The organism is Yersinia thracica (assembly GCF_902170565.1).
Taxonomy (GTDB): Bacteria; Pseudomonadota; Gammaproteobacteria; order Enterobacterales; family Enterobacteriaceae; genus Yersinia; species Yersinia thracica.
This window is the reverse complement of record NZ_CABHXX010000089.1, coordinates 1-44,586: the sequence shown is the minus strand read 5'-3', so window position 1 is coordinate 44,586 and position 44,586 is coordinate 1. Positions and strand designations below refer to the sequence as shown.

The following is a 44,586-nucleotide window of genomic DNA, read 5'->3' as shown; positions in this document are numbered from 1 at the left end:
ATTTAAGGATAAAAGGAAAATGAAATTCATTTGTATCTATATAGGAGCTATATATGAAAATATTATCAGTATTAGAGACTGAACAAGTTAGTGGTGGTACTTCCGGAAGAGAGTTAGCTCAAAGCTCAGGTGCACTAGTTGGAACAGCCATTGGTGGTCGTCTCGGTGGGCCAGCTGGTGCCGCAGGAGGGGCTGCATTCGGGAGTATGGCTGGAGGGCAAGCTTATGATGGCGTTTCTCATGTCATTAATTCAGCACCGCGAATTACGATTCCAGCAGTAAGCTATGATCCCGCAACACTAGGTCGGCCCTCTTATATGAGTGGCCCTGATAGTTATTATATTTGCAGAATGACTGGCAAGCTAAACTGCGGTTAATATGATAACTCTCAGATATAAAATTAAAAGCACACCATATTAATTATGCTCTATTGATACTTAGTAGGGTGTGTTTCTATTTATTTTTCAAATGACTATTAATAAGATGTAGCGGGATTATATATGTTCAGGCAGGAAGCCTTTGATTACCAGAAAGCCAAATGGACAGGGAAAGCTCTACTTATTTCAGGTGTTCCAGTTTGGGTTGTTGCCATAATGTCGGCAATGATTATTGTTACTTTGGTTATTTTTATCGCATTCGGCAATTACACTCGGCGAATAAATGTTTATGGTGAAGTCACCACACTGCCGCGCCCAATCAATATTTTTGCTGCCCAACAAGGCTTTATTACCCAAAGTTTGGTTAAGGTGGGCGATGAGGTGGTAAAAGGAAAAGCGCTGTATCAACTTGATGTCAGCAAAGTCACTCATTCCGGCACCGTCAGTAAAAATAACAAGCAGGCGATTAAGCGGCAGTTGGCGCAGGTTGAGAGTATTATCCAAAAACTACAGAGCAACAAACATGCGACTCTGGATAATCTGCTGGTGCAGAAAAAGCAATATGAAACTGTATATAAGCAATCCTGCCAATTAGTGAAGAACAGCCGACAGAATATTGAATCCATGCGTAAAACGGTAGAGAGCTATGGTGAATATCAGCGCAATGGGTTAATCACCAAAGAACAAGTACATAACCAAACCTATTCTTATTATCAGCAACAAAGTGCTTTCCACAATTTGTACAGCCAGAATATGCAGGAAGCACTGCAAATCACTAATCTGAGCAGCGAAATTATTACCCGAGCGGCTGATTTTGATAACCAAATTTCACAATATGAGTTGCAGTACGGTGATTTACAAAAACAGTTAGCTGAAACAGATGCTACAGGAATATTGGTTGTTAATGCACCAGTTGATGGGCGGATAGAATCACTCAGTGTGACAACTGGGCAAATGGTGAATGCGGGGGACAGTCTGGCGCAATTGGTTCCCGGCACTGATACCATTTATTATCTGGTGCTTTGGTTGCCTAATGGCGCACTGCCCTATATCACTGCGGGCGACCACGTTAATGTGCGTTACGATGCTTTTCCCTTCGAAAAATTCGGCCAGTTTGCCGGGCGAATTGAATCACTCTCCTCCGTGCCCGCTTCTATTCAGGAAATGACCAGCTATAACAGTGCACCATTCCGGCGCGCCGATTTGGGGAGTGAGCCTTATTATAAAGTATTGGTTAATTTAGATAAAACCCAATTCCAGTCTCAAGAAAAAATACTGCACCTAACCGGTGGTATGAAAGCACAATCGACTCTTTTTCTCGAAAATCGCTCTCTCTATCAATGGATGTTCTCGCCTTTCTATGACCTGAAAAAAAGCCTGGCGGGGCCTGTCTATGAATAACACTTTCTTGTTCTCCCTGACGAGCAAACTGAATTTAGCCTGGCGGAAAAGAGTGCCACAGATTTTGCAAACTGAATCCTCGGAGTGCGGGTTAGCCAGTCTGGCAATGGTATTTCATTATTTTGGTCTGAGTATTGATTTGTTTAATTTGCGGCAGCAATTCGGGGCTTCAGCGCGTGGGGCAACACTGAATACGTTAATAGATATCGCCAGTTCACTTAAATTCAAAACTCGGGCTTTATCACTTGATATTAATGAATTATCGGCACTTAGAACCCCCTGTATTCTGCATTGGGATCTTAATCATTTTGTGGTGCTGATTGCTGTCCGCCGTAATAGCATTGTTATTAACGATCCTGCTTTGGGCCGTAGGGTTATCGGCATAAATGAATTTTCTCAGCATTTCACTGGCATTGCATTGGAGATATGGCCTGATAGCAATTTTACCGCTGTTACCCACAAAAGTCGGTTACAGCTACGCCGTTTATTATCCAATATCAGTGGATTAAAGGGGGCATTAACGAAAATATTTTGCCTCTCACTGGTTATTGAAGCTGTGAGTATACTGATGCCGGTCGGGACTCAACTCGTTTTAGATCATGTGATTCAAGCCAGCGATCACCACTTGCTCGCGCTAATTTGTACGGGTCTATTGTTCTTTATTATATTCCGTACCGCCGTGGCGATGTTGTGTTCGTGGACAACTATCGTGATGGATTCATTAATAGATGTGTAGTGGAAAGCGGGTATGTTTGACCATTTGATGAGGCTCCCACTGGCCTATTTTGAAAAGCGTAAGTTAGGTGATATCCAGTCACGTTTTGGCTCATTGGAGACTATTCGCTCCACTTTTACGACCAGTATTGTTAACAGTATTATCGACTGCATCATGTCTGTCGGTGTTCTCATCATGATGTTTTTATATGGCGGTGGGTTGGTTTGGGTGGTGCTGGGGTTCACCGCTATTTATATCATCATGCGCCTGATGACTTATAGCCACTACCGGCAGGCATCAGAAGCACTATTGGTTAAGGGGGCTAAAGCCAGCTCACACTTTATGGAAACGCTGTACGGCATTGGCACTTTGAAAGCATTAGGCTTGCTAAAAACTCGCTCTCAATTCTGGTTAAATCTAAATATAGACACGACCAATGCGGGTATTCGAATGACTCGATTAGATATGCTATTTGGTGGCGTGCATGCTTTTATCGCGGCCTGCGATCAGGTTATTATTTTATGGTTAGGAGCATCATTAGTTATTGATAACCAGATGACACTGGGGATGTTTGTCGCATTCAATGCTTATCGTGGTCAATTCTCAGAGCGCGCTAGCAGTCTGATTGATATGGTGCTGCAATTGCGTATGCTCAGTCTGCATAATGAACGAGTGGCAGATATTGTTTTGTCTGAACCAGAAAAAGAAATGCCAGCTCGCCAATTATTTCCTCCCAATACACCGCTCTCTTTTTCCGTATGTAATCTGGTTTATCAATATGACAATTTATCTAAGCCTATTATTAATGGCCTTAATCTTGACATTAAATCAGGAGAGAGTGTCGCTATTGTCGGCCCTTCCGGTGTAGGCAAAACCACCTTAATGAAATTGATGAGTGGTTTATTGGAACCAAGTGCGGGGAATTTATTCGCTAATGGGCTGGATATTCATACTATTGGTATCAATAATTATCGCCAATATATTGCCTGTATTTTACAGGATGATAAATTGTTTGCTGGCTCGATTGCTGAGAATATTGCCAGTTTTGATATTTCTCTCGATCGAGAATTCATGATTAGCTGCGCTCATCATTGCAATATCCATGACGATATTATGCAAATGCCGATGGGTTATGAAACCTTACTTGGGGAGTTGGGCGGCAGTTTATCTGGCGGCCAAAAACAGCGTTTATTGATTGCTCGCGCGCTGTACCGCCGCCCCGGAATTCTATTTATGGATGAAGCGACCAGCCATTTGGATCTGGATAATGAAGACTATATCAATGCCAGTATTGCCGCATTGAAGATAACCCGCGTGATTATTGCTCACCGGCCTTCAACTATTGCCTCGGCTGATCGGGTTATTACATTAGTCTGAGTGGATAATTAGCTTGAGTGGATCATTCACTCGCTGTAATAAATGGTAGCTTAATAATAATGCGGGTGAATTCCTCGGCTTTATTTATCACTGTCACACCATATTCGCTGCCATAACGCACTTTAATCCGCCGATCTACTAGATTCATACCCAGCCCATCACCATTGGGGCGCGGTTGATACAATCCGGCGTTATCCTCAACTTCCAGCACCAAAACATGGTCATCCAGCTTGCCGCGCAGGGTGATGCGCCCATTACTGAACATCTGCGAGATACCGTGCTTGATGGCATTTTCAACCACCGGTTGCAGGGAAAATGCGGGCAACCGCGCATCCATCAACTCATCCGGTAATGAAATCTCGACACTCAGTCGATCAGCAAAACGCGCTTTTTCTATTTCCAGATAGGCATTTACATGCTCAATTTCATCACTCAGTGTGACCACATCGTGGCTGCGTTTAAGGTTTTTGCGGAAAAATGTCGACAGCGAAAGCACCAGTTTACGGGCATGGTCGGGATTACGGCGGATCACCACCGACAAAGTATTCAGCGCATTAAACAGGAAATGAGGGTTGACCTGGGCGTGCAGCAGTTTGATTTCTGATTGCGCCAGCAATTGCTTTTGCTGTTCAAATTCACCGGCCAGAATTTGAGCCGACAGCAAGTGAGCTATACCTTCACCCAATGTGCGGTTAATACTGGAGAATAACTTACTTTTCGGCTCATACAGCTTGATGCTGCCAATCACCCGATGTTCTTCGCCTCGCAGTGGGATAACCAAGGTGGAACCCAGTTTACAGGTCGGGGAAATTGAGCAGGTATAGGGCACGGCGTTGCCGTCGGCGTAGACCACCTGATTTAGCTCAATGGCCCGGTGGGTATGGTCGGAAGTAATGGCACCACCCACCTGGTGGTGGTCAGAACCGGTGCCAATAAATGCCAACAGCTTCTCGCGGTCAGTAATGGCCACTGCGCCCACGCCCAGTTCTTCATACAAGATTCGCGCCACCCGCATGCTGTTTTGCTGGTCAAAACCATGGCGCAATAACCCCTCCGCGCGGGCGGCAATTTGTAAAGCTTTAGCCGAGAATGCCGTGGTGTATTTTTCGAAAATAGCCCGTCTGTCCAATAAGATACGCATAAACATCGCGGCACCAATGGTGTTGGTTATCATCATTGGCAGGGCAATGTTCTCAACTAACTCGACAGCCTCATGGAATGGGCGAGCCACTGCCAGGATAATCAGCATTTGCAGAACTTCGGCGACCAAAGTAATACCGGCGACAACCAAGGGTTGGAACAGCAGATCAAGGCGATTTTTGCGGATCAGATAACTGTGGAGCAGCCCGCCTAATAGCCCCTCTGTCACAGTGGATAACATACAGGCGGTGGCGGTCATTCCCCCCATGGAATAGCGGTGTAAACCGCCAGTTAGCCCAACCAGAAACCCGACTGATGGCCCCCCCAGAACACCCCCCAATACAGCGCCAATAGCGCGGGTATTTGCGATGGAGTCATCAATATGCAAACCAAAGTAGGTCCCCATGATACAAAACATGGAAAACGTGAGGTAGCACACCAGTTTGTGGGGCAACCTAATGGTAACCTGCATTAAGGGGATAAAAAGCGGTGTTTTACTCAACAGATAGGCAATGACCAGATAGACACACATCTGTTGTAAAAGGGAAAAAATCAGTTCGACCTGGCTAACGCCCATGTTGGATGACCACTGTAATGACGACGATTATTTATTCCTGCCGCTATTGTATCCAGATTTCTCTACTGAGAAGTTAACCCGCCCCTTTTTTTAGCAAAAAAAGCCCTATGGGGCTAAATTGCCTGTCAGTTTCTTGTTTTGCACATTTTCTCTGGCGGGTGTCACATTTTCTTTATGTGACTCATAAAAGCATTTCCATCACATATGTGTTTCTTGCACAGCTTAATCTCCTTTTTTTTCACTTATTTGCGTGAGAAAAAATTTCATTAATCATAAGCCAATTTTTTTAGCACTCATTGACTATGCTTATAGTTTGGGGCGAAAAATCCTATCGCTAAGTGCGCAATCATAAAGACAGATTAAGGCATTAAGTCTATTTATTGACCTTGATCATGCCTCATAGATGAAATGGATTGCATGAGTAATAGGCGGAATTTTAGCCGCCCATCTAAAATTCCTGCATAAAATCATGAAGTTAATCAAGTGGAGAAGACATGCCAGTACTTCCCGACCGTCAGGCGATTAATCAGATTATTTCCGGCCACTATGCCGATCCTTTCGCCGTTTTGGGTATGCACCAAACGGAGTCGGGGTTACAGGTCTGTGCACTGTTGCCGGATGCCAAAGAAGTGTGGTTGGTTGAAACAGACACTGGGCGTAATGTGGTTCAACTTCAGAGTGAAGACCCGCGCGGCTTCTTCCTTGCCAAGCTCCCTCGGCGTAAAACGCCCTTCCGCTATCAGTTAGCGGTTACGTGGCAAGAAAGCACTCAAATCCTCGACGATCCCTACCGATTCGGTACCTTATTGCAGGATATCGATGCTTGGTTATTGGCCGAAGGCACTCATTTACGCCCTTATGAACGCTTAGGGGCGCATTTGATGAGTCTGGATGGCGTGCCGGGTGTCAGCTTTGCTGTTTGGGCACCTAATGCCCAGCGCGTTTCGGTGGTCGGTGAATTTAACTTTTGGGATGGCCGCCGCCATCCTATGCGGCTACGGCGTGAAAATGGTATTTGGGAGCTATTCCTGCCCGGTGTGCAAGCGGGGCAATTATATAAATTTGAAATAATAGATTGCCATGGTCAGGTGCGGCTCAAAGCCGATCCCTATGCCTTTAAAGCCCAAATGCGGCCAGAAACCGCCTCGTTAATTAGCCCATTGCCGGAAGTGGTGGAAAATACTCCTGCACGGCAAAAAGCCAATGACTTGCGCTCGCCGGTTTCTATCTATGAAGTGCATCTCGGTTCATGGCGACGTCATACCGAAAACAATTTTTGGCTCAGTTACGGCGAATTGTCCGAGCAACTGGTTGAATACGTTAAATATATGGGATTTACCCATGTGGAATTACTGCCCATCAATGAGCACCCGTTTGATGGCAGTTGGGGCTATCAGCCGTTAGGTTTATATGCACCGACCCGCCGATTTGGTACGCCGCAGGATTTCAAAGATTTCGTTGCCAAATTTCATGAAGCAGGAATTAACGTCATTCTTGACTGGGTTCCCGGTCATTTCCCCAGTGATGAACATGGATTATCGACTTTTGACGGCACCGCCTTATATGAATACGCCGATCCGCGCGAAGGCTATCATCAGGATTGGAATACCCTGATTTATAACTATGGGCGCAATGAGGTGCGTAACTATTTGGCGGGAAATGCATTTTATTGGATGGAACGTTTTGGTATCGATGCATTGCGTATTGATGCTGTTGCTTCAATGATTTACCGCGATTACAGCCGTGCAGAAGGGCAATGGGTACCCAATTATTATGGCGGGCGCGAAAATTTGGAGGCGATTGCTTTCCTGCGTTATACCAACCACACCATCGGTGTTGAGCGCCCCGGCGGCGTCACTATGGCCGAGGAATCGACCGACTTCCCTGGGGTGACATTACCTCCTGATGCGGGTGGATTGGGCTTTAATTACAAGTGGAATATGGGCTGGATGCATGACACGCTCAATTACCTGCAATGTGACCCTATTCACCGCAAATACCACCATAATCTCATGACTTTCGGTATGTTATACGCCTATACCGAGAACTTTATTTTACCGATTTCGCACGATGAAGTGGTTCATGGCAAACGTTCGGTTCTCGACCGCATGCCCGGCGATGCATGGCAAAAATTTGCCAACTTACGGGCGTATTATGGGTTTATGTGGGCGCATCCGGGCAAGAAATTACTGTTTATGGGGTGTGAATTCGCCCAAGGGCGTGAGTGGAATTTCGATACCAGTTTGGACTGGCACTTGCTGGATGATGAGAACGGCTGGCATAAGGGAGTGCAGCGCTGGGTTCGCGACCTTAATCATTGTTATCAACAACATGCGCCATTGTATGAGTTGGATTACCAACCCGCCGGTTTTGAATGGCTGGTGGTGGATGACCATGAAAACTCGGTATTTGCTTTCCTGCGCCGTGATGCTGATGGTAACGAACTGATTGTTATCAGTAATTTCACGCCGGTTCCGCGCTATGACTACCGCGTAGGTATCCCACAGAGCGGGCATTATCGCGAAGTGCTGAATTCTGACTCTGAGTTTTATCGTGGCAGCAATATGGGTAATCAGGGCGGTATTCATAGCCATGATGTGGGCAGCCATCATCACCGCCACTCATTACTGCTAACTCTGCCGCCGCTGTCGACGATTTATCTGGCGCGGGAGGGTTAGGATGACGAGGTTGACGAGTGGCTCTCCGACACCGGCTGGCGCTCATTTTGATGGGGGCGGGATAAATTTCACCCTGTTTTCGGCCAATGCCGAGCAGGTCGAACTGTGTCTGTTTGATGATAATAATCAGGAATTGCGCATTCCGTTACCGGCCCGCAGCGGGGATATTTGGCATGGTTATCTGCCCGGAGGAAAGCCGGGGCAGCGCTATGGTTACCGCGTTAGTGGGCCATTTTCCCCGCAACAAGGCCACCGTTTTAATCCGCATAAGTTATTAATAGACCCCTGCGCCCATGCGCTAGATCGGAAAGTAGGCGATGACCCCAGCTTAAATGGCGGGGTGAACCAGCCCGACGATCGCGACAGTTCCGCTGCCGCGCCTAAGTGTATTGTGGTGCACGAACCATATGATTGGCAGGGGGATAGTTCCCCAGCGATTCCTTGGGGCAATACCGTCATTTATGAAGCCCATGTGCGCGGTTTAACCCAATTGCACCCGGATATTCCTGCTGATCTGCGCGGCACTTACGCCGGTTTGGCCCATCCCGCCATGATCAACTATTTGAAAAAACTGGGTATTACCACCTTGGAACTGTTGCCGGTGCAATTTCATGTTGATGAGCCACGGTTGCAGAAAATGGGGCTGAGTAATTACTGGGGCTATAACGTATTAGCGCCCTATGCGGTTGATCCGGAATATGTTTCTGGTCGCGAGGGAATCTCCCCGCTGCAAGAGCTGCGCGATGCAGTTAAAGCCCTGCATAAAGCCGGTATTGAAGTCATTCTGGATGTGGTGTTCAACCACTCGGCTGAATTAGATATATTTGGCCCCACACTGTGCCAGCGGGGGATCGACAATGCCAGTTACTACTGGCTAACTCCCGAGGGCGAATACGACAACATGACCGGCTGTGGCAATGCGCTGCGCCTTAGTCAGCCTTATGTGATGCAGTGGGTGCTTGACTGCCTGCGTTACTGGGTTGATTGCTGCCACATAGATGGTTTCCGTTTTGACTTGGGCACAGTTTTGGGCCGCACACCGGGTTTTGATCAGCATGCGCCCTTGTTTGCCGCACTTGCCGCTGATGAAAAACTCAGTGCCTGCAAGATGATTGCGGAACCCTGGGATATCGGCTGGGGAGGTTATCAACTGGGGAACTTCCCGGTCGGTTTTAGCGAATGGAATGACCAATATCGCGATGCCATGCGCCGCTTCTGGTTACGCGGTGATTTACCTTTAGGGCAATTCGCCCAGCATTTTGCCGCTTCCAGCCCTTTATTCAAACATCGGGAGCGTTTGCCTTCCGCCAGTATCAATCAAATTACCGCCCATGATGGTTTTACCTTGCAGGATTTGCTGTGTTTTAACCAAAAACACAATCAAATCAATGGCGAAGAGAACCGTGATGGCAGTGATAACAATCTTAGCAATAATTTTGGTCGTGAAGGTTTGGTCGCGGATGACGCTATTTGGCAGCGGCGCAAAGCTTGTCAGCGGGCATTGCTGGCGACTTTGCTGCTTTCGCAGGGCACGCCAATGCTGCTTGCTGGCGATGAACATGGTCATAGTCAGCAAGGCAACAACAATGCGTATTGCCAAAACAACATTCTCACCTGGCTTGATTGGGGGAGTCGCGATGGTGAATTAACGGCGTTTACCGCCGCACTGATTCAGTTACGCCAGCAAATTCCTGCCCTGATTAAAGACACTTGGTGGGAGGACGGCGATGGCAATGTGCAATGGTTGGATAGCCGGGGACAAGCGCTAAGTGATTCGGCTTGGGAACAAGGGTGCCAGAAACAACTGCAAATCCTGTTATCTCAGCGCTGGTTGGTGGTGATAAATGCCACGGATCAAGAGTGTGAAATGCATTTACCTGTGGGGGAATGGGTGGTGGTTCCTCCTTTTGAGCCGTCAGAGCATACGGAATTATTAACCGTATGGAACGGGTCTGCACATGCCGTTTGCGTGCTCGCACAGAAATTTTAAGGAGTCTCAATGGTTAAGTTTGAGAGCAAAGACCCGTTGATGTTAGCCAGATTATTACCGAATAAATCGGTGGCACTGATCTTGGCGGGGGGCCGTGGTTCACGGCTGAAAGATTTAACGGCTACCCGTGCAAAGCCCGCTGTCCATTTTGGTGGCAAATTCCGCATCATTGATTTTGCGCTATCCAACTGTCTGAATTCCGGTATCCGGCGCATCGGCGTGATAACACAATATCAATCCCATAGTTTGGTTCAGCATATTCAACGCGGTTGGTCATTCCTCAATGAAGAAATGAACGAGTTTGTGGACTTATTGCCCGCTCAACAGCGCTTGAGCACTGAGCAGTGGTACAAAGGTACCGCCGATGCGGTTTACCAGAACTTGGATATTATCCGCCGCTACCAAGCGGAATACATCGTCATTCTGGCGGGTGACCATATCTACAAAATGGACTACTCCCGCATGTTGCTCGACCACGCCGAAAAAGGGGCGCAATGCACTGTCGCCTGTCTCCCGGTGCCCATTAAAGAAGCCACCGAGTTTGGTGTCATGGAAGTGGCCGAGGATTATCAGATAACGGCTTTCTATGAAAAACCGGCTAATCCTCCCGCGATGCCGGGCCGCCCGGATATGGCGCTCGCCAGTATGGGCATTTACATTTTCAATGCTGATTATCTGTTTAAATTATTAGAAGACGACCAGAGTATCCCCGGCTCTAACCATGATTTTGGTCAAGATATTATTCCGAAATTGACCGAACAAAAAGTGGCCTGGGCGCATCCATTTGACCTTTCCTGTGTGACCTCGAATGCTGAATTACCCCCTTACTGGCGTGATGTCGGGACGCTGGATGCCTATTGGCGAGCCAACCTCGATTTGGCGTCGGTCACGCCAGAGCTGGATATGTATGACCGCGATTGGCCGATTCGCACCCATATGGAACCGCTGCCGCCAGCCAAGTTTGTGCAGGACCGCTCCGGTAGCCATGGTATGACCATGAACTCCTTGGTTTCCGGCGGCTGTATTGTGTCCGGCTCGGTGGTGGTGCATTCGGTATTATTCCCGCGGGTGCGGGTGAACTCGTTTTGCACTATTGATTCCACCTTACTGCTGCCAGAAGTCAATGTTGGCCGTTCCTGCCGGTTGCGCCGCTGTATTATTGACCGCGCCTGCCAGATACCCGAAGGGACGGTTATTGGGGAGAACGCCGAAGAAGACAGTAAGCGTTTTTACCGCTCGGAGGGTGGGGTGGTGTTAGTGACTCGCGCCATGCTGGCCAAGCTGGCGGCGAAATAGGGCTATTTTATTTGCCACTTTGAACTTGGGCAGTGCTAAAAATCCTCACGTACTGCGTGTACGCTCCGGTTTTTGCGCGCTGGCCGCATTCAAATTGGCTGCAACAATAACGCCCATTTGGATCATTTCTAGTTTATTAGATTAGAAGTAAGTACAAACCAGATGGAAAGATCAGAGGTTATGATGCGGGTTCTACACGTATGTTCTGAGCTATTCCCATTGCTAAAAACCGGGGGATTGGCTGACGTTGTTGGTGCTTTACCTGCCGCCCAAATTGCTGAAGGGGCCGATGTTCGGGTCATGCTACCGGCTTTTCCTGATTTGCGCCGGGGCATTCCAGACACGGTTTTGGTCAGAGAGATTGATACCTTTGCAGGCCGTGTTTCATTACGTTATGGGCATTATCAGGGGATTGGTATTTACCTGATTGATGCACCGGGCCTCTATGACCGGGCAGGTAGCCCGTATCACGACCCATCCTTACATGCTTATGCCGATAACTATCGTCGTTTTGCATTACTGGGATGGATGGCTTGCGAACTGGCTTGTGGGCTGGATGGTTACTGGCGTCCTGAGGTGGTACATGCCCATGACTGGCATGCCGGGCTAGCCTGTGCTTATCTCGCCGCCCGTGGCCGCCCTGCGCGATCGGTATTTACCGTCCATAATTTGGCTTATCAAGGGTTGTTTTCTGGTCATCATTTGGCTGAAATACAACTGCCTGCGGCATTCTTCCAAATGTACGGGCTTGAGTTCTACGGCCAAATTTCCTATCTGAAAGCCGGGCTGTTCTTTGCTGACCATATCACCACGGTCAGCCCGACCTATGCTAAGGAAATTACCCAACCCGCTTTTGGCTACGGCATGGAGGGATTGCTACAAGAGCGGGCCAGTCAGGGGCGATTGACCGGGATCCTCAATGGCGTAGACAGCAATATTTGGGACCCCCAAACTGATGCTTTGCTCCATGCTCGCTATGATGCAGAAAACCTGCAAAAGAAAGCGGTGAATAAAGTACACTTGCAAACCACTATGGGTTTGGAACTAACTGAAAAGAAACCTATTTTTTGCGTGGTCAGCAGGCTGACAGAGCAAAAAGGGTTAGATTTAGTGCTGGAGGCGTTGCCCGATTTACTGAAATTAGGCGGGCAATTGGCTGTTCTGGGCGCGGGGGATGCCATTTTGCAAGAGGCGTTTTTGGCGGCTGCGGCAGACTATTCCGGCCAGGTTGGGGTGCAAATAGGCTATCACGAAGCATTCTCGCACCGAATCATTGCTGGTGCGGATGTGATTCTGGTGCCCAGCCGTTTTGAACCCTGTGGGCTAACACAGTTGTATGGTTTGAAGTATGGCACATTGCCGCTGGTCCGGCATACGGGCGGGTTGGTAGATACCGTGGTGGATTGCGCGCTGGAAAATCTGGCGGATGGCAGTGCCTCGGGGTTTGTGTTTGATGAATGCGATGCACAGGCATTGGTGCGGGCGATTCGCCGTGCTTTTGTTCTGTGGAGCCGACCAAAACATTGGCGTCATGTTCAGCGCCACGCGATGGGGTTGGATTTTGGTTGGCAGGTCGCAGCGGCAGATTACCTGTCACTTTATCGGCGTCTTTGATTGCTGGTTGGTTAGAAATACACATTGGGGAATCGCGATGACATCACCATTCAGTTATACCTCACCTGTTGTCAGTGTGGACGCGCTGAAACACTCCATTGCCTACAAATTGATGTTTATTGTGGGTAAAGACCCCTCTATTGCGACTCAGCATGATTGGCTGAATGCGACCTTATTTGCAGTGCGCGACCGGATGGTCGAACGCTGGCTGCGTTCTAATCGCGCACAATTATCACAGGATGTTCGGCAGGTTTATTATTTGTCGATGGAGTTCCTCTTAGGGCGAACGCTCTCTAATGCCCTGTTATCGATGGGAATTTATGAAGATATCGAGCAGGCGCTGGATGAAATGGGCCTCAATCTATCTGAGCTGTTGCAAGAAGAAAATGACCCCGGCTTAGGTAATGGTGGGTTAGGGCGATTGGCGGCGTGTTTTCTGGATTCATTGGCCACATTGGCCCTACCGGGGCGCGGCTACGGCATTCGCTACGAATATGGCATGTTCAGCCAGAAAATCGTCAATGGCCAACAGATGGAATCGCCGGATAACTGGCTAGAATATGGCAATGCCTGGGAATTCCCACGGCACAATACCCGCTATAAAGTGCGTTTTGGTGGCCGAATTCAGCAGGAAGGCAGCAAAATCCGCTGGCTGGAAACTGAAGAAATCCTCGCCTGCGCTTATGATCAAATCATCCCCGGTTTTGATACCGACGCCACAAATACACTGCGCTTATGGTCTGCACAGGCCAGTAATGAAATCAATCTGGGGAAATTCAATCAGGGCGATTACTTTGCGGCGGTGGAAGATAAAAACCATTCAGAAAACGTCTCTCGGGTGCTTTACCCCGATGACTCGACCTACTCCGGGCGCGAACTGCGCCTGCGGCAAGAATACTTTTTAGTTTCCGCCACTGTGCAGGATATTCTCAGCCGCCATTGGGCGATGCATCAAACCTTCGATAATTTGGCTGATAAGATTGCTATTCACCTCAATGATACCCACCCGGTGCTCTCTATCCCCGAGATGATGCGTTTGCTGATTGATGAGCATAAATTTAGTTGGATGGACGCCTGGGATGTGGTGCAGCAAGTGTTTTCCTACACTAACCACACCCTGATGAGTGAGGCGCTGGAGACTTGGCCCATCGACATGATTGGCAAAATATTGCCGCGCCATCTGCAAATCATCTTTGATATCAATGACCATTTCCTCAAACTGGTGCAGGAACAGTATCCGAATGAGCCAGAATTGCTGCCGCGTGTATCAATTATTAATGAACATGATGGCCGACGAGTTCGTATGGCCTGGCTTGCGGTGATCGCCAGCCATAAAGTGAACGGCGTGTCGGCCCTGCATTCAGAATTAATGGTGCAATCGTTGTTTGCCGATTTTGCCCGTATTTTCCCTAATCGTTTCTGTAATAAAACCAATGGCGTCACCCCACGGCGCTGGCTGGGGCTGGCTAACCGGCCATTGGCGGCGGTGTTGGATGACAGCATCGGCCACAACTGGCGCACTGATTTGAGCCAACTCAGCGAGCTGGAAAAGAATCTCGATTACCCGAGTTTCTTGCAGGCGCTACAGAAATCCAAGCTGGAGAACAAGAAGCGGCTGGCTTCCTATATTGCTGAAAAACTGAATATTGTGGTGAATCCTGCGGCGCTGTTTGATGTGCAAATCAAGCGTATTCATGAATACAAACGGCAGTTGTTGAATGTGCTGCATGTGATAACTCGCTATAACCGCATTCTCGAAGCTCCTGATGAGAAGTGGGTACCGCGCGTGGTGATTTTTGCCGGGAAAGCGGCATCAGCGTATTATAGTGCGAAGCAAATCATTCGTTTGATCAATGATGTAGCGAAAGTGATCAATAATGATCCACGGATTAATAATCTGCTGAAAGTGGTATTTATCCCGAACTACAGTGTCAGCCTGGCGCAGTTGATCATTCCGGCGGCGGATCTCTCCGAACAAATCTCACTGGCGGGTACCGAAGCATCAGGAACCAGTAATATGAAATTTGCGCTGAATGGGGCGCTGACGATTGGCACTTTGGATGGGGCGAATGTCGAGATCCGCGAACATGTGGGCGAGGAGAATATCTTTATCTTTGGTAATACCACCGAGCAGGTTGAGGCGCTGCGTAACAGCGGCTATAACCCACGGAAATATTACGACGAAGATCCAGAACTTCATTTGGTATTGACGCAAATTGCCACCGGCGCTTTCAGCCCAGAAGAACCTAATCGATACACCAGCCTGTTTGATTCACTGGTTAATCTGGGTGATCACTATCAATTGCTGGCAGATTATCGCAGCTATGTGGATACCCAAGAGCAAGTCGATACACTCTATCGCCATCCGGATGAATGGACACGTAAAACCTTACTCAATATCGCCAATATGGGCTATTTCTCTTCAGACCGGACTATTGAAGAGTATGCCGATGATATTTGGCATATTAAGCCAATCAGGCTCTAAATATTCGGTGGGTTAATAACAAAAACCCGCTTCAACAGCGAACTGTGAAGCGGGTTTTTTAACAGATTGGTTATGAGTATTTGTTATCAGGAAACTAAGGACAGCGTCTGCTGCTTTTCGGCTTGTGCTGCTGCCAGCCACTCGGCAATCCGCTGTTTCTGTGCTTCGTCTAGCGTCATACCTAACTTGGTACGACGCCAGATGGCATCATCGAGTTCAACAACCCACTCTTTTTCAACCAAATAGCGCAATTCTGCTTCATACAAACCGTGGCCGAAATGTTCGCCCAAGCTGTCGAGGCTGGTGGCATTCGCCAAAATGAGTTCGCTGTGGCTGCCATAGGTGCGGGTATAGCGGCGTGCTAACCCTTCCGGTAACCAGTTATAGCGATGGCGTAGCTGCAGGGTATAGTTATCACGGCTGCCGCCAATATCTCCGCCCGGTAAAGAGCCGGTTTTTGTCCACGCCGGGCCGACATTCGGATAATAGCCGGATAGTTTTTCCAGCGCGTGTTCCGCCAGTTTACGGTAAGTGGTCAGTTTGCCGCCAAATACCGACAGCAGCGGCGCTTTGCCGCTTTCATCCGCGACATCCAGTGTGTAATCGCGGGTCACTGCTTGCGGCGAATCTGATTCATCATCACATAGCGGACGGACACCAGAGTAAGTCCAGACGATATCGTCGCGACCCAGCTGCTTTTTAAAGTGGTCGTTATAGACCTTCAACAGATAATCAATTTCCTGGTCATCTATTTTCACCTCTTTTGGATCGCCGTGATATTCCACGTCGGTGGTGCCGATGATGGAATATTCATCCAACCATGGAATGACGAAGACAATACGGTGGTCTTCGTTTTGAAGAATATAGGCTTGTGGTTGGTTATGAACTCGCGGCACCACAATATGGCTACCTTTGATTAGGCGGATACCATAAGGTGATTTTAGTTTCAGGCCATCATCGAAGAACTGTTTAACCCATGGGCCGGTGGCATTTACCAAACCTTTAGCACGCCAGGTAAAGGTCTTGCCGGTGTCGACATCCACAGCTTCGACCATCCATAAACCTTGCTCACGCCAGGCACGGGTGACTTTGGTGCGAGTACGCACTTCGCCGCCGCGCTCGACCACTTCCTGAGCATTCAATACCACCAGACGGGCATCATCGACCCAGCAGTCTGAATATTCGAAACCGCGCACTAATTCGGGCTTCAATACTGATTCTGGTCCAAAACGCAGCCCTTTACTGGCTGGCAGGCTGGTGCGTTTGCCCAAGTGGTCGTACAAGAATAAGCCGGTGCGAATCATCCAAGCCGGGCGCAGATGGGGCTGATGGGGCAGGCGGAAGCGCATCGGGAAAGCAATATGAGGAGCCATTTTCAGCAAAACCTCACGTTCGGCCAATGCTTCACTGACCAGGCGGAACTCATAATGTTCCAGATAGCGCAGGCCACCGTGGATGAGTTTGGAACTGGCGGAAGACGTAGCGCAGGCCAAATCTTGTGCTTCCAGCAGCAGAACGGACAGGCCACGCCCTGCAGCGTCAGCAGCGATACCGGCACCATTAATGCCGCCACCGATCACAATCAAGTCTTTGGTTTCCATGCTTACTTCCTCCGGATGTTCGAAATAGCTCTTTAATGTTCGTTTTCGCTCATGATTGTAATCAAAAACCAACAAACAAGCCAAGACTTAACCAAAAAAAAACATTTATGCGTGATGGAAGTAACAGTTTTGTTATTGATATGTAGTGGGGAGAGGGGTTTAGGTTTGGCTTTGGTGATTAGGTTTGGTTGTTCGGTGTTCGGTGTTCGGTGATCCGATTCGGTTGACATGAGTTCAGTGATTAGTTGATTAGTTGGTCCGGTTGGTTCGTCGGAGGTTCAGATCAACTCAGTTGCTCTAACAACCGAACAAAATCACTGAACTGAATCGCCAAAATAAACTACTAGCAAAGCTCTAATTGAACTTCATGCTGCTCAATAATCTTCATTACGCTGGCTGGTGGCATCTGGTCGGTAAACAAATAATCAATCAGATTCATGTTCCCCAGATTCACCATCGCGTTACGGCCAAACTTGGAATGGTCGGTGACCAGCATCACGCAGCGGGAGTTTTCGATAATGGCCCGCTTGGTCCGCACTTCATGGTAATCAAACTCCAGTAGAGAGCCGTCCATATCAATGCCGCTGATACCCAGAATGCCGTAATCGAGGCGGAACTGAGAAATGAAATCCAGCGTGGCTTCGCCAATAATCCCACCATCACGGGTGCGAACTTCACCACCGGCTAAAATTAGCCGGAAATCCTCTTTAGCGGTTAACAATGTCGCCACATTCAGATTATTGGTCACCACGCGCAGGCCTTTATGATTCATTAAAGCATGAGCGACCGCTTCTGGAGTGGTGCCGATATCAATAAACAGTGTCGCGCCATCGGGGATCTGGCTGGCAACACGTTGGGCAATGCGCGCCTTTTCTGCCGACCACATCACTTTACGGTCGTTATAAGCCGCGTTCACTGAACTGGAGGGTAATGCGGCGCCACCATGATGGCGGTGAATCTTGTTTTGATCCGCCAAATCATTCAAATCGCGTCGGATGGTTTGCGGGCTAACGGCAAAATGCTCCACTAGCTCTTCAGTACTGACGTAGCCTTGTTGGCGTACCAATTCAATAATCGCATCATGCCGCTGCGTTTGCTTCACGGTAATCCCCTAATTCGCCTGGTTGTTCCAGACAGTTATTGTGTGGTTCTTGCGCTGTTGCGCGTATCCCAAAATGCCATCAGTAACCCAATAATCAGGCCTGAAACATGCGCTGCATTGGCGATCGACAAACCTAAAATATCGAAATACCCAGCAACCAACCAGAGAACAGAAAAAGCCATTAAGCCGCGAGGCAATGAAATACCGCGCTCGGGTGCGCGCTCGCCAGTCAGCCAAACATAACCCATTAAGGCATATACCACGCCAGAAAGGCCGCCAAAATTCACACCACTAAACAGCGATTGCCCCCAGCCACTAAATAAGGCGGAAACAATAGTTAATACCAGTAATTTACCGGTGCCAAGCCGTTTTTCCATCTGCCCGGCCAGATACCACCACCACATCAGGTTAAACAGGATGTGTAACAGGGAAAAATGCAGTAAAGCATGGCTGACCCAACGCCATATTTGCAGATATTGGCTATCGTCACGAGGCCACGCCAGCCAGGACATCACTGCGGCATCACCGACGATTTGCATCAGAATATAGATGGCGATACACAGCACCATAACACTCAGCGTCAGTGGGCCGGCCTGACTGCGGAGAGTCTGGAGGTAAGAAAAGCGTTGGTACGGCAAATTAGAATGCAGATTGCCCGATTGCCAACTGGCCGCTTGGTAGCGTGGATTGAGGGGATCGAGTAAAAACTGTTCCAGCTCATGCTGCACCAAGGGCAATTGCTCATCATCCGCTAACCAAATCTCAGCACCCTGAGAATCTGGTCGCACTTCCAGCGCCACCTTGTGAGTGGCCATATAATCAACAAAGGCCTGCGCCAGACGTAGATTAGATATTGCTATCACACGAACCATTTTGTCTATCACCGTCTAACGAAATTTTAATCAGAGTGCTTAAAAATATCACAATCTGGTTGGCTGTGGCGAATGGCAGGTTACAAATAGGCAACAGAATCAGACATTTTCATGAGCGATTTCTTGCGGGTAACTCCTGGCCCAAGCTTCAAAACCGCCATCAATGCTGTAAACCGTCTCAAAACCTTGCTGAAGGAGATATTGCGCCGCGCCTTTGCTGCTGTTGCCGTGATAGCACATCACCAGCACCGGCTGTTCAAAATCAGTTTGTTGCATAAAGGTGTGCAAACTGCTGTTGGTCAGATGGAACGCCTCCGGTGCATGACCCGCTTCAAAACTTTGTGGGTCGCGGATATCAACTAAAACTGCTTTGTTTTCTTTTAGGCGGTTATAGGCCTGCTCAATACTGATTGTTTCAAACTGTTCCATACTGTTGATGACCTTTAATCGCGATTGAATATTCAAGCGCGAGATTGTAATCAATTTTTCGCCAATAAAGACCAGTTAAATAGAGTGGTTATTAGCCGCCTTACCCCGTCAGAGAGATACTCTCAGGATAAACGGCGGTCTGTCATTAATATCTGGGCCAATGATTGCCAATCAGTCAGATAGATAAACTTCAATTTAACTCACTGATATTTAAATTTAATGACAGAGTTTTCGTTAAACGTACCCCATCATCTGTAATAATCGTTGCGCTTGCTGTACTGCGTCTTGCCGGTGGGCGACACCTAACTTTTGATACAAATTACGAATGTGTGTCTTAATGGTGGTGGCAGCCACATCTAGCTCGCCCGCTATTTGGTCATTACTGTAGCCGGAGTAAATCAGCCCCAAGACCTGCCATTCGCGTTGGGTAAGTGGGCTGGTGCGAATTAGCTCCGGAACTTGCGGGTGAGTTAGCAGCTTATCGACGAAGATCTCATCGAAATGAGCAAATTTATGCCGATGATGCTGATTAATGTCTTTCAAGATTCGTTGGGCGCGATGCTGCTCTAATTCGGGTAATGCATTGAGTTGAATTAGCTGGCGCAACTGCTGCGCCATCGCCTCACCTTCAATCACAAAATGGCTGATAAAACCGGTGCGATTGGCCAATGAAAGGGATTCAATCAGCGCTTTTTGTGCTTCACTTTTCCGTTCAGTTTGCCAGTAAAGAGTGTTACTTAACAATAGATTACGGTTCAGGTCACTGGTGAGCCGCAAGCGGCGCGCATTCTCATTAAGTTCGTCCAGCACCACTTCCGCTTCATTAAACCGGCCCAACATAATCTGGATGCGCGCAATATTGCGCCATTGCCCCTGCAAAAAGTGATTATCGGCCATCCCCGGTTTTTCGGCCTGACGCAGCCAATTCGCCGCCGCGACTTTATCTCCAGTCATTTGCCAATGAATAACCCGGGGTTTATCGGCATTGGTAATCCAATCGAGATGATATTGGCTGCCGTGTTGCAGCGCCTCGCAGCGCTGAATATACATGTTGGCGTTATCTAAATCCCCACGGGCCAGCGAACATTTTGCCAACATCGCCAGACACTGTAATTGCTGCTGTGGCTGATAGTTGACCAGAATTTCGATACCTTTGCGCGCCGCTTCTTCAGCTTCATCCAGCCGTGACCACGACCACAATACCTGGGAGCGAATGCGCAATAAGAATTCATGCATCGGAAGCTGTTCAAGATGCTGTTCATGAATTAAATCAAAGGCTTTATCTTGTGTTTCATAAGCGGCTTGCAGGAATCCCTGCGCAATCAGAATTTCACTCTGCTGCAATAGCGCCCATAAAGCATAGTGAAAGACTTCGTGGCGGCGTGCCATTTGCTCAGTTTGCTGCATCATCGGCAGTGCGCGGCTCAGTTCGCCTTTGCAATGATGAACTTCCCCGGTGACCGAGGTCGCGACAATGCGGCTGTAGAAGTTTGCCATTGGTAGATATTTCAGCGCATCAGTTGCCAGCTTCTCGGCTTCCTCCGGTTTACCGGCATTGATAGCAACTTGAGCACGTAAAGCATCAAACTCAGCCCGCAAAATATCATCAATAGGAATTTTACGTTCCTGCATTGCCGATTCAGCGCGCTCAAGCAAGGTATTGACCTCACCGTAGCGATGTTGGCTTTGCGCCAGCCATGCCTGTAGCAATGCCAGTTCAGGATTTTGCACCAATAAAGAGTAGGGCAGGGCGAGCAGACATTGTTCCAGCAGGGCCAACTCACTGTGGTTAAACAGGCTCCAGGCGTGTTGCAACAAAATGTCACGTAGCATGCCGACATCGCCCGCCGCCAATGCATGATGGATAGCTTCAGCCGGATAGCCCAGTGCCAGCCAACCTTCAGCCGCGGCATGGTGTAACTCTGGCAATTCTAATGCCAGTTCCCATTGGCAGCGCTGGCGCAGGAAAGTGGCGAACAATGGATGGAAGCAGAACCATTCACCGCTGTCATCCATTCGATGAATAAATAGCCCCTGACGCTCTAATTCTTCCAGCCGTTGTTGGCCGTTATCTTCACCGGTCAGGCGCACTATCAGGGCATCATTCATTGAGCGCAATACCGAGCAGCGCAACAGGAAAGCGCGCGCATCGGCATCGACCTGATCCAGCACTTCATCGACCAGATAGTCTGACAAATGACTGGCATTCAAACCGGCCAACCGTTTTGCTGATTTCTGTGCTGAGGAATTGGGCTGGCGCGATGACAACGCGATCAATTGCAGCGCTGTCGCCCACCCTTCCACTTCATCACACAGGCGGCTGCTATCACCTTGCTCCAGTGGTACGGAGAGGCGGCAATCAAAGAATTGCTGCGCTTCCTGATGATTAAATGCCAACTGCTGCATACCTAATTCCAACAACTGGTCGCGCACCCGCAGGTTAGCAATACCCAGTGGTGGCAAGGTGCGAGAAAGCAGAATCAGAGTCAGATTTTCCGGCTGATGGCGCAGGAAAAAGCGCATAGCTTCATGAATGGCATCATTGGTAATCAGATGATAATCATCAATTACCAGATACAGCGGGCCGTCCCAATCGGACAGCTCGATAAATAATTGCGCAAACAGCGCAGAGAGACTGGCATATTGATGCTTCTGGCTGAGGGCCTCGCTTTTGCTGCAATGGCCTCTGGTCGCTAATTGTATGGCGGCGATCAAATAGCTCGCAAAGCGCTCAGGTTGATTGTCACTTTCATCCAGAGAATACCAGCCCAGATCGCACTGATCAGCTGCCCACTGAGCGATCAATGTCGTCTTACCATACCCCGCAGGGCAATTTATTAATGTCAGGCGGTAATTTGCGACGCCAGATAACTTCACTAACAAGCGATCGCGTATCACGGTATTTTGCAGCCGTACCGGGCGGCTCAGTTTTGATGGGATAAGCATGCTGTGTCCGGTTTAAAAGGGTTCCGGTGAGAAGACGTCCTGACGTTTGATATGTCCATTTTTAATGAGTTGTTACAGGCATTCATAAGAGTAATTATTTTTAGCCTCGTAATTAATCAGCACTGCTAAGGTCTGATAACGGCCATCTTATTGCAATAGAGTTAATGTTTCCTGTGGCTGTAAGTTGCACCGGATCACAATTTTAGCTACGCCCTGCGACTCATCCCCAGCTAACTACCCGGCAGGATGATGCTCTTGTCCATTCTCATTGGCAGGATAAGGGTAAAATTACCCCACTCACAGGATTAGAGACTTCCCTATGTCACAGCCTATGCTTAAAAAGGACGATTTCCTGGCCGCACTGGCCCGCCAGTGGCAGCGCTTTGGTTTAACTTCTGCTCAGCAAATGACCCAACACCAATGGTGGGAAGCGGTCAGCGCGGCATTGGCCGAGCAACTGTCAGCTCAGCCCGCCCCACAGCAAGCCAAAAAAGTACAGCGCCATGTTAACTATATTTCGATGGAGTTTTTAATTGGCCGTTTAACCGCCAATAACCTGATTAATCTGGGGTGGTATGACCAAGTAGAGGCGCTGTTGGCGGAACAGCAGGTTAACTTGAGCGACCTGTTAGAACAGGAAACTGATCCCGCATTGGGCAATGGTGGTTTGGGCCGTTTGGCAGCTTGTTTCCTTGATTCAATGGCGACAGTTGAGCAGCCCGCCACTGGCTATGGCCTGAATTATCAATATGGTTTGTTCCGCCAATCTTTCAGTGAATGTAAGCAGCAGGAAGCGCCGGACAATTGGCAGCGCGAAAGCTACCCGTGGTTCCGTCATAATGCCGCGCTGGCGGTGGATGTTGGCTTTGGTGGCAAGCTGGAGAAACAGGCGGATGGTCGTCAGTTATGGCGCCCGGCCTTTACCTTACGTGGCGAAGCTTGGGATTTGCCGGTGCTGGGCTTTCGTAACGGCGTGACTCAACCCTTGCGTTTATGGCAAGCCACTCATCAGCATCCATTTGATTTAACTAACTTTAATGACGGTAAGTTCTTGCTTGCCGAGCAAAATGGTGTTGAAGCAGAAAAGCTGACTAAAGTGCTGTATCCCAATGATAATCATCTGGCCGGTAAACGCCTGCGGCTGATGCAGCAATATTTCCAGTGCGCTTGTTCGGTGGCCGATATCTTGCGCAAGCACCATCTGGCGGGTCGTAAAGTGGCCGAATTGCCGGATTATGAAGTCATTCAGTTGAATGATACCCACCCGACTATCGCTATTCCTGAAATGCTGCGCGTGTTGCTGGATGAGCATCAGCTCAGTTGGGATGCCGCTTGGGCGATTACCAGCAAAACTTTCGCCTACACCAACCACACTCTAATGCCCGAAGCGCTTGAATGTTGGGATGAAAAACTGGTGCGTAGCTTGCTGCCACGTCATTTTGTCATCATCAAGCAAATCAATGCTCAGTTTAAGAAGTTGGTCGATAAGCAATGGCCGGGCGATGAAGAGGTCTGGGCCAAGCTGGCAGTCCACCATAATAAACAAGTGCGGATGGCCAATTTGTGTGTGGTGAGCGGCTTTGCCGTCAACGGCGTTGCACAGTTGCACTCAGATCTGGTTATCAAAGATCTGTTCCCTGAATACTATCAATTATGGCCAAATAAATTCCACAATGTTACTAATGGTATTACCCCGCGCCGCTGGTTGAAGCAATGTAACCCGGCTCTGTCCGGTTTGATTGACGACACATTAAAAGTGGAATGGGCGAATAATCTGGATGCATTAGCCGGGCTTGAGTCTTATGCCGAAGATAAAGTTTTCCGCCAACACTATCAGCAGATCAAATATGACAATAAAGTTAAATTAGCTGCATATGTTAAGCGCGTTATGGGGATAACGATTAACCCGGATGCTATCTTTGATGTACAGATTAAGCGGCTGCATGAATATAAACGTCAGCATTTGAATCTGTTGCATATTCTGTCGCTGTATCGCCAGATTCGTGACAACCCGAACCTGGATATTGCCCCACGTGTATTCCTATTCGGGGCGAAAGCTGCGCCGGGTTATTATTTAGCTAAAAATATTATTTATGCGATTAATCAGGCGGCGGAGAAGATCAATAATGATCCAATCGTCAAAGATCGCCTGAAAGTGGTGTTCATTCCTGACTACCGCGTTTCGGTCGCAGAATTGATGATCCCGGCGGCAGATGTGTCCGAGCAGATCTCCACTGCCGGTAAAGAAGCTTCTGGGACCGGCAACATGAAGTTGGCGCTGAATGGCGCATTAACGGTGGGGACACTGGACGGCGCTAACGTCGAGATTGCTGAACAGGTCGGTGATGAGAATATCTTTATTTTCGGCAACACCGTTGAACAGGTAAAAGCCATTCTGGCGCAAGGTTATAAGCCGCAGGCATATTTGAAATCTGACGCACATCTGAAAAGTATTCTGGATGAGCTTGCCAGCGGTGCATTTAGCCAAGGTGATAAACACGCATTTGACATGATGCTGCATAGCCTGTTGGAAGGGGGAGACCCTTATCTGGTATTGGCTGATTTTGCTTCATATTGTCAGGCACAGAAGCAAATTGATGCCCTTTACCGCGATAAGGATGAATGGACCCGCCGTACCATTCTTAATACCGCTCGGGTAGGGATGTTCAGTTCTGACCGTTCAATTCGCGATTATCAAACGCGGATCTGGCAAGCCAAACGTTAAGGAGAAGACTGCATGGATCGTAAATCGCTCGATCAAGCAGCGACACTGGCAGGGATAGCCGCCAACTATATTAATGCGCATGGTAAGCCGCAGGCTATTTCGGCACAAACTAAGCAGCAGTTGTTGGCGGCCATGGGGCGCACCAGTATGCCTCCTGACTCCCAGACAGAAAAAGCACCATTACCACCGGTAAAAGTATTTACTTTTGGCAGCGCAATGCAGCTGCCAATGGCGGGTTCAGGCGATTATCACTGGCAGTTACAGACCGAAAAAGGTGATTTACATCAAGGACGTATCAGTGCCAAAAAGACGCTGACCTTGCCCGCCTCACTGCCGCAGGGTTATCACCGTTTGGTGCTGGAGCAAGGCTTACAACAGTGGCAGTGTTCAGTTATCGTCGCGCCGAAGCGCTGTTTTGAGCCGGATGCCTTGCTGGCAGGGAAAAAACTCTGGGGAGCCTGTGTGCAGCTGTATACCCTGCGCTCTGAGCACAACTGGGGTATTGGTGATTTTGGTGATTTAAACCAGATGTTGGAGCAGGTGGGTGAGCGCGGTGGGGCCTTTATCGGCCTTAACCCGATTCATGCGCTGTATCCGGCCAATCCACAAAGTGCCAGCCCCTACAGCCCCTCTTCACGGCGCTGGCTGAATGTGATTTATATTGACGTCAATCGCGTGGATGAATTCCAGCACAGCGAAGCCGCGCAAACTTGGTGGAATCAGCCCGAGACACAAAGTGCGCTGGCGCAAGCGCGCACTAGCGAATGGGTTGATTATCCGCAAGTGATGCAACTCAAACTGGCCGCGTTGCGTTTGGCTTTCCCGCTTTTTACGGCCCGCAAAGCAAAAGATGCGCGGGTGCAGGCTTTCCATCGATTTGTTGAACAAGGTGGCAGTAGCCTGCATCAACAGGCCGCTTTTGATGCTCTTCATGCTCATTTGAGTGAAAATGACCCGATGATGTGGGGCTGGCCGGTATGGCCGGAAAAATATCGTGATGGGCGCAGCACGGGTGTGGCTGATTTTTGTCGTGAACATGCAGATGAAGTGAATTTCTATCTGTGGTTGCAGTGGTTGGCTGCCAGCCAGTTTGATGACTGTTTCCGCGCCAGCCAAACACAAAAAATGCCGCTGGGTTTGTATCGTGACTTGGCGGTAGGTGTTGCAGAAGGTGGCGCTGAAACTTGGTGTGATCGCGAATTATATTGCCTTAAAGCTTCGGTGGGAGCACCGCCCGATATTTTAGGGCCGCTGGGGCAAAATTGGGGCTTGCCGCCAATGGATCCGCACGTCATGGCCGCTCGCGCTTATCAGCCTTTTATTGATTTGCTGCGCGCCAATATGACCAGTTGTGGCGCGCTGCGTATTGACCATGTGATGGCATTATTGCGTTTGTGGTGGATTCCTTACGGCCAAACCGCGGATCAAGGGGCTTATGTTAAATACCCAGTCGATGATTTGCTGGCGATACTCGCTTTAGAGAGCCAGCGCCACAACTGCATGGTCATTGGTGAAGATTTAGGCACGGTGCCGGTTGAGATTGTTGCCAAGCTGCGCGACAGCGGGGTGTATTCCTATAAAGTGCTTTATTTTGAGCATGACAGCGAAAACACTTTCCGCGCACCACAGTCTTATCCGGTACAGGCGATGGCGACCATCACCACCCATGACCTGCCGACCTTACGCGGTTATTGGCAAAGTGATGATTTGACGTTGGGGAATAAGCTGGGGTTATATCCGGACCAACAGATGTTGAAACAGCTCTATCTTGATAGGGAACGTGCGAAACAAGGTTTGCTGGAAGGGCTGCATCATTATGATTGTGTGCCAAAGAAAGTCGGTCATAAAGCATCGTTGCTATCGATGAGCCCTGTTCTCAACCGCGGATTGCAGCGCTATGTGGCTGACAGTGCCAGTGCGTTACTGGGGTTGCAGCCGGAAGACTGGCTGGATATGGCCGCTCCAGTCAACATTCCTGGCACCAGTGATGAGTATCCAAACTGGCGGCGCAAGTTGACATCAACTTTGGAAGAGATGTTCGCCGACGACCAGATTAATCGTTTATTGAAAGATTTGGATAAGCGCCGCAAGAATGTTTCAGCGGGGTGACTTTTTAGGTCGTACAAAGGGTCATTAGTTGATTGGTTCGGTTGACATGAGATTGTCGCCCACCCAACCCTTGATGCTTCAACCGGTTAAGGGTGTGTGGCGCACACCCTTAACAATCCCGCGCCTTGCGCGAAATATTGTGGCTGCGCCATTCCCTCCAGCAGCCGCTAGCCTTGTCGAGCCAACGCGATGGGCATCCGTGCCCAAGCGCGCTTTTCGCCGAGGTATTCGTCCCGTCCTTGGGACTCACCCCTTCGGGGCCACTGCAAGCAGCGTTCAAATCTGCTCCCGGCAGATTTGTCCATGGCGGCTCACTCGGGCCATCGTTTTTGTCGGCAATATTCCTGATTGCGCTCAACGTCAAAACATAAACTCGTCGACTTCAAGTGCCGCTAACACTGCTGTAGCGCCAAGGACGCAGGATAAGGTTTGTTAACTGTCTAATATTAGCCAAAGTCATTGGTGTTACAGCAAGGCAGCAAGCGAACAAGCCCCGATGAGCTGACTTGAGTCAGTGATTCGGGTGAGTGAGTGCCGCTAACACTGCTGTAGCGCCAAGGACGCAGGATAATTAGTAGTAAGAATGCTCGCCGCGCTGATGCTCGGTCAAATCTCTCACACCTTTCAATTCTGGGAATTTCTGCAATAACTCTTTTTCGATGCCTTCTTTCAAGGTCACATCGACCATGGAACAGCCGTTACAACCGCCACCGAATTGCAGGATAGCCAATGCATCTGGCGTGATTTCCATCAAGGTGACACGGCCACCGTGACCGGCCAATTGCGGGTTGATTTGCGATTGCAGCACATACTCAACCCGTTCCATCAGCGGAGCATTGTCATCCACTTTGCGCATTTTTGCGTTAGGCGCTTTGAGTGTCAGTTGAGAACCTAACTGGTCAGTGACGAAATCGATTTCAGCGTCTTCCAGATAAGGTTTGCTCAGTTCATCAATATAAGCTGATAACTGCTCGAATTTCAGTACGGTATCTGTTGCTTCAACGGCATCCGGTGGGCAGTAAGACACACCGCACTCAGCGGTTGGCGTACCGGGGTTGATAACAAATACGCGGATTTGGGTGCCTTCTTCTTGATTTGCCAACAGTTTGGCAAAATGAGATTGTGCTGCGTCTGTTATTGTGATCATGGCATCTGCTCAATAGTTGACTATTCTTGTCGGTTATAATACGCCCATTGTTAGGGTGACTACAAGGTTCGGCAAATACACCAGACCTGCAATGAGGCGATCTCCTGAGCCCATAGTAGCTTGGCAATCTCATTCAGTGTACTGCCTGTTGTCACAACATCATCCAGCAGAGCAATATGTTGCCCGCGAATGGGTTCCATGCAGCGAAATATTCCCTGCATATTTTTACGCCGTGCTGCGGCTTTTAATTGCTGCTGAGGGGGCGTCGCACGAATGCGGCGTAAAGTGGTATTGCTGTAGTCGCAGCCCAGCCAGCGAGCCAATGGGCGTGCTAATAACTCTGTTTGATTATACCCGCGCCGCCAACAGCGCCAGCGGTGTAGCGGCACACTGATAATCCTATCCGGTTTGATGACATGACCGTGGCGCTTGGCATCGAGCCAGCGCAGTAAGAATAATCGGGCCAATACCGGTGCCAGTGAGGTCGCCCCACTAAATTTTAGCTTTTTTATCAACCCATTCAATGGAGGAATGTAATCGCTGACAAATATCATGCGCATCCAGGGCCGTGGTTGCTGAAGGCACCGGCCACAGAGCAAAACAGTATTGCCGCAAGGTAGGCCGCAGTAAGGGCAGCAAGGCGGTAATGGGGGTAAGTGGCGGCGGCAGTAGCAACAAATACCGTGCTTTGGGTGATACAGCGGTTGCTGGCATAGCCAACATTGGCTGATGATTGTTAGCATGTATATCTTCCTTGAATACTCTTCGTCCTTGAAGCCGCAAGGGTGCTGGATGTGCTCACTCACCCGAATCACTTACTGGTCTTGATCTTAAAATATAAGTCAGCTCATCGGGACTTGTTCACTTGCCGCCTACCTGCAACTCCAATGACTTTGGGTATATTGCTCTATTTCCATAAAACAACTTTTCCACTAAACAATTGAATCCTGCAAAATGCCTGACATGGCTGTTAGCACGGATTGGACAGGATACTAACGTATGAAACAACTTTATTGGAACATCTGCGGTGAAGGCGATCGCAGTCTTGTGTTACTGCACGGATGGGGGCTGAATGCGGGAGTATGGCATTGCATAATTGATCGACTCGCGCCGCATTTTCGCCTGCATTTAGTTGATCTTCCCGGCTATGGTCGCAGCAATGAATTTGGCGCGATGTCACTGTCTGAAATGGCTGAAATAGTCTTACAACAAGCACCTAAACAAGCTATATGGCTGGGTTGGTCAATGGGCGGGTTGGTTGCTAGCCAGATAGCTTTGCAGCATCCCGAGCGGGTCAGTGGGCTTATCACAGTGGCTTCTTCCCCGTGTTTTGCGGCTCATGATGAGTGGCCGGGCATCCGCCCAGAGGTCTTGGCGGGTTTCCAACAACAACTCAGTGAGGATTTCCAGCGCACCGTTGAACGTTTTCTGGCACTGCAAACATTGGGGACGGAAAGCGCCCGCCAGGATGCCCGTTTGTTGAAAGCTGTTGTATTGCAACATCAAATGCCGGAAGTGAGTGTCTTGACCGGTGGGTTAGATATCCTGCGCACGGCGGATTTGCGCGAAGCGTTAGCCGGCTGCTCTCTGCCTTTCTTGCGTATTTATGGTTATCTGGATGGGTTGGTGCCGCGCAATGTCGCCTCATTGTTAGATAGCCAATGGCCGCGTAGCCAATCCGTGGTGATGAAAGGCTGTGCCCATGCGCCATTTGTTTCTCATCCTGATGAATTTTCGAAACTCATTATCGATTTCTCGCAATAGAAGAGTGACTAACATTCTATTTTTTGGCTTTCTGTGCGCTATGGCTGGCGATAACAACACTTTGGCAACAGTGGCTAAATAAAATTTAATCGTCGATTTAATGGCTAAATATTAAATTTAATTAATAATTGTTAATGTATTAGTTCAATACTTATAAGTATTAACCATTCATTTGCGAGGTATTCGGTATGAATTTATTGAAAAATCTGGCGGTAGCTCTGGTGGTGACGGGGGTTTCTTTTGGCGCGATGGCGGCTAAAGAAATTACTAAAGAAGAAGCTAAAAATTACGAAAAGATTGGCACAATATCGACTTCAGGTGAAGCAACATCGCCAATGGACGTGAAGCATGAACTGTCAAAATTGGCAGACGAGAAAGGCGGTAAGTATTACCTGATTATTGCCGAGCGCGAGAAAGGGAAGTTTGCTGCCGATGCAGAAGTCTATAAATAATGTTAGCAGAGATGCCCAAGTGGGCATCTCATTTTGCATTATATTAATTTTTTAACTGATAAATCACTGTGTTACATTGATTCTTGCCCTCGGGGCAACTCTTGCAACTGCCACTTAGGCACCCGCGATTATCTTGCTCAATACGTTCAATTTTGCCCATTGCGGTCAACTTTTCCAGCATGGCCTCAACCAGAGGTAAAGGCAGCGCCAATTGGTGGCTTAACTGCTTGGCATCAGTGTTGCCGCTGAGAGCGATTGCATCGCGCAATTGTACCAAGCTTGCCATAGCTCCTCCTTATCAATGACAGTCATTGCCAGAGCGCTGGCAACAGCTGCTGGTGGGCGTATTATTTTGCAATCTCACGGTGACCCGGCTACGCGCACGGCGCAAAGCTAGCAAGATCAAAGCATTAATAATAATAACCAATGCGATAATAGTTAGGCTCTGCTGCGGGTTGTCGCGGAAAGTAGCCGCTTGATAGAACAAGGTGGCCAGTGAGTAAGCAACATTCAGCCCCCACAGTATTGAGAAAGTCATCCAGCCGCGGCTGGTTTCCCGCGCAATGGCCCCCATCACCGAGACACAAGGCACATACAGCAAGACGAAAATCAGGTAGCTGTAGGCTGAGATACTGGAGCCGAACTTGCTACTCATCATCCCCATCGAACCCGCCGCCATTTCGCCGTCACCTTTACTGGCTTCAATCGGGTTGGATAACACACTGAGGCTGAAGGTCTCTTTTAATCCCTGCCAGGTGGTATCAACTGCACCGGCCAATTCACCCCATAAATTAAAGCTTTCAGCATCGAAAGGTTCATTGTTAATTTGCTCGGCGGTGTAAAGGGTATTCAGTGTCCCCACCACCACTTCTTTGGCCATGGCCCCGGTGACTAAGCCCACAGTGGCTTGCCAGTTATCCTCATGAATCCCCATTGGGGCCAGTAATGGCGTTAATACTTTACTGACAGAAGCCAGCGCCGAGTCATTAATACTGTCCACGGCTTGGCCGCTGAAAGAAAAGCTGTTCAGGCCGCCAATAAAAATACTCGCGATAACAATGACTTTTCCGGCGCGCAGGACAAATCCTTTCAGCCGTTGCCAGGTTTGTAATAGCAGACTTTTGAGATGCGGCACATGGTAAACCGGTAATTCCATCACAAAGGGTGATGCTTCACCGCGCATGATAGTGTATTTCAATACCAATCCGGTGAGGATGGCGACGGCAATCCCCAGTAAATAGAGAGAAAAGACGATACTGGCCCCGTCCTGACCGAAGAATGCGGCGGCAAATACTGCAAATATAGCTAGCCGCGCGCCACAGGACATAAAGGGCGCCATCATGATAGTTATCAGGCGCTCGCGTTGAGCATCCAAGGTGCGTGCGCCCATAATCGAGGGCACATTACAGCCAAAGCCAACAATCAACGGCACAAAAGATTTACCCGGTAACCCCAGCGCCTGCATCAGCCGGTCCATAACAAAGGCGGCACGGGCCATGTAGCCGGAATCTTCCAAAAAGGAGAGGAACAAATACATCATGCCAATTTGTGGCACCAGCGGCAGCACGGTGTTTATCCCGCCCCCGACCCCTTGGGCCAGGAAGATAGTGAGCCACTGCGGGAAATGCAGTGTATAGCCAACCCATTGTATCCCTTGAATAAAAATGGCCGCAGAGCCGATATCAAATATTGGTTGTAGCGCCCCGCCGATATTAATAGCCAAGACAAACATTAAATACATAACAAACAAGAAGATAGGCACGCCCAACCAGCGGTTCAGGATCACTTTGTCGAGTGCTTGTGTCAGGCGGTTGGGTTCGGCTTGCTGTGAGTTGCCGACGATATCGCAGATACGGGCAATACTCTGATAGCGGGCATCGGCGATCACCAATTCCGGATCTTCGTGCTGATTTTTCCGGAGGTTTTCACGTGCCAGCTCAAGGCGTGGCGCAGCTATACCCGCACGCGCCAGGCTGTAAATATCCCCCTCCAAGATTTGCAGGGACAGCCAGCGGCGCTGTTGAACCGGCCAGGAGGGCGGCATTTCTTGTACCAACTTATCCACTTCGTGCAGTAGCACCGGCGGGTAGTTAATCAAAGCTTTAAAGGTGACGGGCTGGAACTCATCAATGCTCGTTTTTAATTCATTGATGCCGTGCCCTCGAGTCGAGATCAGCGGGATAACCGGGCAACCCAATTGCTGAGAAAGTGCTTCAATATCAATATCTATGTGCTGGCTTTTGGCGATATCCAGCATATTCAGAGCCAGGATACAGGGGATACCTAACTCTATCAGTTGCAGTGTCAGGTAGAGATTGCGCTCCAGATTGGCAGCGTCCACCACGTTAATCAGCAGGTCAGCTTCGCCGCTCAAAATATAGTGGCAGGCAATTTGCTCATCCAGCGAGGTTTGCTCTGAAATGGTCGTGAGTGAGTAGGTTCCCGGCAGGTCAACCAAAGTGACTTGGTGTTGCGCGGTGTTGAAGTGGCCCTCTTTGCGCTCGACAGTGACCCCGGCCCAGTTGCCGACTCGCTGGCGAGCGCCAGTTAACTGGTTGAAAAGGGTAGTTTTACCCGCATTGGGGTTGCCAATTAGGCCAATGGTGAGTGTTTTCATAATCCAACGTGATATCAATACATTCATCATACTTCAAGCTGCATGTGCGTTGGCTGCTCTCGCTCACCGCCTTCCTGCAACTCGAATTATTTAGAATGTAAATTAAAGTCAGCTTGTGCAAGGCGATTATCATGCATCACCCCGCAACCAGAATAAGAAGTTGACCTGAAAAATAAGAAATTGACCTGAAATATTAAGGTTGCAGGTCGAGAGTCAGCAAATCTAAGTCTTTTTTACGCAGCACCAGACTGACCCGACGAGTTTCTATCTGAATAGGGTCACCTAAGGGCGCAAGGCGCACAACATTAAATGAAGAGCCGGGTAGCATACCCAGAGACAGCAATTTCTGCCGGTAAGCTGGGCTAATTTCAGGTGAGAAACCAACAATTTTGTAGGAACGCTGTGGGATCAAATGCATAAGAGCCTCTTGAAATGTAGGTAATTAATTATCGTTATTGATGTACCAGAATTCAGAGTCATTCCACCCAACTCGTCATACTTCAAGCTGCATGTGCATTGGCTGCCTTCCTGCAACTCGAATTATTTAGAGTATATAAGACGTAATAATTAAAGTAATAATAGTAAGAATTGTTTTCATATTCAACTAAGGTTAAATACTCAAAAGTAAATATTCATTACGATCTCATTTTTATAATTAATGAGTCTGATTTTTATTTGCGCTTGTTTTACCATCAAATTAGCACAATCGCAAATGCGAACAGTGAGTTAAATCAGTTAACTGAATGTTTCTATAAGCTGCTTTCCATAATGATAAATACCGATTATTAACATAATCATTTCACTATGATTTGAATCAAATAACATCCGTATTTTAATTAACTCTTAGAATGCTATGGTAATTATTGATAAATTAACAGCTATAGCGGACTAAATTAAAGTTCATGTTAACTATGATGTTAAATCAGCCAAGGCGATGCTCGATTTAACATCGGATAAAAGAATTGCGTGCTAATTAATTTAAAAGATAACTCCGCAATCTTATAGAAGAAAAAAATATGAGTGTGGGCGGGCAATAACCCGTTAGGGATGAGTTTTAACTGACAAAGTGCCCGCAGCGGTGAAAACAGGCAGATCGTAAAGACGCCGTCAATACATCCATGTAGGCGCGGACGCTTTACTCTTCTGCCCGTCCTCACCACCAGAGATCGAGTCATTGGGGTTTGTCAGCAGTCTTAGGGCCACAAATGTGGCCCTAAGCTCCAATATCAGCGCTTTTTAAACGCCGCAGCCAATGCGTCACTCATGGCGCTGTTGTTGCTGCTGGAATTGTTGTTGCTGCTGGAATTGTTGCTGTCTGCGCGCCCTCTGGCTGCTGGGCGGCTATTGGATTCATTATTATTCCGTGGCCGGCTGGCACCTCGGCTGTTATTACTGGGATTATTGGCATTGGCACGGTTTTCACCGCCATTACCCCGGCGTGAACCGCTTTCACCCGGTTGCTCATCAAGGCGCATCGTCAGAGCAATACGTTTGCGCTGCAAATCCACTTCCATGACTTTAACTTTGACGATATCGCCAGCTTTCACCACCTTATGCGGGTCATCGACAAATTTATCTGCCAGTGAGGAAATATGCACCAGACCATCCTGATGAACGCCGATATCGACGAACGCGCCAAAGTTAGTCACGTTTGTCACTGAGCCTTCGAGGATCATACCCGGCGTCAGGTCATTCAGTGTTTCCACGCCCTCGGCAAAGGTCGCCGTTTTAAACTCAGGGCGGGGATCTCGGCCCGGTTTTTCTAGCTCGCGCAAGATATCAGTGACCGTCGGCACACCAAATTTCTCGGTGGTGAAATCGCGGGCATTGAGATTACGCAAGGCCGTGGCATTGCCCATCAAATCCTGCAAAGCTTGCTCGGTGGCGGCCAAAATACGCTCGACAATCGGATAGGCCTCCGGATGCACTGTCGAGGCATCCAGCGGGTTATTTCCGTGGTTGATACGTAAAAAACCGGCGCACTGTTCAAAGGCTTTTGGCCCTAAGCGGCTGACTTTCAGCAATTGCTCGCGGTTATGGAAGCGGCCATTCTCATCACGCCAGTTCACAATATTTTGCGCCATCATGCGGGTCAAACCGGCGACGCGGGTCAGCAATGGCACGGACGCGGTATTCAAATCGACTCCCACGGCGTTTACACAGTCTTCTACTACCGCATCCAGTTTTTTCGCCAATTGGCTTTGGCTGACGTCATGCTGATATTGGCCGACCCCGATGGATTTCGGGTCGATTTTCACCAATTCTGCCAACGGGTCTTGCAACCGGCGGGCAATAGAGACCGCGCCACGGATGGAAACATCCAGATCCGGGAATTCCAGCGCCGCCAGCTCCGAGGCCGAATAAACTGACGCCCCGGCTTCACTGACAATGACTTTCTGTGCAGTTACCGCCGGATACTGCTGTTGCAGCTCGGTAAAGAAGCGCTCGGTTTCCCGTGATGCGGTGCCGTTACCAATTGCCACCAATTCAACCTGATGTTTGATGCACAGGGCGGCGACCACGGCGGCGGCTTTTGCCGCCTGCCCAGTATGAGGGTAAATGGTATCGAAGGCGACCAGCTTGCCGGTAGCGTCAACCACCGCCACTTTTACCCCGGTGCGCAGGCCTGGATCGAGGCCCATGGTGGCGCGCATCCCCGCTGGGGCCGCCATCAGCAAATCTTGCATGTTACGGGCGAATACATTGATAGCTTCGTCTTCGGCCCGTTCACGCAAGGTGCTCATCAACTCAGTTTCAAGATGCATCAGCACCTTAATGCGCCAGGTCCAGTTGACCACCGCTTTGCGCCAGCTGTCTGCCGGTGCATTATTCAGGCGCAGATCCAGATGATTGATAATAATCTGCTCGCCCTGACTCTCGCGAGGCGGCTCGTCAAACTGGGGATCGGGATTCAGCGCCAGTTGCAGCACACCTTCATTACGGCCACGGAACATCGCCAGTGCGCGGTGAGAAGGGACTTGGGCGATAGGTTCGTGGTGATCAAAGTAATCGCGGAATTTAGCGCCTTCCTGCTCTTTGCCTTCCACCACTTTTGAGACTAAATGGGCATTTTTCCACAAATATTGGCGCACTTTCGCCAGCAATGTGGCATCTTCCGCAAAACGCTCCATCAGGATATAGCGCGCGCCATCCAGTGCCGCTTTGGTATCCGCCACGCCTTTTTCAGCATCAACAAAAGTGAGCGCGACCTGTTCTGGGTCTTGCTGTGGGTTATGCCATAAGCTGTCTGCCAAAGGTTCCAGACCGGCTTCAATAGCAATCTGTCCACGGGTGCGGCGCTTGGGTTTATAAGGAAGGTATAAATCTTCCAACTCGGTTTTACTCATGGTGCCGTTAATGGCACCGGCGAGCTGCTCGGTGAGCTTACCTTGATCTTCTATTGATTTAAGAATGGTTTGGCGGCGGTCTTCAAGTTCGCGCAGATAGCCCAAACGGCTTTCCAACTGGCGCAGCTGGGTATCATCCAATCCGCCGGTAACTTCCTTACGATACCGTGAAATAAAGGGCACGGTATTACCTTCATCCAACAGGCGTATTGCAGCAATAACTTGCTCCGGTCGCGCCTGTATTTCGCTTGCAATAATGCTGCTCAGTTGTTCATTCATAAGTCTGATATCAATTTTGATAGAGGAATAGGGAAAAAATCATAGAGGACAGTTATACGGATTGCGGTAAAAAATTGCCAGTACTGCGGTTATCCCGGCGAGCCAGAAAAAGTATTGTGAGACATTTCCACTTTGTAGCAGGAAAGCCAACAACCTCATTCCCAAAATATTGCCTAACGAATCACCCACTGTCGCTGACAGTGATAGCAAACCAAAATAGGTCGCGAAACTGCCACGGTCAGCAAATGCAGCATTATTGGCATCTGCGCTGGGCATGTACACCATAAGAGCCAGGGAGAAAACCCCCGCCGCCCATAGAATCAGTACCCTATCCTGAGCAAGATAAAGCAGGAAAAAAGAAATAGAGAATAACATCAGAGCGACAGCAGGATAATAAGAGGGAATATTTTGATTAATATAGAGACTGACCCAATGCTGCAACACCATGACACATAGCGCTTCCACGATAAAAAACAGTGTCAGATTACTTTCGTCATCCAATGTCTCGCGGGTATAGAGAGGGATGGTGGAATAAAGCTGGGCATGCAGCATCCATAACAAACTGTTGACCAGCAGGAAGCGGCAGTAATTGCGATTTTTAAAGGGTTTGAGCCAGTCAGCGAGTGTCAGGCGCGGAGCTGGGGGCGGTTTGCACTCAGCCCCCGAGATGTATACCAAGCAATAGACCAGCAGCAATATATAGAGGCCACCGATAATCCAATATAGCCCTTGGGGTACATAGCGCAGGATTTCAAAGCCGATGATAGGGGCAATCAACGCCGAACCATTCATCAAGATATAGAGAACGGAGTAATCAGCCGAGGTTGCCGCATTGTGCGACAGAAGCTGTTTCTGGCTGGCAATAAATGACTGAGTCAGCAAGACAACCGAGGAAACACCCACTCCAGCGATACACAGGCACCAAGGGGCGAATTTCCCCATGAGAGAATTCGACGATGCTAATAAAAAACCACTGGCGGCGATGCCTAGCGCGAAAATCAGGCCGGAACGAAAAGTCAGGCGATCAAACCACGGCCCCAGCGCGACTTTGGATAGCCGTGAAACTAAAATGTAGCCAAACATAATGGCGCTGACAGTAGTAATAGGAAAACGTAAATGTTCATGGAGATAAGTGGAAAACGTCGTCATCAGCACGTAATAAGCTAAGGAGGAGCCAACAAAAATGATAGCAATTGGCTGTCTCGGCTGAGGGCGTTTCCATAACCGCATCAATGGGTGGCCTAAGCAGATCGACGGCTACGGTGGCCTTCACCCAATGGTTGATGCAAATAAACATCCAGCAGGTGGCACTGCCAGAGATATAGCGCTTCAGTAAAGCCATAGGCGAATCTCAATGCTGCCCCGGCAACAGTTATCGGCAGGGCACCATAGCAAGCTGAGAATAAACTTAATGAATTGAGATGGTCATACTCTTCATCGGTTTCAGCATGTGCTATCAGCGGCATGACAACATCGTCATGCAAAGCATGTTGAGCCGCCACATGGTGATAAAACTGGCGAGTTTCCTCAACTCGCCGCGCCGTTTTCTCCAGAACGGCCACGCAACTTTTATAGACGAACGGGTGCTGTTTAGCCGCCATCTGCAAGAACCGGCAAATGCCCTGGGTGCTGGGTAGCGGCAATAAGTTTTCTTCTAATTCTGGCAATTGATGAGCATGTCGAAAACGCGTTGCGCTGACTTTAAACAAATAAGGATGATCCCATTCCTCTGATAAATGAATTATGCACTTATTAATCAGTAATGGCTCATTGGTGTGGGCTAATACGGTGCCCAAATGTTGGATAACACTGTGGGTATGGTGATAATTCTCGATTGCCCAGGCGTACAGAGTATTGAGATTTTTGGGCGAATCTGGATTATTCATTCTTTGCCAAAATGGATCAAAATACAGGGCGTCGGCCCAAAGATTCAGTTCTTTATTAATGGCTTCAGCGGCCATGCTGGCATCAATGTAATCGGCATCGGGAGGAAAGGGGTAAAGCATCATATTCTGGTCAAGAAATTCGATAAAATCGTCGCTGAATGCCTCACAACAACCCGCTTCTTGCAGTGCCCGTTCAGGATCTCTATGGGCTGAAAGCTGGGAGGTAAAAAAAGTGCTGATATCGGTGTCAACCAACTCGACAACCTGTAGCCTTGAAGTCAGGCGCAGCCTGTGTTCCTGAACATGCTCAATACTGACTGAGTTTTTCAATAGCATACTTTCCTCCTATCCTTATTCGGTTTATGCGGCCGAGGTTACACGCCGTGTAACCAATCCATTTTTAGGCGGGGGAAAGGCAATTTTTTATTGACATAAAAAATGCTTATTCCCCGATAAAACAAATGAAACTGATCTCCCAGCGAGGCCAGGTTAATCAAACTGGTGTCTAAATCCCGTTGTAAACGTGGCCCCAAAATATCGGAACAAGCTTTGCCATAACGGCCACTATAGGGGTAACCATAGCGCTGAGTTGCGGGAATACTGGCAAATGATATTTCGTTGCTGGTCGCTTCGGCGACCCATGAAGAAAGTTGTTGGGTTACTTTCGGATGACTAGAGATGCGTTCGAAAAATCGCGCCATGGCGTTAAGCGCGTCAGTATCTCCTGGGGAACCAAAAAGCCCCATGGCATAGGAGAATGCTAGCGGGTCTTTCACCGCCATATTTTCCAGCGCCAATTGGAACATTAACGTTGAGGTTAATGGCTCAAGCTCGGTGATCGGGGAGTGGGTCAATTCCTGGCAGATGGCATCCCAGTATTTATGCATGTGGTGTGAATGGAATGCGTGGCGGATAAACAATTCTTGCAACTGTTTATCCTCAGTTTCTGCTGCACATCGTGCGAGGGTTTTGTCCAGCCCGTATAACAAGTGACACATTTCAACCATCAGTTTGCAGCAGTGTGGTGCTAGCCCATAGTATTCACTTAGCTTGTCGCCCTCCAGCCAGCCGCGTAATACATGCAGCGTGGTAGTCAGACATTCGTCTATCTCTTCGGGGTGAACAACATCCCAAAGCTCTCTGGCAATAGATAAATCATGCGGTGATACAAGGGGGATGGCTGGGGCGATGACAGGGTTATCCATAAAATAGACCTCAAATAATGAATGTTAGCCGCCAACTCCCGACGACTGAAGCTGATGGGAGGGGGGTTGTGGCGGACGGTTAGTTAAATAGGGCGGGTCTGATAGGCGGTAGTGATGATAAATATCGTCATTCCACACCTCAAACCAATCAGCCAGCCGATGGCAGCTTGAAAAAATCGCGGCTACGGTTGCCGCTGGTAGCATTGGATACTCCTCCAACAGCTGTTCAAAGATATCGATATGGCCAAATTCTTTATCAACCATCAAGTGGCGAATCAGTTCATCAGTGAAGGCCTGAGGCAAATCGTGTCGTTGGCCGACGGTTTGGTAAAAATCCACGACTGTTTGGTCATTATCAGTGGTGGCTTCCAGTAACGCCTCGCAGGCGTTGTATACCAGTGTCCCTAGAGGGGCAACGCTGCGCATAAAGAGAGTGATATTCAATGTGCTTGCCAGTGGGCGGCTTTCATTTAGAGAGTCTTCACTGATAGTTGTGGCCTCACAGGCAGTCATAAACAGCCGATAGTGATCCCATTCTTCGCTGAGATGGCGGAACTGGACTTGCTGTTCTCTTTCCGTACTCGCGTACTGGACGGCAAGGGGCATATGTGACATGACACTGCGGGTGTAATGCATATTTTCCTGCGCCCAACCAATCATTATCGATGCAGGTTCATGACCATCATACAGGCCTTGCCATATCATCGGCTGATCGTACATTTGGTGAACCCATATAGGTAGCCAACGGTTAAATTCCTGTAGAAATAAAGCTGTTGGAATGGCGTGGTAATCCGGTAAACACCAGATAAAACCAGCGTCCTCCAGAGAGGCGAGAGTGTTATTCAACGTATTGATATCAAGAGAAAGAATGGTGGCGATTTGTTCCGTAGTGTGTTTGCCATTACAGCACTCAAGTAGACGATTAAAACGATCCCATTCAGCAAGATCGGTAATGGTCAGCAAGACCCCTGCTCGTGAGGCTGTATTGGTTGATAGCGTGATATGAGGTAACAGTAAGGGCTTAGAATCTTCCATACGTGTTCGCTCCATTGTGTAACGTTATATGAACTGAGATATAAACTAACCTCCCTGATGTTCCAGGGAGGTCTCGGTTATTATTGATCGGCGGCTGGCCGAGGTACGTCTTGTGCCGGTAATTTGGTTTCCAGAATAATTATTTCCATTTTTATACTCTCCATTATGTAAATAAATTCATATACAACATTTAGTTAATGAATATTGACAAGTGGTCGACCACCCACTTCTTGTTCTAAAACTCACGGGTTAAAAAGTCAACAGATCCAGTTTCAAATGAGAGAAACTACAGATCTCTGGTGAACAAGGTGCAACGCGAGAGTGGGGGGCAACCCATTGGATAATGAGGAAATCAACTTATTGGCAGAAAGTTTCGTTATTGCGTTATATTGCGTGGTATTAAACCCAACCATATTGATTGGATGAGCGAATGGCTAAAAGCAACTACATTACCCGCGAGGGTTGGCAGGCGCTGGATCGTGAGCTGCATTATCTGTGGCGAGAAGAGCGGCCGATAGTGACACAAGCCGTGTCTGAAGCGGCCGCCATGGGTGACCGTTCGGAAAATGCCGAATATATCTATGGCAAGAAGCGCCTGCGGGAAATTGACCGCCGGGTGCGCTTTCTGACCAAGCGCCTTGAAGTGCTGAAAGTTGTCGATCCCGACCCTCGCCAGGAAGGAAAAGTCTATTTTGGTGCTTGGGTGCGGGTAGAAAATGAATTAGAAGAACAGCGTATCTTCCGTTTGGTCGGGCCGGATGAGTTTGATCCCGCGAAAAAATGGATTTCTATCGATTCGCCGGTGGCCCGTGCCTTAATCGGCAAACAGGTGGATGATGAAGTGACGGTTCAAACACCCAATGGCGAAGCAACCTACTGGATTTTAGAGATTCGCTACCGGCCATTTGACGAAAGTGTTGATAATTAAGCCCGACAATAAGCTTTGTAACAATTTCGACTAGAATATATACCATTAATAGCTGTCTCTTAGAGTAAGTTTCTAACAATGTGCAGATTCGGGCAATACGGCCTTTGGGAGTAATAAAATGCAAGAGAATCACAAGATTCTGGTCGTTGATGATGATATGCGCCTGCGCGCGCTATTAGAACGTTACCTGACAGAGCAAGGTTTCCAGGTGCGCAGTGTTGCCAATGCTGAACAGATGGACCGCTTGTTGACCCGTGAGTCTTTCCACCTGATGGTGCTCGACCTGATGTTACCGGGGGAAGATGGCCTGTCTATCTGCCGCCGTCTGCGCAGTCAAAGCAACCCGATGCCGATCATTATGGTGACGGCAAAAGGTGAAGAAGTTGACCGTATCGTCGGGCTGGAGATTGGTGCGGATGACTATATTCCGAAGCCATTCAATCCCCGCGAATTGCTGGCCCGCATCCGTGCAGTATTGCGTCGTCAGGCCAATGAGTTACCGGGCGCACCTTCACAAGAAGAAGCGATTATTGCCTTTGGCAAGTTCAAACTGAACCTTGGGACTCGCGAGATGTTCCGTGAAGATGAGCCTATGCCATTGACTAGCGGCGAGTTTGCGGTGCTGAAAGCCTTGGTCAGTCACCCGCGTGAGCCATTATCTCGCGATAAATTAATGAACCTGGCACGTGGCCGAGAATACAGTGCCATGGAGCGCTCTATCGACGTACAGATTTCACGTCTGCGCCGCATGGTAGAAGAAGACCCGGCACATCCGCGCTATATCCAAACCGTATGGGGCTTGGGCTACGTATTCGTGCCGGACGGCAGTAAAGCATGAGGCGATGGCGCTTTTCTCCGCGTAGCTCATTTGCCCGAACCTTATTACTGATTGTGACCTTGCTGTTTGTCAGCTTGGTCACGACGTATTTGGTGGTGCTGAATTTCGCCATTTTGCCCAGTTTGCAGCAGTTTAATAAAGTGTTGGCCTATGAAGTTCGTATGCTGATGACTGACCGATTACAACTGGAAGATGGCACGCTACTTGAAGTCCCGCCGGCGTTTCGGCGCGAGATTTACCGTGAATTGGGGATTTCGCTTTATACCAATGCCGCGGCAGAGGAAAGTGGCCTGCGTTGGGCACAGCATTACAAATTTCTTAGTGATCAAATGGCTCAGCAATTAGGTGGGCCAACCGATGTGCGGGTCGAGGTGAATAAAAACTCCCCGGTTGTCTGGCTAAAAACATGGTTGTCGCCAGATATTTGGGTGAGGGTACCCTTAACCGAGATCCATCAGGGCGATTTTTCGCCACTTTTCCGTTATACCTTGGCCATCATGCTGTTGGCGGTCGGAGGGGCTTGGCTGTTTATCCGTATTCAGAATCGGCCCTTGGTTGAGTTGGAACACGCAGCTTTGCAAGTCGGTAAGGGGATTATTCCGCCGCCTTTACGGGAGTATGGGGCTTCAGAAGTGCGTTCTGTGACCCGGGCGTTTAACCAAATGGCGGCTGGCGTGAAGTTGCTGGCTGATGACCGCACTTTGCTAATGGCCGGGGTCAGCCACGATTTACGCACACCATTGACCCGTATTCGCTTGGCGACAGAAATGATGAGTGAAGCCGACGGCTATCTCTCTGAGTCGATCAATAAAGACATTGAAGAGTGCAATGCCATTATTGAGCAGTTTATTGATTATCTGCGCACTGGGCAGGAGATGCCGACCGAACCGAGTGATCTTAATGCGGTGTTGGGTGAAGTGATTGCGGCTGAAAGTGGCTATGAGCGGGTAATTGAAACAGATTTATGCGAAGGCGAGGTCATGGTGGATATTCACCCGTTATCCATTAAGCGCGCTTTGGCGAATATGGTGGTGAATGCCGCCCGTTACGGTAATGGCTGGATAAAAGTGAGTAGCGGCACTGAACTTCAACGCGCCTGGTTCCAGGTGGAAGATGATGGCCCTGGTATCAAGCCAGAAGATTTAAAGCATTTATTCCAGCCTTTTGTCCGTGGCGATAGCGCACGCAGCACCAGCGGCACCGGATTAGGGCTGGCCATTGTGCAGCGGATTATTGATGCGCACGCCGGTTCGTTGGATATCGGCACCAGTGAGCGGGGCGGATTACGGATCAGGGCCTATATACCGTTACCACTGGATATCAAGCCGAAGCCACCAGTGGTGGTGTGAGTTTTATTTTGTTCGGTTGTGAGAGTATCGGATTGAGTTTCGGTTGTTAGAGCTTCATGGCTCATTTAACCACGGATTGGCGCATGTTTCGGTTGATATGAGTCAGATGCTCCAGTTCAGTTGTTCAGTTGTTCAGTTGTTCAGTTGTTCAGTTGTTCAGTGATCCGGTTCGGTTGACATTAGTTCAGTTATCACTTGAATCCAGCCGCCTCAACCGCCAAGGGGGTAGGAGTATTAGAAATTATGTGTCATTCCGCTAAAGTATTTAAAAAGAGGAATGACATATGACTCAATCTTTCGATTTT

30 protein-coding genes and 1 pseudogene are annotated in these 44,586 nt (G+C 48.9%); 15 read left to right on the top strand and 16 right to left on the bottom strand.

The window, feature by feature from the left end:
• Window positions 1-53 precede the first annotated feature (53 nt).
• The 3 genes and pseudogenes from FTA91_RS12455 to FTA91_RS12445 all read left to right on the top strand — a co-directional run bounded on the left by FTA91_RS12455 (window position 54) and on the right by FTA91_RS12445 (window position 3,870).
• Window positions 54-377, top strand: a complete 324-nt coding sequence (locus tag FTA91_RS12455) for a hypothetical protein (RefSeq protein WP_145536030.1) — start codon at window positions 54-56, stop codon at window positions 375-377.
• 123 nt (window positions 378-500) lie between these two features.
• Entirely contained in the window at window positions 501-1,778 is a 1,278-nt protein-coding gene (locus tag FTA91_RS12450; protein ID WP_145583417.1) for an HlyD family secretion protein, read from the top strand.
• A pseudogene (locus tag FTA91_RS12445) lies at window positions 1,771-3,870 on the top strand (peptidase domain-containing ABC transporter). The gene FTA91_RS12450 and the pseudogene FTA91_RS12445 overlap by 8 nt, the downstream one beginning before the upstream one ends.
• 22 nt (window positions 3,871-3,892) lie before the next feature.
• On the opposite strand, the gene FTA91_RS12440 reads toward FTA91_RS12445, so the two are convergent.
• Window positions 3,893-5,587 (bottom strand): sensor histidine kinase, encoded by a 1,695-nt coding sequence (locus FTA91_RS12440; protein WP_050112062.1) that lies wholly within the window; start codon window positions 5,585-5,587, stop codon window positions 3,893-3,895.
• Window positions 5,588-6,081: 494 nt separating this feature from the next.
• Between FTA91_RS12440 and glgB the strand changes: the two genes are divergently transcribed.
• The 5 genes from glgB (at window position 6,082) to glgP (ending at window position 15,650) form a co-directional block, all read left to right on the top strand.
• Window positions 6,082-8,265: a 1,4-alpha-glucan branching enzyme gene (glgB, locus tag FTA91_RS12435; protein WP_050112061.1), complete on the top strand. Its 2,184-nt coding sequence runs from the start codon at window positions 6,082-6,084 to the stop codon at window positions 8,263-8,265.
• 1 nt (window position 8,266) lies between these two features.
• Entirely contained in the window at window positions 8,267-10,255 is a 1,989-nt protein-coding gene (glgX, locus tag FTA91_RS12430) for a glycogen debranching protein GlgX (RefSeq protein ID WP_145536033.1), read from the top strand.
• Window positions 10,256-10,264: 9 nt separating this feature from the next.
• On the top strand, window positions 10,265-11,551 hold the full coding sequence (gene glgC / locus FTA91_RS12425) for a glucose-1-phosphate adenylyltransferase (RefSeq protein ID WP_050112059.1): 1,287 nt from the start codon (window positions 10,265-10,267) through the stop codon (window positions 11,549-11,551).
• A 183-nt stretch (window positions 11,552-11,734) separates the two neighbouring features.
• A complete protein-coding gene (glgA, locus tag FTA91_RS12420; protein ID WP_050112457.1) occupies window positions 11,735-13,165 on the top strand; it encodes a glycogen synthase GlgA in 1,431 nt (476 codons plus the stop codon).
• Window positions 13,166-13,202: 37 nt separating this feature from the next.
• Window positions 13,203-15,650 carry a glycogen phosphorylase gene (glgP, locus tag FTA91_RS12415; protein WP_050112058.1) on the top strand — a complete coding sequence of 816 codons (2,448 nt, stop codon included), beginning with the start codon at window positions 13,203-13,205 and terminating at the stop codon, window positions 15,648-15,650.
• Between the two features lie 86 nt (window positions 15,651-15,736).
• Here glgP and glpD read toward each other — a convergent pair whose 3' ends face one another.
• The 5 genes from glpD to malT form a co-directional block, all read right to left on the bottom strand.
• Entirely contained in the window at window positions 15,737-17,251 is a 1,515-nt protein-coding gene (gene glpD / locus FTA91_RS12410) for a glycerol-3-phosphate dehydrogenase (RefSeq protein ID WP_050112056.1), read from the bottom strand.
• 343 nt (window positions 17,252-17,594) lie between these two features.
• A complete protein-coding gene (locus FTA91_RS12405; RefSeq protein ID WP_050112055.1) occupies window positions 17,595-18,353 on the bottom strand; it encodes a DeoR/GlpR family transcriptional regulator in 759 nt (252 codons plus the stop codon).
• Window positions 18,354-18,388: 35 nt separating this feature from the next.
• Window positions 18,389-19,225, bottom strand: a complete 837-nt coding sequence (gene glpG, locus FTA91_RS12400) for a rhomboid family intramembrane serine protease GlpG (RefSeq protein WP_050112054.1) — start codon at window positions 19,223-19,225, stop codon at window positions 18,389-18,391.
• Between the two features lie 99 nt (window positions 19,226-19,324).
• Window positions 19,325-19,654 carry a thiosulfate sulfurtransferase GlpE gene (gene glpE / locus FTA91_RS12395; protein ID WP_050112053.1) on the bottom strand — a complete coding sequence of 110 codons (330 nt, stop codon included), beginning with the start codon at window positions 19,652-19,654 and terminating at the stop codon, window positions 19,325-19,327.
• A 234-nt stretch (window positions 19,655-19,888) separates the two neighbouring features.
• Window positions 19,889-22,600 (bottom strand): HTH-type transcriptional regulator MalT, encoded by a 2,712-nt coding sequence (gene malT / locus FTA91_RS12390; protein WP_145536034.1) that lies wholly within the window; start codon window positions 22,598-22,600, stop codon window positions 19,889-19,891.
• 319 nt (window positions 22,601-22,919) lie between these two features.
• Between malT and malP the strand changes: the two genes are divergently transcribed.
• Both malP and malQ read left to right on the top strand, forming a co-directional pair.
• The gene (gene malP / locus FTA91_RS12385) at window positions 22,920-25,325 is read left to right on the top strand and encodes a maltodextrin phosphorylase (RefSeq protein WP_050112051.1); all 2,406 of its coding nucleotides are present in this window, start codon (window positions 22,920-22,922) and stop codon (window positions 25,323-25,325) included.
• A 12-nt stretch (window positions 25,326-25,337) separates the two neighbouring features.
• Window positions 25,338-27,434 carry a 4-alpha-glucanotransferase gene (gene malQ, locus FTA91_RS12380; RefSeq protein WP_145536035.1) on the top strand — a complete coding sequence of 699 codons (2,097 nt, stop codon included), beginning with the start codon at window positions 25,338-25,340 and terminating at the stop codon, window positions 27,432-27,434.
• Window positions 27,435-28,005: 571 nt separating this feature from the next.
• Here the strand turns inward: malQ and nfuA are convergent.
• Window positions 28,006-28,581, bottom strand: a complete 576-nt coding sequence (gene nfuA / locus FTA91_RS12375) for a Fe-S biogenesis protein NfuA (RefSeq protein ID WP_038637289.1) — start codon at window positions 28,579-28,581, stop codon at window positions 28,006-28,008.
• A 59-nt stretch (window positions 28,582-28,640) separates the two neighbouring features.
• Complete coding sequence (gntX, locus tag FTA91_RS12370; protein ID WP_145536036.1) at window positions 28,641-29,324, bottom strand: DNA utilization protein GntX; 684 nt, start codon at window positions 29,322-29,324, stop codon at window positions 28,641-28,643.
• Window positions 29,325-29,580: 256 nt separating this feature from the next.
• Here gntX and bioH point away from each other — a divergent pair, with 256 nt between their 5' ends.
• On the top strand, window positions 29,581-30,345 hold the full coding sequence (gene bioH / locus FTA91_RS12365) for a pimeloyl-ACP methyl ester esterase BioH (RefSeq protein ID WP_050112047.1): 765 nt from the start codon (window positions 29,581-29,583) through the stop codon (window positions 30,343-30,345).
• A 188-nt stretch (window positions 30,346-30,533) separates the two neighbouring features.
• Window positions 30,534-30,797 (top strand): YdgH/BhsA/McbA-like domain containing protein, encoded by a 264-nt coding sequence (locus FTA91_RS12360; protein WP_038637281.1) that lies wholly within the window; start codon window positions 30,534-30,536, stop codon window positions 30,795-30,797.
• A 43-nt stretch (window positions 30,798-30,840) separates the two neighbouring features.
• Here the strand turns inward: FTA91_RS12360 and FTA91_RS12355 are convergent, their stop codons facing one another.
• From FTA91_RS12355 to FTA91_RS12320, 8 genes are all read right to left on the bottom strand, one after another.
• A complete protein-coding gene (locus FTA91_RS12355; RefSeq protein WP_145536037.1) occupies window positions 30,841-31,083 on the bottom strand; it encodes a FeoC-like transcriptional regulator in 243 nt (80 codons plus the stop codon).
• Window positions 31,084-31,095: 12 nt separating this feature from the next.
• Window positions 31,096-33,414, bottom strand: coding sequence for a Fe(2+) transporter permease subunit FeoB (feoB, locus tag FTA91_RS12350; RefSeq protein WP_050112456.1), 2,319 nt, complete (start codon window positions 33,412-33,414; stop codon window positions 31,096-31,098).
• A 193-nt stretch (window positions 33,415-33,607) separates the two neighbouring features.
• Window positions 33,608-33,832, bottom strand: a complete 225-nt coding sequence (gene feoA, locus FTA91_RS12345; RefSeq protein ID WP_005186094.1) for a ferrous iron transporter A — start codon at window positions 33,830-33,832, stop codon at window positions 33,608-33,610.
• 808 nt (window positions 33,833-34,640) lie between these two features.
• Entirely contained in the window at window positions 34,641-37,040 is a 2,400-nt protein-coding gene (locus tag FTA91_RS12340) for a Tex family protein (RefSeq protein WP_050112045.1), read from the bottom strand.
• A 39-nt stretch (window positions 37,041-37,079) separates the two neighbouring features.
• Window positions 37,080-38,270 carry an MFS transporter gene (locus FTA91_RS12335; RefSeq protein ID WP_050112044.1) on the bottom strand — a complete coding sequence of 397 codons (1,191 nt, stop codon included), beginning with the start codon at window positions 38,268-38,270 and terminating at the stop codon, window positions 37,080-37,082.
• A gap of 11 nt (window positions 38,271-38,281) precedes the next feature.
• The gene (locus tag FTA91_RS12330) at window positions 38,282-39,262 is read right to left on the bottom strand and encodes a hypothetical protein (protein WP_050112042.1); all 981 of its coding nucleotides are present in this window, start codon (window positions 39,260-39,262) and stop codon (window positions 38,282-38,284) included.
• A gap of 38 nt (window positions 39,263-39,300) precedes the next feature.
• Window positions 39,301-40,131 carry a hypothetical protein gene (locus tag FTA91_RS12325; RefSeq protein ID WP_050112040.1) on the bottom strand — a complete coding sequence of 277 codons (831 nt, stop codon included), beginning with the start codon at window positions 40,129-40,131 and terminating at the stop codon, window positions 39,301-39,303.
• A 24-nt stretch (window positions 40,132-40,155) separates the two neighbouring features.
• Complete coding sequence (locus FTA91_RS12320; protein ID WP_050112038.1) at window positions 40,156-41,166, bottom strand: hypothetical protein; 1,011 nt, start codon at window positions 41,164-41,166, stop codon at window positions 40,156-40,158.
• A 430-nt stretch (window positions 41,167-41,596) separates the two neighbouring features.
• On the opposite strand from FTA91_RS12320, the gene greB reads away from it, so the two are divergent.
• The 3 genes from greB (at window position 41,597) to envZ (ending at window position 44,281) form a co-directional block, all read left to right on the top strand.
• Window positions 41,597-42,094: a transcription elongation factor GreB gene (greB, locus tag FTA91_RS12315; protein ID WP_038637253.1), complete on the top strand. Its 498-nt coding sequence runs from the start codon at window positions 41,597-41,599 to the stop codon at window positions 42,092-42,094.
• A gap of 118 nt (window positions 42,095-42,212) precedes the next feature.
• Window positions 42,213-42,932 carry an osmolarity response regulator transcription factor OmpR gene (ompR, locus tag FTA91_RS12310; protein WP_004393220.1) on the top strand — a complete coding sequence of 240 codons (720 nt, stop codon included), beginning with the start codon at window positions 42,213-42,215 and terminating at the stop codon, window positions 42,930-42,932.
• Window positions 42,929-44,281, top strand: a complete 1,353-nt coding sequence (gene envZ / locus FTA91_RS12305) for a two-component system sensor histidine kinase EnvZ (RefSeq protein WP_050112036.1) — start codon at window positions 42,929-42,931, stop codon at window positions 44,279-44,281. The genes ompR and envZ overlap by 4 nt, the downstream gene beginning before the upstream one ends.
• The last annotated feature ends 305 nt before the right edge of the window (window positions 44,282-44,586 follow it).

Excerpts from the sequence above, each read along its gene's own strand:
- malP (WP_050112051.1), top strand. The coding sequence starts at position 22,920 with ATGTCACAGCCTATGCTTAAAAAGGACGATTTCCTGGCCGCACTGGCC.
- FTA91_RS12340 (WP_050112045.1), bottom strand. The coding sequence starts at position 37,040 with ATGAATGAACAACTGAGCAGCATTATTGCAAGCGAAATACAGGCGCGA.
- glgX (WP_145536033.1), top strand. The coding sequence starts at position 8,267 with ATGACGAGGTTGACGAGTGGCTCTCCGACACCGGCTGGCGCTCATTTT.
- FTA91_RS12450 (WP_145583417.1), top strand. The coding sequence starts at position 501 with ATGTTCAGGCAGGAAGCCTTTGATTACCAGAAAGCCAAATGGACAGGG.
- glgA (WP_050112457.1), top strand. The coding sequence starts at position 11,735 with ATGCGGGTTCTACACGTATGTTCTGAGCTATTCCCATTGCTAAAAACC.
- glgB (WP_050112061.1), top strand. The coding sequence starts at position 6,082 with ATGCCAGTACTTCCCGACCGTCAGGCGATTAATCAGATTATTTCCGGC.
- glgP (WP_050112058.1), top strand. The coding sequence starts at position 13,203 with ATGACATCACCATTCAGTTATACCTCACCTGTTGTCAGTGTGGACGCG.
- feoB (WP_050112456.1), bottom strand. The coding sequence starts at position 33,414 with ATGAAAACACTCACCATTGGCCTAATTGGCAACCCCAATGCGGGTAAA.
- FTA91_RS12330 (WP_050112042.1), bottom strand. The coding sequence starts at position 39,262 with ATGCTATTGAAAAACTCAGTCAGTATTGAGCATGTTCAGGAACACAGG.
- FTA91_RS12335 (WP_050112044.1), bottom strand. The coding sequence starts at position 38,270 with ATGCGGTTATGGAAACGCCCTCAGCCGAGACAGCCAATTGCTATCATT.
- malQ (WP_145536035.1), top strand. The coding sequence starts at position 25,338 with ATGGATCGTAAATCGCTCGATCAAGCAGCGACACTGGCAGGGATAGCC.
- nfuA (WP_038637289.1), bottom strand. The coding sequence starts at position 28,581 with ATGATCACAATAACAGACGCAGCACAATCTCATTTTGCCAAACTGTTG.
- FTA91_RS12325 (WP_050112040.1), bottom strand. The coding sequence starts at position 40,131 with ATGGATAACCCTGTCATCGCCCCAGCCATCCCCCTTGTATCACCGCAT.
- glgC (WP_050112059.1), top strand. The coding sequence starts at position 10,265 with ATGGTTAAGTTTGAGAGCAAAGACCCGTTGATGTTAGCCAGATTATTA.
- FTA91_RS12355 (WP_145536037.1), bottom strand. The coding sequence starts at position 31,083 with ATGGCAAGCTTGGTACAATTGCGCGATGCAATCGCTCTCAGCGGCAAC.
- envZ (WP_050112036.1), top strand. The coding sequence starts at position 42,929 with ATGAGGCGATGGCGCTTTTCTCCGCGTAGCTCATTTGCCCGAACCTTA.
- FTA91_RS12360 (WP_038637281.1), top strand. The coding sequence starts at position 30,534 with ATGAATTTATTGAAAAATCTGGCGGTAGCTCTGGTGGTGACGGGGGTT.
- glpD (WP_050112056.1), bottom strand. The coding sequence starts at position 17,251 with ATGGAAACCAAAGACTTGATTGTGATCGGTGGCGGCATTAATGGTGCC.
- FTA91_RS12455 (WP_145536030.1), top strand. The coding sequence starts at position 54 with ATGAAAATATTATCAGTATTAGAGACTGAACAAGTTAGTGGTGGTACT.
- feoA (WP_005186094.1), bottom strand. The coding sequence starts at position 33,832 with ATGCATTTGATCCCACAGCGTTCCTACAAAATTGTTGGTTTCTCACCT.
- malT (WP_145536034.1), bottom strand. The coding sequence starts at position 22,600 with ATGCTTATCCCATCAAAACTGAGCCGCCCGGTACGGCTGCAAAATACC.
- FTA91_RS12320 (WP_050112038.1), bottom strand. The coding sequence starts at position 41,166 with ATGGAAGATTCTAAGCCCTTACTGTTACCTCATATCACGCTATCAACC.
- greB (WP_038637253.1), top strand. The coding sequence starts at position 41,597 with ATGGCTAAAAGCAACTACATTACCCGCGAGGGTTGGCAGGCGCTGGAT.
- glpG (WP_050112054.1), bottom strand. The coding sequence starts at position 19,225 with ATGGTTCGTGTGATAGCAATATCTAATCTACGTCTGGCGCAGGCCTTT.
- bioH (WP_050112047.1), top strand. The coding sequence starts at position 29,581 with ATGAAACAACTTTATTGGAACATCTGCGGTGAAGGCGATCGCAGTCTT.
- gntX (WP_145536036.1), bottom strand. The coding sequence starts at position 29,324 with ATGCTAACAATCATCAGCCAATGTTGGCTATGCCAGCAACCGCTGTAT.
- ompR (WP_004393220.1), top strand. The coding sequence starts at position 42,213 with ATGCAAGAGAATCACAAGATTCTGGTCGTTGATGATGATATGCGCCTG.
- glpE (WP_050112053.1), bottom strand. The coding sequence starts at position 19,654 with ATGGAACAGTTTGAAACAATCAGTATTGAGCAGGCCTATAACCGCCTA.
- FTA91_RS12440 (WP_050112062.1), bottom strand. The coding sequence starts at position 5,587 with ATGGGCGTTAGCCAGGTCGAACTGATTTTTTCCCTTTTACAACAGATG.